47 protein-coding genes are annotated in these 52,902 nt (G+C 69.4%); 8 read left to right on the top strand and 39 right to left on the bottom strand.

The window, feature by feature from the left end:
• Positions 1–193: 193 nt before the first annotated feature.
• Complete coding sequence (locus tag AB0D57_RS17460; protein WP_362072744.1) at positions 194–1,645, top strand: Mur ligase domain-containing protein; 1,452 nt, start codon at positions 194–196, stop codon at positions 1,643–1,645.
• Here AB0D57_RS17460 and murF read toward each other — a convergent pair.
• Genes murF through AB0D57_RS17440 form a run of 4 tightly spaced genes read right to left on the bottom strand, consistent with a single transcriptional unit; the run spans position 1,642 to position 5,738 of the window.
• Entirely contained in the window at positions 1,642–3,042 is a 1,401-nt protein-coding gene (murF, locus tag AB0D57_RS17455) for a UDP-N-acetylmuramoyl-tripeptide--D-alanyl-D-alanine ligase (protein WP_362072741.1), read from the bottom strand. The genes AB0D57_RS17460 and murF overlap by 4 nt on opposite strands.
• Positions 3,043–3,056: 14 nt before the next feature.
• Positions 3,057–3,770, bottom strand: a complete 714-nt coding sequence (locus AB0D57_RS17450; RefSeq protein ID WP_362072738.1) for a C39 family peptidase — start codon at positions 3,768–3,770, stop codon at positions 3,057–3,059.
• A complete protein-coding gene (locus tag AB0D57_RS17445) occupies positions 3,748–4,737 on the bottom strand; it encodes a pyridoxal-phosphate dependent enzyme (protein ID WP_362072735.1) in 990 nt (329 codons plus the stop codon). Before AB0D57_RS17445 ends, AB0D57_RS17450 begins: the two co-directional genes overlap by 23 nt.
• 23 nt (positions 4,738–4,760) lie before the next feature.
• Positions 4,761–5,738, bottom strand: coding sequence for a hypothetical protein (locus AB0D57_RS17440; RefSeq protein WP_362072732.1), 978 nt, complete (start codon positions 5,736–5,738; stop codon positions 4,761–4,763).
• A 111-nt stretch (positions 5,739–5,849) separates the two neighbouring features.
• Between AB0D57_RS17440 and AB0D57_RS17435 the strand changes: the two genes are divergently transcribed.
• Complete coding sequence (locus tag AB0D57_RS17435; RefSeq protein WP_362072729.1) at positions 5,850–5,984, top strand: hypothetical protein; 135 nt, start codon at positions 5,850–5,852, stop codon at positions 5,982–5,984.
• Positions 5,985–6,060: 76 nt separating this feature from the next.
• On the opposite strand, the gene AB0D57_RS17430 is transcribed toward AB0D57_RS17435, so the two are convergent.
• From AB0D57_RS17430 to AB0D57_RS17410, 5 genes are all read right to left on the bottom strand, one after another.
• On the bottom strand, positions 6,061–7,500 hold the full coding sequence (locus tag AB0D57_RS17430; RefSeq protein WP_362072726.1) for a glutamine synthetase family protein: 1,440 nt from the start codon (positions 7,498–7,500) through the stop codon (positions 6,061–6,063).
• Positions 7,500–9,008: an amino acid permease gene (locus AB0D57_RS17425; RefSeq protein WP_362072723.1), complete on the bottom strand. Its 1,509-nt coding sequence runs from the start codon at positions 9,006–9,008 to the stop codon at positions 7,500–7,502. The genes AB0D57_RS17430 and AB0D57_RS17425 overlap by 1 nt, the downstream gene beginning before the upstream one ends.
• Before the next feature lie 85 nt (positions 9,009–9,093).
• Complete coding sequence (locus AB0D57_RS17420; protein WP_362072720.1) at positions 9,094–10,080, bottom strand: hypothetical protein; 987 nt, start codon at positions 10,078–10,080, stop codon at positions 9,094–9,096.
• Between the two features lie 343 nt (positions 10,081–10,423).
• Positions 10,424–11,056, bottom strand: a complete 633-nt coding sequence (locus AB0D57_RS17415; protein ID WP_362072717.1) for a DUF6302 family protein — start codon at positions 11,054–11,056, stop codon at positions 10,424–10,426.
• A 295-nt stretch (positions 11,057–11,351) separates the two neighbouring features.
• Entirely contained in the window at positions 11,352–11,840 is a 489-nt protein-coding gene (locus AB0D57_RS17410) for an ATP-binding protein (RefSeq protein ID WP_362072714.1), read from the bottom strand.
• 318 nt (positions 11,841–12,158) lie between these two features.
• Here AB0D57_RS17410 and AB0D57_RS17405 point away from each other — a divergent pair, with 318 nt between their 5' ends.
• On the top strand, positions 12,159–13,388 hold the full coding sequence (locus AB0D57_RS17405) for a helix-turn-helix transcriptional regulator (protein ID WP_362072711.1): 1,230 nt from the start codon (positions 12,159–12,161) through the stop codon (positions 13,386–13,388).
• On the opposite strand, the gene AB0D57_RS17400 is transcribed toward AB0D57_RS17405, so the two are convergent.
• The 24 genes from AB0D57_RS17400 to AB0D57_RS17285 form a co-directional block, all read right to left on the bottom strand.
• Positions 13,369–14,031, bottom strand: coding sequence for an HAD family hydrolase (locus tag AB0D57_RS17400; protein ID WP_355310113.1), 663 nt, complete (start codon positions 14,029–14,031; stop codon positions 13,369–13,371). The genes AB0D57_RS17405 and AB0D57_RS17400 overlap by 20 nt on opposite strands.
• A 113-nt stretch (positions 14,032–14,144) precedes the next feature.
• On the bottom strand, positions 14,145–15,974 hold the full coding sequence (locus AB0D57_RS17395; protein ID WP_362072707.1) for a DUF2637 domain-containing protein: 1,830 nt from the start codon (positions 15,972–15,974) through the stop codon (positions 14,145–14,147).
• A 196-nt stretch (positions 15,975–16,170) separates the two neighbouring features.
• A complete protein-coding gene (locus AB0D57_RS17390; RefSeq protein ID WP_362072704.1) occupies positions 16,171–19,590 on the bottom strand; it encodes a LysM peptidoglycan-binding domain-containing protein in 3,420 nt (1,139 codons plus the stop codon).
• A gap of 5 nt (positions 19,591–19,595) precedes the next feature.
• Complete coding sequence (locus AB0D57_RS17385) at positions 19,596–20,039, bottom strand: pilus assembly protein TadG-related protein (protein ID WP_362072701.1); 444 nt, start codon at positions 20,037–20,039, stop codon at positions 19,596–19,598.
• Positions 20,036–20,488, bottom strand: a complete 453-nt coding sequence (locus tag AB0D57_RS17380; RefSeq protein WP_362072698.1) for a TadE/TadG family type IV pilus assembly protein — start codon at positions 20,486–20,488, stop codon at positions 20,036–20,038. The genes AB0D57_RS17385 and AB0D57_RS17380 overlap by 4 nt, the downstream gene beginning before the upstream one ends.
• Entirely contained in the window at positions 20,485–20,901 is a 417-nt protein-coding gene (locus AB0D57_RS17375; RefSeq protein WP_362072695.1) for a TadE/TadG family type IV pilus assembly protein, read from the bottom strand. The genes AB0D57_RS17380 and AB0D57_RS17375 overlap by 4 nt, the downstream gene beginning before the upstream one ends.
• A gap of 2 nt (positions 20,902–20,903) precedes the next feature.
• Entirely contained in the window at positions 20,904–21,110 is a 207-nt protein-coding gene (locus AB0D57_RS17370) for a hypothetical protein (protein ID WP_362072692.1), read from the bottom strand.
• A gap of 51 nt (positions 21,111–21,161) precedes the next feature.
• Positions 21,162–22,061, bottom strand: coding sequence for a type II secretion system F family protein (locus tag AB0D57_RS17365; protein WP_362072689.1), 900 nt, complete (start codon positions 22,059–22,061; stop codon positions 21,162–21,164).
• Positions 22,058–22,975 carry a hypothetical protein gene (locus tag AB0D57_RS17360; protein ID WP_362072686.1) on the bottom strand — a complete coding sequence of 306 codons (918 nt, stop codon included), beginning with the start codon at positions 22,973–22,975 and terminating at the stop codon, positions 22,058–22,060. The genes AB0D57_RS17365 and AB0D57_RS17360 overlap by 4 nt, the downstream gene beginning before the upstream one ends.
• Positions 22,972–24,309, bottom strand: coding sequence for a CpaF/VirB11 family protein (locus AB0D57_RS17355; RefSeq protein ID WP_362072683.1), 1,338 nt, complete (start codon positions 24,307–24,309; stop codon positions 22,972–22,974). Before AB0D57_RS17355 ends, AB0D57_RS17360 begins: the two co-directional genes overlap by 4 nt.
• Positions 24,310–24,574: 265 nt before the next feature.
• Entirely contained in the window at positions 24,575–25,459 is an 885-nt protein-coding gene (locus AB0D57_RS17350) for a hypothetical protein (protein ID WP_362072680.1), read from the bottom strand.
• A 20-nt stretch (positions 25,460–25,479) separates the two neighbouring features.
• Entirely contained in the window at positions 25,480–26,082 is a 603-nt protein-coding gene (locus AB0D57_RS17345; RefSeq protein WP_362072677.1) for an SAF domain-containing protein, read from the bottom strand.
• Between the two features lie 137 nt (positions 26,083–26,219).
• Positions 26,220–27,062, bottom strand: coding sequence for an ATP/GTP-binding protein (locus tag AB0D57_RS17340; protein ID WP_362072674.1), 843 nt, complete (start codon positions 27,060–27,062; stop codon positions 26,220–26,222).
• Positions 27,062–27,661 (bottom strand): hypothetical protein, encoded by a 600-nt coding sequence (locus AB0D57_RS17335; RefSeq protein ID WP_362072671.1) that lies wholly within the window; start codon positions 27,659–27,661, stop codon positions 27,062–27,064. Before AB0D57_RS17335 ends, AB0D57_RS17340 begins: the two co-directional genes overlap by 1 nt.
• Before the next feature lie 428 nt (positions 27,662–28,089).
• Positions 28,090–30,717 carry an ATP/GTP-binding protein gene (locus AB0D57_RS17330; RefSeq protein WP_362072668.1) on the bottom strand — a complete coding sequence of 876 codons (2,628 nt, stop codon included), beginning with the start codon at positions 30,715–30,717 and terminating at the stop codon, positions 28,090–28,092.
• Positions 30,693–31,334, bottom strand: a complete 642-nt coding sequence (locus AB0D57_RS17325) for a hypothetical protein (protein ID WP_362072665.1) — start codon at positions 31,332–31,334, stop codon at positions 30,693–30,695. Before AB0D57_RS17325 ends, AB0D57_RS17330 begins: the two co-directional genes overlap by 25 nt.
• Positions 31,331–32,476 carry a bifunctional lytic transglycosylase/C40 family peptidase gene (locus tag AB0D57_RS17320; protein WP_362072662.1) on the bottom strand — a complete coding sequence of 382 codons (1,146 nt, stop codon included), beginning with the start codon at positions 32,474–32,476 and terminating at the stop codon, positions 31,331–31,333. Before AB0D57_RS17320 ends, AB0D57_RS17325 begins: the two co-directional genes overlap by 4 nt.
• Positions 32,473–35,076, bottom strand: a complete 2,604-nt coding sequence (locus AB0D57_RS17315; RefSeq protein WP_362072659.1) for a hypothetical protein — start codon at positions 35,074–35,076, stop codon at positions 32,473–32,475. The genes AB0D57_RS17320 and AB0D57_RS17315 overlap by 4 nt, the downstream gene beginning before the upstream one ends.
• The gene (locus AB0D57_RS17310; protein WP_362072656.1) at positions 35,077–35,454 is read right to left on the bottom strand and encodes a hypothetical protein; all 378 of its coding nucleotides are present in this window, start codon (positions 35,452–35,454) and stop codon (positions 35,077–35,079) included. It lies immediately after the preceding gene.
• Positions 35,451–38,129: an ATP-binding protein gene (locus tag AB0D57_RS17305; RefSeq protein ID WP_362072653.1), complete on the bottom strand. Its 2,679-nt coding sequence runs from the start codon at positions 38,127–38,129 to the stop codon at positions 35,451–35,453. The genes AB0D57_RS17310 and AB0D57_RS17305 overlap by 4 nt, the downstream gene beginning before the upstream one ends.
• Positions 38,126–38,689 (bottom strand): hypothetical protein, encoded by a 564-nt coding sequence (locus AB0D57_RS17300; RefSeq protein ID WP_362072650.1) that lies wholly within the window; start codon positions 38,687–38,689, stop codon positions 38,126–38,128. Before AB0D57_RS17300 ends, AB0D57_RS17305 begins: the two co-directional genes overlap by 4 nt.
• Complete coding sequence (locus AB0D57_RS17295; RefSeq protein ID WP_362072647.1) at positions 38,686–39,021, bottom strand: hypothetical protein; 336 nt, start codon at positions 39,019–39,021, stop codon at positions 38,686–38,688. The genes AB0D57_RS17300 and AB0D57_RS17295 overlap by 4 nt, the downstream gene beginning before the upstream one ends.
• Positions 39,018–39,950 carry a conjugal transfer protein gene (locus AB0D57_RS17290; RefSeq protein ID WP_362072644.1) on the bottom strand — a complete coding sequence of 311 codons (933 nt, stop codon included), beginning with the start codon at positions 39,948–39,950 and terminating at the stop codon, positions 39,018–39,020. The genes AB0D57_RS17295 and AB0D57_RS17290 overlap by 4 nt, the downstream gene beginning before the upstream one ends.
• A gap of 489 nt (positions 39,951–40,439) precedes the next feature.
• The gene (locus AB0D57_RS17285) at positions 40,440–40,661 is read right to left on the bottom strand and encodes a hypothetical protein (RefSeq protein ID WP_362072641.1); all 222 of its coding nucleotides are present in this window, start codon (positions 40,659–40,661) and stop codon (positions 40,440–40,442) included.
• 333 nt (positions 40,662–40,994) lie between these two features.
• Between AB0D57_RS17285 and AB0D57_RS17280 the strand changes: the two genes are divergently transcribed.
• The 3 genes from AB0D57_RS17280 (at position 40,995) to AB0D57_RS17270 (ending at position 44,274) form a co-directional block, all read left to right on the top strand.
• A complete protein-coding gene (locus AB0D57_RS17280; RefSeq protein WP_362072638.1) occupies positions 40,995–41,282 on the top strand; it encodes a hypothetical protein in 288 nt (95 codons plus the stop codon).
• A 110-nt stretch (positions 41,283–41,392) separates the two neighbouring features.
• Positions 41,393–42,817 carry a hypothetical protein gene (locus AB0D57_RS17275; protein ID WP_362072635.1) on the top strand — a complete coding sequence of 475 codons (1,425 nt, stop codon included), beginning with the start codon at positions 41,393–41,395 and terminating at the stop codon, positions 42,815–42,817.
• 158 nt (positions 42,818–42,975) lie between these two features.
• On the top strand, positions 42,976–44,274 hold the full coding sequence (locus AB0D57_RS17270; protein ID WP_362072632.1) for a hypothetical protein: 1,299 nt from the start codon (positions 42,976–42,978) through the stop codon (positions 44,272–44,274).
• Between the two features lie 179 nt (positions 44,275–44,453).
• Here AB0D57_RS17270 and AB0D57_RS17265 read toward each other — a convergent pair whose 3' ends face one another.
• On the bottom strand, positions 44,454–44,687 hold the full coding sequence (locus tag AB0D57_RS17265; protein ID WP_362072629.1) for a hypothetical protein: 234 nt from the start codon (positions 44,685–44,687) through the stop codon (positions 44,454–44,456).
• Between the two features lie 388 nt (positions 44,688–45,075).
• Here AB0D57_RS17265 and AB0D57_RS17260 point away from each other — a divergent pair, with 388 nt between their 5' ends.
• The gene (locus AB0D57_RS17260) at positions 45,076–45,366 is read left to right on the top strand and encodes a hypothetical protein (RefSeq protein ID WP_362072626.1); all 291 of its coding nucleotides are present in this window, start codon (positions 45,076–45,078) and stop codon (positions 45,364–45,366) included.
• 126 nt (positions 45,367–45,492) lie between these two features.
• Here the strand turns inward: AB0D57_RS17260 and AB0D57_RS17255 are convergent, their stop codons facing one another.
• From AB0D57_RS17255 to AB0D57_RS17240, 4 genes are all read right to left on the bottom strand, one after another.
• Positions 45,493–46,053, bottom strand: coding sequence for a hypothetical protein (locus tag AB0D57_RS17255; protein ID WP_362072623.1), 561 nt, complete (start codon positions 46,051–46,053; stop codon positions 45,493–45,495).
• 437 nt (positions 46,054–46,490) lie between these two features.
• Positions 46,491–47,384 (bottom strand): replication-relaxation family protein, encoded by an 894-nt coding sequence (locus AB0D57_RS17250; protein WP_362072620.1) that lies wholly within the window; start codon positions 47,382–47,384, stop codon positions 46,491–46,493.
• Positions 47,385–48,124: 740 nt separating this feature from the next.
• Positions 48,125–49,003 carry a hypothetical protein gene (locus AB0D57_RS17245; protein ID WP_362072617.1) on the bottom strand — a complete coding sequence of 293 codons (879 nt, stop codon included), beginning with the start codon at positions 49,001–49,003 and terminating at the stop codon, positions 48,125–48,127.
• 595 nt (positions 49,004–49,598) lie between these two features.
• On the bottom strand, positions 49,599–49,847 hold the full coding sequence (locus AB0D57_RS17240) for a hypothetical protein (RefSeq protein WP_362072915.1): 249 nt from the start codon (positions 49,845–49,847) through the stop codon (positions 49,599–49,601).
• Here AB0D57_RS17240 and AB0D57_RS17235 point away from each other — a divergent pair.
• A complete protein-coding gene (locus AB0D57_RS17235; protein WP_362072899.1) occupies positions 49,783–50,202 on the top strand; it encodes a Tn3 family transposase in 420 nt (139 codons plus the stop codon). The genes AB0D57_RS17240 and AB0D57_RS17235 overlap by 65 nt on opposite strands.
• Positions 50,203–50,271: 69 nt before the next feature.
• On the opposite strand, the gene AB0D57_RS17230 is transcribed toward AB0D57_RS17235, so the two are convergent.
• Entirely contained in the window at positions 50,272–52,770 is a 2,499-nt protein-coding gene (locus AB0D57_RS17230) for a hypothetical protein (RefSeq protein ID WP_362072614.1), read from the bottom strand.
• Positions 52,771–52,902 lie beyond the last annotated feature (132 nt).

Genomic DNA, 52,902 nt, shown 5'->3' with positions numbered 1-52,902 from the left:
GTTGTTTCATTGGCTTGCGGCTTGGCGGGTGGTGGGGGTTTTGTTGGGGCTTGCGGTGTTGCGAATGCATTCGCAACACCGCAAGCCGTAGACCATGTTCGTGGCTGAGCGGGACCGTGGCTGTGTGTCGCCCAACAAGGCGGCATTGACTGCCAGTTGAGGCGGCGTGAGCCGTTCCCGAGGAGGCTGTTTCATGGCGGAGACCGCAGTCCCCAAGATCAAACCGAGCGTGTCGGCCGGAGATCCGGTTGACCTGAGCCGTGCGCACTGGGTCGGCATCGGCGGCACGGGCATGCTGCCGGTGGCGCGGGTGTGCGCCGAGCGCGGCTTCACTGTGTCCGGCAGCGATGTCAGGACGTCGGAGGGACTGGAAGAGCTGGCCCGGCTGGGCGTGCGGGTGCACACCGGGCACGCGGCCGGGCAGGTGCCGACGGACGCGACCGCGGTCGTGTTCACCCATGCAGTGGGCGAGGAGAACCCGGAGATCGGGGAGGCGCGGCGGCTGGGCATCCCGGTGGTGCACCGGTCGGCGGCGCTGAACGCGCTGATGGCCGGTTGTACGGCGGTCGGTGTGCTGGGGACGCACGGCAAGTCCTCCACCACGGGCATGCTGGCATTCGCTCTGAGCCGCATGGGTCAGAGTCCGTCGTACATGGTGGGCGCCGACCTCGACGGTCCGGCCAGCGGCGGCCACGCCGGCGGGGGACCGCTGTTCGTTGCCGAGGTCGACGAGTCGGACCGCACCCACATCGGTGTGAGCATGAAGGTGGCGGTGATCACGAACATCGCGCACGATCACCCGGAGAACTACGCCGCGGAACTTGACCACGTCGAGTCGTACGAGGAGTGCGTACGACTCGGGGTGCGGCCGGGCGGCACGCTGGTACTCAGTGCCGACTCGCCCGGCTGCCGCGCACTCGCCTCCCGGCTGATCCTGACGGGGGACGGCCCACGGATGGTGACCTTTGGCCTCTCGTCGTCTGCGGACTGGCGGCTGACCGAGGCGGTCAGCGCGGGCGGGCGCAGCACGGCGGTCCTGCACGGGCCGGGCGGCCTGGAGTTCGACATCGCGCTGCGCGTGCCGGGCGTCCACCAGCTGCTGAACGCCGTCGCGGCGATTGCCGCCCTGCACACGCTCGGGCAGGACTGCGATCTCGCGGTCGAGCAGCTGCGGTACTTCGAGGGCGTGCGGCGGCGGATGACCCCGGCCGTGGAGGCGGCCGGGGTGCGGGTTTTCGATTCCTACGCCCATCACCCCGACGAGGTGCGCGCGGACCTCGCGGCCGCGCGCACCCTTCTCGGTGTTCCCGGTCAGCGGGTGATCGCGGTGTTCCAGCCCTCCGATCAGTCCCGTCTTGAGGCGTTCGGCGCCGAGTTCGGGACGGCGCTGGCGGGATGCGACCGGGTGGTGCTGACCGGCAACGCCCGAGTGCACGAGGGGGCGCTGAGGGTGCTGGCCGGCTTCATCGGCCGGGCCGGGGGGATGGCCCGGTTCGTGGAGTCGAAGCGGGCTGATGCGGTGGTGTGCGCCGCGAATGAGGCGCGGCCGGGCGATGTGGTGGTGCTGATGGGAAGCGGCGACCTGGTGGAGTCGGGCCGGGTGCTGCGGGCCGCGCTGGCTGATCTGGTCGCCGCGGCGGTCTAGGCGCCCGGGGGCGTGGGGTTCGGTTGCAGCAGCGCGTCGGCGAGTTGCTGCAACTGGACCCCGCGGCTCGCTTTGACCAGGACGACGTCGCCGGACCGGAGGATGGAGCGCAGCAGGTCGAGGGCGGTCTCCTGGTCGGGCAGGTGGACGGCCTGGATTCCGGCGCTGCTCGCGGCTTGCTGGATCCATCCGGCCTCGTCTCCTCCCACCACGATGAGCTGGTCCAGGTTCAGGGCGGCAGCGTGCCGTCCGACGTCCTCGTGCGCGGTGCGCGCGTCTTCGCCGAGCTCGTTCATGCGGCCCAGGACGGCGATCGACCGCTGGTCGCGGCCACCGGTCATGGCGGCGAGCGCGTCGAGGGAGGAGCGCATCGAGTGCGGGTTGGCGTTGTAGGCGTCGTTGATGACGGTGACGCCGTCGGCCCGGGTGTTGGTCTCCATCCGCCAGCGCGACTGGGGCGTGGCCGCGGACAGGAGCTCGGCGATCTGAGTGATGTCGAGTCCTGCTTCGCGGCCGACGGCGGCCGCGGCCAGGCTGTTGTGGACCTGTACTTCGCCGACGAGCTGGAGGTGGACTCGGGCGCTGCCCTCGGGGGCGTGCAGGGTGTAGGAGGGCTGCCCGCGCTTGTCGAGGACGACGTCGGCGGCGCGCACGGTGGCCTGCTCGCCCAGGCCGTAGGTGACGACGCGAGCGTGGGTGCGGTGCGCCATGGCGAGGACGAGGGGGTCGTCGGCGTTGAGGACGGCGAGCCCGCCTGCGGGGAGGGCTTCGACGATCTCGCCCTTGGCCTGGGCGATGTTCTCGCGGCCGCCGAACTCCCCCACGTGGGCGGTGCCGACGTTAGTGACGACGCTGATGTCGGGCGGCGCGATCCGAGTGAGGTCACGGATATGCCCGATGCGGCGGGCGCCCATCTCCAACACGAGATAGTCGGTGGAGGCGTCGGCCAGGGTGATGGTCAGCGGGAGGCCGATCTCGTTGTTGAACGACTGAGGAGTGGCGACCACGTTGCCGGGCAGAACTTGGGCGATGAAGTCCTTCGTGCTCGTCTTCCCGGCTGAGCCGGTGATCGCCACAATCCGGGAGGCCGGGTCGAGGGTGTTGTGGACGAGGAAGCGGCCAAGTCGACCGAACGCAATGAGGACATCGTCGACGACGATCGCGGGGACACCGACTGGGCGCAGGACCAGGGCCGCGGTGGCACCCTTGTTGACCGCTGCCTCGGCGTAGGCGTGGCCGTCCGCGTGCTCGCCAGCGAGCGCGATGAACAGCGATCCGGGGGTTGCCTCCCGGGAGTCGAAGACCGCGGGTTGGGTGACGAGCGCCCGTGGGTCGAGGACGTCTGCGAGGCGACCGCGGACGCATTCGGTGATCTCAGCCAAGGACATGGGTTGCACGTGGTTCTCCCTGATCAGGTGGTGGGTCGGGACGCTACCGAGCGCGCGCCGCCGGTCCAGGCAGGCCGAGGCTCTACGGTGCGGCGCAGGTTGAGTGAGATGGCCCTCCCGCCGAAGAACGGCTCGAACTCCTTCATGTCCATCACCGCGGCGCGGGCCTGCGGGGTGTGCCCGCTGGGATTGCGGAAGATGATCAGGCCCTGATTGTGGCCGATGAGCAGGACGAGGTGGCCGCCGCGCCGCTGCGGTGCGTGTTCGGGGCGGCGGATCTCCTTGGAGACCGAGGCCATCACCAGCCGTCCGGCGTCGAGCTGTTCGGCCAGGCCGGTCATGTCGAGGTTCGGGTGTACCTCGCCGTCCAGACCGTGCGTGTCACGCACGTAGTCGACGAACGGCGCGTAGATCAGCCCCTTGATACCGTCCCTCTGGCGGACGTAGGCGCCGTAGCGGCGCGCGCCTGCCAGCAGTTCGAACTGGTTGAGGGCGTGTCCGTCGCGGTGTAGGAGTGCCATTTCGAGGCAGGCGATACCGCACAGGTGACGGCACCAGCGGGCGTATACAGACTGGGAGGGCGCTCCGGTGGCTGGCCAGTTCGGGTCGTTTCCCGGATCGTGATCGCCGTAGGCGATGGCGTCGATCAGGTCTGCGGTCGCGTACTGGGTGACGACCGGTACGGGAGCGTGGATGACACCGGGCTCGGGGCGGTCAGTGCAGCACAGCGGGGGCATGGGTCTCCAATCGGGGCATGGCGGTGTCCAGTAGATGACGGTAGGAGTTCCAGTCGACGTTGCCGCCGGACAGGACCACGCCCACCGGGCCGTCGGGGAGTCGGTCGAAGGCGTGGAAGAGTCCGGCGAGGGCTACCGCGCCGGAGGGTTCGGCCGCCAGCCGGTAGTGGCGCCACAGATACGCCATCGCCTCGGCTATCGCCTCCTCGGGGACGGTGACGACACCGGCGAGGAGGCGGCTGTTGATGTCGAAGGGGATGGCGGCGGGCTCGACGTGCCCGAGCCCGTCGGCGATGGTGACCGGCTGCGGAATGGAGACGCGCTGACCGGCCTGGAGGGAGCGGTGGGTGTCGTCGGCGGCGACCGGTTCCACCCCGAACACCTTGAGCTCCGTCTGGCCGGTCGCGGCGAGCGCCGTGCCCGCCGCGAGTCCGCCCCCGCCCACGGGCACGAGAATCGCCGCCAGGTCGGGGACTTCCTGGATCATCTCCCAGGCGACCGTCCCGGCTCCCGCGATGACCCATGTGTCGTCCGCGGAGGGCACGATGGTCACGTCGTGCCGGTAGGCGTATTGGTGGACCAGAGCGTCACGACGGCCAGTACGGCGGTCGTAGGTCACGACGCGGGCCCCAAGGCCATCGATCGTCTCTCTCTTCACATCGGGCACGTCCTCCGGGACGACCACGATGGCCGGCACATCGAAGAGGTGAGCGGCCCAGGCAAGGGCGAGGGCGTGATTACCGGAGGAAGCGCCGATGACCCCTCGACTCCGCTTGCCGGGATTCAGAGCGGCCAGCGCACTGTACGCGCCGCGCATCTTGAAACTTCCCGTGAGCTGCTGGTTCTCCGCCTTCACCCACACCGCGCGGCCAAGCCGCTCGTTGACAGCCGCCGAGCTGATCATGGGAGTGCGTACGGCGACACCGCGCAGGTTCTCGACGGCGCGCAGGACGTGATGGACCGTCATCGTCACAGCAGATGCCTCGTCTTCTACGCGTGCGCGCGGCGGTCAGTGCGCGCGCCGCGCAGGATGTGGGCCAGCAGCTGCTCGTGGCTGATGCCGTCGGCGAGCGCCATGCGGGCCAGATTTCCGGCGCGGGACAGTCCCGGCAGCGTGTTGACCTCCAGCCAGACGGCGTCGCCTGCGCCGGTGACGATGAAGTCCGACCGCGAGTACGAGTGGCAGTACAGAACGCGATGGGCGGCCACCGCCTGGCGCCGCAGGGACACCAGCGTCCCGGGGCTGACCCGGGCCGGACAGAAGTAGTCGCACGCGGACTCGCCGCGCTTCGCCGCGTAGGAGTAGACGCCGTTCGGCGTCTCGGCTTCCAGCGGCGGCAGCACGTGCAGCGCGCCGTGCGGGCCTTCCAGGACACCGACGCTCACCGAGCGCCCCGGGTAGAACACCTCGGCCATCAGTTCCCCGCCGGCCTTGACGTCCGAGATCGCGGCGGCGAGCGCCCCCAGGGTGATCGCCACCCGTACCCCGATGGAGCCGCCCTCACCGACCGGCTTGACGATCACCGGCAGGCCCAGCAACCGGCTGACACGGTCGGCTTCATCACCGGCATTGGCTGTGGCGTCGATCCTCGTTCCTTTGGGAACACGCACACCGGCGACCGCGACGAGGGTTTTCGCGTGGATCTTGTGCATACCGATGGCGGAGGCCAGCACTCCGGAACCGGTGTAGGCGACGCCGAGCGTCTCGAGCAGGCCCTGCAAGCGGCCGTCTTCCGCCCCACGCCCGGCGATGGCGAGGACCGCCGTCTTCACCCCGTCCAGCCCCTCAAGCAGATCCTCCCGAGCGTCGGCGAGGTCAAGGACGCGCGTCTTGACGCCCATGTCGGCGAGGGTGTCGACGACGGTGGAGCCGGACAGCAGGGCCCGGTCGCGCTCCCGTGACCACCCTCCGGTGATCACAGCGACCGGGTCGGTGACCTCGGCCGGGTCGAGCGGTGGGATATGCATAGTCATCTCCTGGTCAGGACGTCATGGATGGAACGTGCCGGGTGTGTGACCCGCCCCGCGCGGAGCCCCTCACCCAAGCGCAGGAGCTCTCCTGCCGGCCCCGGCGGTGAAGTGAGCGAAATCATCCAGGTCGCACACAGCGAACTGCGCCCAAGGACTGATGCCGACGCCGAAGAGGGCGCCCTGTTGGCCCAGGTCGAACAGCAGACCCAGCACGGTGGCTGCGATGCGGTCCATACGGCCTGAGCGATCGAGACCGGCCGCCGGAGCCTCGGCAGTGGCAGGGCCGGCCCATTGGATCTCTGCGACACCAGACAGGTGATCAGGCACGGAGGAACCCCCGGTCCAGCTCGATGTCCGTGACGAGCCCGCGATGCGCGTCGATCTCGTGCTGCGCGGCGTGGGCGTAGTGCCGCACGACGGCCTCGCCGAATGCGTTCTGTGTGATCTTGCTGTCGTCGAAGTCGGCCAGGGCTTCGATGAGGTCGCGTGGTACGGGGAGCGCATCGGCCGACTGGTAAGCGTCGCCTGCAGTGTGGGGCGGCAGTTCGGGCTGGGTGGTCAGGCCGTGGTGGATGGCGGCGAGAGTGGCGGCGAGCGCGAGGTAGGGGTTGGCGTCGGCTCCGGGCAGGCGCACCTCGAGGTGTCTGCCTGGGCCGTGGCCGGTGACGCGGATGGCGCAGCTGCGGTTGTCGTATCCCCAGGTGAAGCGGGTGGGGGCGAATGAGCGCGGGGCGTAGCGCTTATAAGAGTTGGCGTGGGGTGCGTACAGCGGGGCGAGGTAGGGCATGGCCGAGATCAGTCCGGCGATGGCCCGCTGCATCGTTGCGGGCAGCTCTTCCTCGTCCAGGCGGGCGGCGAACGTGTTGCGGTAGCTGGCCACGTCCAGCAGGGAGAGGTGGATGTGCAGGCCGCTTCCTACGCCGGTCTGCGGGACAGCCATGAAGGTGGGCGTCAGGCAGTGCCGTTGGGCGAGGTGGCGCACGGCATGTTGGTAGACGGTGTACGCGTCGCAGGCCGGCAGCGCCGGGCCGTAGGGGAAGGTGACTTCTATCTGTCCGGGAGCTCCCTCGGTTTTGACGGCCTCGGCCGGTGTACCGGCATGGTGGAGTGCGTCTTCGAGATACCGGAAGAAGTCGCTGAGGGCGGGTGGGTGATCGAGGGCATAGTCGAGGTTGTGGGGCGACACCGGTTCCAGGCCGCGGTATCCGGCTTGCCGCGCATGGTGGGGGCTGCCCTGGTAGAGGACGAACTCGCTCTCGAGGCCGACGCGGACCTCGAGGCCGAGGCCGGTGAGGCGCTGCAGCTGGGTGCGGAGCATCTGGCGTGGGGCGACCTCGACCAGGGTGCCCTCACGGTGGACGGCGTCGGCGTGGATGAGGGTGGTGCCGGGCAGGTAGGACAGGTGGCGGATGGTGCCCATGTCTGGGAGGACGCTGATGTCGCCGTAGCCCTGCTCCCAGCCGGTGAGGCCGAAGCCGGGCAGCGGGGTCATGTCGACGTCGCTGGCGAGGATGTACGCGCACATCTCCGCCCTGGACAGCAGTTGTTCCAGGAAGACGGAGGCGTGGAGACGCTTGCCTTTCAGCCGTCCCATCATGTCCGGGACGGCGAGCATCACCGTGGTGATGTCCCCGCGCTCGACCGCGTCCCGCAGAGCGTCGGGGCAGAGGAGCCCGGTGCTCTGCGGAGCCCCGTCGGTGTGGTGGGCGTTGTGGAGGTGCTGCGCGTGCTGAGGGTGGTGGGGCTGGCGGTGGGTCATCACACCACGTCCTCGGCCAGGGCGGTGTGCTCGGCCGTGGTGCCGAGTGTGGGGATCTTGTAGGTGCGCCGGCCTTTGGTGATCCACAGGATCCATGCCAGGAGGAGGACGACGACCAGGGCGATACCGGCGTAGTTGAAGGAGTTGGTGGTGATGGGGGAGACCTGGGGCAGGCAGAACAGGATGGTGACGAACGCGACCCATACCACCGCTGTCCAGCCGACCAGTTTGCTCCAGCGGCCCAGGTTCCACGGGCCGGGCTGGAACGTGCCTTTGGTGCGCAGGCGCAGGTAGACGGGGATGGCGTAGGCGGGCGTGATGCCGATGACGTTGATTGCGGTGACTGCGGCGTAGGCGGTCGGTGAGTACAGCGACGGCAGCGCCAGCACCAGCGCGGCCGCAGTCGAAAGCCACACCGCGGCGGTGGGGGTCTGGGTCCGGGTGCTGACGCGCCGCCAGGTCGCCGCGAACGGGACGGCGCCGTCGCGGGAGAATGCGAACACCATGCGGGAGGCGGCTGCGGTTTCGGCGTTGCCGCAGAACAGCTGGGCCACGATCACGATCAGCAGCAGGGTTTTGGCGCCGGTGGGGCCGAGAACGTCGAGGAAGATCTGTGCTGGGGGGACGCCGGTGCTGGTGTTCTGGGTGCCGGCGTAGTCCTGGATGGAGAACGTGAGTCCGGCCAGCAGGATGAACCCGGCGGCCCAGGAGACCCAGATCGAGCGGACGATGCCCTTGGGTGCCGATACCTGGGCCTGTGTTGTTTCTTCGGACAGGTGGGAGCTGGCGTCGTATCCGCAGAATGTGTACTGCGCGAGCAGGAGTCCGAGCGCGGTCACATACAGGCCGTGGTGGAAGCCGGTGGTGTTGTTGAAGTGGGTGAACACGAAGCCGGCGCTCTGATGCTGGGCGGGGGCGAGAGTGAGCGCCCCGACGATGACGGCGACGCCGGCCAGGTGCCACCACACGGAGATGGAGTTGAGGAGGCTGACGAGGCGGACGCCGAAGACGTTCAGCACGGCGTGCAGGAGCAGGATCCCCGAGAAGATCAGCATGGTGTTCTCGGGGGTGGGGGTGAAGTCCCACTGGAGGCTGGCGAAGGCCCCGGTGAACAGGGCGGCGCCGTAGTCGATGCCGGCGATGGCGCCGAGGAGTCCGAGCAGGTTGAGCCAGCCGGTGATCCAGGCCCAGCGGGGTCCGCCGAGCCGGTGGGCCATGTAGTAGAGGCCGCCGGAGGTGGGGTAGGCGGAGGTGACCTCGGCCAGGGACATGCCCAGCAGCAGGACCATGAGGCCGACGCCGGCCCAGCCCCACATGATGACGGCGGGGCCGCCGGTGCTGAGACCGAAGCCGTAGAGGGTCATGCAGCCGGACAGGATGCTGATGACGGAGAAGGAGATCGCGAAGTTCCCGAACGGGCCCATACGGCGGGCGAGTTCGGTGCGGTAGCCGAGGCGGGCCAGAACAGCATCATCGTCCAGCCGGTGGGACGCATGTCTCGAAGACACCGAAAGATCCTCTGTATCGAAAGGGAAAGAAAAGGCAGGCCAGGGTGGTGCCGAGGGGACCGCCTGGGCGGGGGTGCCCGGCTTCTCATCTGCCACAAGCCCCCCGTCGCAGCGCGTAGGCGCGGGCTTTGAGGAACTCGTCCTGCCACCACCGGCTTTCACTCAGCTGGGCCCAGGGCGCGGTGGTGACGAAAGTGCCGATCGCCTCGAACACCTCGCCGGCACCGGTCAGGCCGCAGGCGTTCAGCGCGTAGGCCAGGTGATTGAGGTCCACAAGAGAGCAGTCGGCGGTGTCGGGCAGGTGGGCGAACCAGCCGTCACGGGCGAGCTTGACGTAGTAGCGGACCTGTTCGTCCGTCCAGAATCCGAGGGAGCTGGAGACCTGGCCGCCCTCCATCCGCAGCCGGTAGCTCTCGGCGTAGGCGTACAGGGGCAGGGTCAAAAGGACGGAACCGCGCGGTGTCACGGAGGCCACCCAGCGCGAGAAATCCACCGCGCCGCGCCCGCGGGCCTGCAGGCACTGCAGCATCCGGTGGTAGGCCTCCCGGTTGCCCGCATCGCGTCTGCCGACTTCCCCCAGCAGCGGCCACGGGCCGGGCGGCAGGAGGGCTTCGGGCGGGTGGGCCCAGTGCTCGATACGGTGCTTGTCGCGGTGGTCGATGTCCAGCTGGGCCAGGGCCAGCAGGCAGACCCAGGGCACCGGGTCGTGCGGCCAGCGACGGGCAGCATCCCCGCACGCCTGGCGTGCTGCCTCGGCTGCCTGGAACAGGGTGCGGTGGTTCGCCCTGGCGCGGTGGGCGGTGAGGACGCGTTGCGTCAGGACACGGGCGTGCATCATCAGCGCGTTCGGGTTGTCCGGCTCTTCGGCGATCCAGGCGCCGATGGCGCCGCCGCTCGCGGCGCCGGCTGCCAGGACTTGGCTGCGGGCGGTCCGCAGCGTCCAGGTAGGGGTGTGGGCCAGGAGATGGTGGGTGGAGAGCCACCGGCCGACTTGCAGGTCTTCGAGGGCCAGACGGAGATCGTCGTCGCGGCCTGCCGGATGGATGGTCAGGACCATGTCACGTGTGGGCATCGGTGCACCCTCGAAAGAGACGGGTGTTGACCGCTAACGGGACCGGGATCCTGGCTTGGGTGGGTAAGAGGAGCTTGGGGAACACGGGGGCCTCGAAGAGGAATGGGGGCTGCCGAGGGGCAGCCGACTGGATGTCGTGTGTGGGGTGGTGGGTTGGGGGAGGGAGGGACCGGACGGATGACTGCCGTGCTCGCCGCCCTGGGGTTGTCCTTCGGCCGGGAAGCGGCCGGCAACGGCTGGAGTTCGGCGCGCCAGTCGCCTCGGTGAGGTGCGAGATGGCCGCAGACAACAGAGGCGTGCCTGGCGCGTGGCACAGGGCCATGGAGCCTCGGAGGGCCTGTGGTCAGCGCTGGACGATGGGCGCGGAAGACGGGGTGCGCGCAGCCGTGTATTCGACGACCCCGGGTTCGTGGTAGCCGAACATGCGGCCTCGCGTGGGCCAGTCATCGACGGGTGTAGGGGCACCCCAGCAGATGGTTCTCGGCTCCCACGGTGAGCCGAGTGGCTTACGCTGGCGGACCTTGGGATACCGCTCTGGATGTGCTTCCAGCTGCAGAATGACGATCAGCGCCTCGCCCCAGTTCCCGACGGTCACTTCCCCCGCCACGCGAACCCCGCCCACGGGTACCGCCAGCGGGCTCACGCCTGCGCCGGAAACCCGGGCTGAGCTGAGATCGAGGACGACGCTCTGCTCGAGCAAGCCGGGCTCCGCCAGACGCCGGGCAAGCGCCGCCCGCCCTTTCTCGTCGGCGGATGTCTCCTGCACTGCTGCGTAGGCAGGCCGTCCGCGCGGGCGCCGGGGTACGTCCCAGGCATCGAACTGCCGCCGCAGCCATCCGATTCCCACACCGTAGTCACGGCAAAGCGCCGCCATAGATGCGCCCTCGTAGGTGTATCGGCGGACCACGGCTGCCTTCCGGGCGATAACTGCTGCGCGATTTGCTGAGACCTCGCGCTTGGTGCGGTGATTCGTCATCAGTCTGTCTCCCGTGCGGCCTCGAAGAGACCTGACGGCTGCGGGAATGGGGGCGGGGAATGAGGTGTGTCGGGTGCGCACCACGGTGGACACCCGACAGACCGGGCCCGCGCCGGGGGCACGCGGGGGCTTCGAATTACGGAAGGAGGAAGAAGGGCGGCGGCCCGCTCGATACCGCGGGGGCCCGTGCGTTGCGAGTGCCTGGGCGAGCGGACCAGCTCCGCGAGGTCACCCATGTCCATGGCCGGTGCGTCCGCTGACGTCTGCTGCGCCGGCGTGAACTCCAAAGCGGCCATCAGACGGCAGGTTCCTTCGCTGCGGGCACTGTGAGAGAACACCAGGTCTTCGTGCAGTCGGGGCTGACACCCCAGGAGCCGCCGTACTCGGAAGCGATGGACTCAACGATCCACAGCCCCCGCCCGCTCTCGGCATCCAGCTCCGGCGCTCCCAGCCGGGGACTCTTTCGCGAGCCGTCGTCAACCGTCAGCCGGACGGTCTCGCTTGAACAGGAGAGGAGCAGAGACACCGGGCCGTCTCCGTGCTCCAGCGCGTTGGTGACCAGCTCGCTCGTCAACAGCTGTATGGGCTCAACGAGTTCAGGTAATCCACACAGACGCAGCCGGGCGGCCACGAGCCGGCGCATCTGCGGAACACGACGGGCATCCTGTGCCGGGACCGGATGGCCTGCGATCCGTTGCTGCCGCTCGAACCACACCGTCATGGCATCAAGCCGGTCCTCGTGCAGACGGGGTGCGAGGCGAATGGCTGTCGTGGTGAGCGTCATCAGCAGTCACCGCCGCCCGATTCGGAGCAGCCGACTAGCTTCAATCGTCGTCAAAGACGCGCCGTCGATCGAACACCGGGGTAACACGCTCGCCTCCTGGGGGACAACAGGGTGGTAGGGCATGTGGCACTCATCGATACGCGCCGTAGCCGTGGATCACGACGCGTCAAGAGTGACCCTTTGGATGTCCGGTTCCGAGGACTTTCAGAGGTCTTTTCTTGGTCGAGAAAGGGACTTTTGATGAGTCTTGTAGGTGATGACTAGTAAGAAACAGGGCCTGCTGTAACACTGTCGATTGAGGCAAGACGGAGGTGTGTAGTGGCACGGCCCGTAGGCAACATTCAGCTCAAGTCCGCCCGGGTGGCGGCAGGTTACCCGTCCCAGCAGGCGCTCGCCGACGCGCTCGGGGTGGGAGTACGTCAGGTACGTCGTTGGGAGTCAGAGGCACCGCCGTGGCCGCAGCCAGAGGTGGGACAGGCACTCTCGCGCTTGCTCGGCCAGGATCTCGAGGCGCTCGGATTCGTCTCGCCAACTGGCGTGACGCCTGAGCGAGGGCGCCGGTCTGCACTGGCGACGGCAGCGGCTGCGGTCGGCTTGGCTGCGGTTCCGACACAAGCCGCCGCCGTGCTCCAACCGGCCAGCGTGGTGGCAGATTTCGAGGCGGTGACGCGCTCTCATCGGCGCTTGTACTGGTCGGTTGCTCCCGCCGCACTGCATCCCTCAGCCATGGCCCACGCCGCTCTGGGCTTGGTCCTGCTCTCCGAGACGGCCGGACAGACCAGACGGGGAGTGGCTGCGGCGCTCGCCGAGACGTACCTACTCGCCGGCCGGATTGAGTTCTTCGACCTTCGCGAGCCGGACCACGCAACGCAGACGCTGCTGCGCGCTCTCCAGGCGGCGGGCGAGGCAGATGACCCGCTCCTCGGTGCCGCAGCGCTCGCTCACACGGCATTCATTCCGGCGTGGGGCGGACGTCGCGACGAGGCCGTCGAGCGCATGGTGGCTGCGCGTACGTACGCGCGGCGCGGGCCTGCATCGGCCGAGTTGCTTGCCTGGCTGGACGCGGTCGAGGCGGAGTGCGAGACCCGGTGCGGCAACACGCGCCCCGCGCTGCATTTGATCGACCATGCTGAGGATGTCTTAGCCGCGGGCTCCGAGCACGCTAATCCTCCATGGCTGGACTGGTTCAGTCCTGTACGGCTAGCTGCCTTTAAGGGCAATACGCAGCTGAAGGCCGGGCATCTGCCGCAAGCACGCGAGACCCTCCTCGCTGTACTCGGCACACTTGATCCGAGCGAGGAGAAGCAGACCACCGTTGTACTCGGCGATTTGGCCGCGGTAGAGGCCGCTGCCGGACAGCCTGAGGAGGCCTGCAGGTACGCGCTACGGGCACTCGATCAGCTGGAACGGACCTGGTATGCGATGGGAATGGACCGGGTGCGGGAGGTGCGGCGCGTGCTGGCGCCGCACCAGAACGAGCGGTGTGTGCGAGAGCTGGACGACCGACTGTATGGCTGGTCGACGACCGTCAGTGCGCTGACTCGTTGAAGTTGAGGATCAGCCCGGACAGCTCAAGGAGACTCTCGATCCTGAATGCCGGGAGTTTTTCGGCTTCCGTGGTCCGCCACTGAATGGTTGCCCATGGGCCGCGGTGCACCAGCGCGGTGTGCATGCCTGCCGTGACCGCCGGCCGCAGGTCGTTGTCCACGCGGTCACCGACGTAAAGGATCTCGTCGTTACGGAAGGGGACGGCCTCGGCAACGCGCTGGAAGAACTCGGGGGCTGGCTTGCTGGCGTCCCAGTCGTCCGAGGTGCCGATCAGGTCGACGTCCTCCGCGAACAGCTCGCGTAGGAGCTTTCCGGCACGGATTGTCTGGTTGCCTGCAATGCCCAGCCACAGGCCGTCCGCCCGTAGTTGCCTCAACGTTGGCCGGACGTCCTCGTACAGGTCCCGCTCATCGAACGCCTCCGGCTGACCGGCGGCCACCCGAAGCTCGCGCTCCTCAGACAAGTCGAAACCGGGTCGGAACTCCTGGAACACCTCTCGGTAGTCGCGGCCTTGCGCGATGACCGCGCCGAACATGGCATGAAAGGTATGTCGGGGAACGCCGAGCCAGTCGGCCCAGGTGCCATACTCGCGGGTCTCGTCCACCAAACACTCACCGACATCGAACACCACTGCACGAATCATGGCGGCAGCGTATCCGGGCACAGAGAAACGACTCCCAGCAGCCGATCAGGGGTTCTCGGCGATCACCTTCCCTATGGGTCAGCTGATGAGCAAGGCGCGTGTCGAGTGGGGCATCAGCTTTGGGCATCGGCACGGTGACGGGCGAGAGCCTTCCAGCGGCGTTCAAAGTCGTGGGCCTGCTTCGTGATGTCGGTAGCAGTGATGGGGTTGTTGTACTGGGCGGTGATCCCGCGCGTTGCGCAGTCCCGCGCGACGGCGTCGGCCAAGGGGGTCTCACTGCGCATCCGGTGTTCGGCCCAGACGCCGTAGGCACGGAAGGGCAGGAGGTACCTGCGCAGCGTGGACGGGCTGATCGGCTTCCCGCTGCGGCCCTGGACACCCTTCTCGTCGAGGTAGGCAGACAGTTGCTTGTCGGTGGGCTCGGCGCCGCGCTGTTTCTGGTGCTCCAACCACGCGAGGTAGTAGCGATCGACGGTGGTGAGGTCGCTTTCCTCGTTCGCCTTCGCCTTCGCGGGCGCGGTCTCCTCATTGGTGATGGCAGCGTTTACCCGGATGCCTTGCTTCTCCTCCGCAGCCTGTGCTTCCACAAGGGCGGGTGTCTGCTGGGTATCAGTCTCGGCCGAGGCGGGTGCTGGAGGTGCCTGTTCGCCGGCTTCATGGTCCGTCTCTTCGCCCTGCGATTCACCGTCGCCGAACTCGCGCTCATGGAAAACCGCGACGAAGCCGTCCAGGTCCTCGCCTGTGAGGGGCTGGCCGTCGGCTCCGGTGATGCCGTCCCGCTGGAACACGTATGCCGCGAGGGCGGCTGCGTCGGGGTACTGGCCGTACTGATGCGCGTACGTGAGCCAGGCACTGTAGAAGAACCTGTCCCACGACTCGTCTGCTGCGGCCGGTTGCGTGTCGCCCGGAGCGGGAGAGGCTTCGGCCGGTGAGGTGTATTGCTGCTGGAAGGCCCTGAGCAGGGGCAGCAATTGGTCATCAGAGAGCGGGCCACCGGCCGCGGTAGAAAGACCGAACTCGTCTCGGAGGAAGGATGCGAACTGGGCGGCTGTGGGCTCAGTCTGGAACTGAGTGCGCCACGACTGGTAGGCCTTGGCGAAGCGTCCGTCGGCGTCGTCGGTGGACGCCTGCCCACGCGGCTGCCCGCCGCCCATCGGCTGGGCCTGCATGACATGCTGTGCCTCCGTGTTCACCGGCTCCGGCTGCTGTCCCCGGTCGGCTGTTCGGGCTTGGAGTGCCGGGGCGTCCGCCTGCACGGTGGCGGGACCCTGTTCGACGGTAAGCGGGGGCAGGGGGGCCGGCTCGATGCCGGCCGCCGCCAGGCCGGAGGGGGCGGTCTCGGCGAGCGGCACGCCGTAGCGGGCGAGGCGCAGCGGTATCAACGACTCCACCGGGGCCTTGCGACGCCAGGCGCGGCCGAAGCGGGAGCGCAGCCGGGCCTGGTAGACGAGACGTTCCTGCTCCAGCTTGATGACCTGCTCGTAGGAGCGCAGCTCCCACAGCTTCATACGGCGCCACAGGAGGAAGGTGGGGACCGGCGAGAGCAGCCAGCGGGTGAGGCGGACGCCCTCCATGTGCTTGTCGGCCGTGATGTCCGCGATCCGGCCGATCGCGTGCCGGGCCGCCTCGACACAGACCACGAACAGGACGGGGATGACGGCGTGCATGCCGACGCCCAGCGGGTCCGGCCAGGCCGCCGCGCCGTTGAACGCGATCGTCGCGATCGTCAGCAGCCACGCCGTATGGCGCAGCAGGGGGAAGGGGATGCGGATCCAGGTCAGCAAGAGGTCCAGGGCGAGCAGGACGCAGATGCCCGCGTCGATGCCGATCGGGAAGACGTACGCGAAGTTCCCGAAGCCCTTCTTGAGAGCCAGCTCGCGCACGGCCGCGTACGAACCGGCGAAGCCGATACCCGCGATGACGACCGCACCGGCGACGACCACGCCGATCAAGATGCGGTGTACCCGGCCAAGCTTTGCTGCTGGCGTCGTGCTCCCTGCTGTCCCGCGCTGCTGGCCTTTCCCCATCAAAGACCTCGTATCTCAACGACTGTCACACGTGCGCGTTGAGCAGTGCCGTGGGGCGGGTCGAGCGCCAGGCCTTGCGATGGTCCGTAGTGGCTGTTCTGTTGGAGGATGATCACTGGGCCGGGGCCTGTCTGTCGTTGGTGCTCAGGAGGTCGTTGATGAGCTGCTCGGTCTCGATCTCTAGTGAGCAGTCCAAAGCGCGGTTGACCTGTTGGACCTGAGTGATGGCGGTGTGCAGGCCGGAGCGGTTCCCGGCGGCATGCTCGACGCGCATCCAGTCCCGGTAGAGCAACTCGGCGCTGTTGTCGACGTCGAGGCCGGTCGCGATGGCCTGCCGGGCTGCGGTGAGGTCGTGGTGCGGGCCCGCCGGGGTGCGGTGCGTGGCCACCGTATGGGCGACATCGATGATCCGCGTGATCATCTCTTGTTGGAAGGGTCCGGCCCAGGGCAGCGGCCTCGAACCGAACGGCCTTCCACGCACCAGCCCCAGGGCCCTCTCCAGGTCCGGGATACCCGCCGGTCCCTGGAGCAGCGCGCGCTCGGCGAGCTGGAGAAACCTCGTCCAGTCGCACCGCACCGAGGGGGAGAGGCGATACGGGTCGTCGCCGGTGCGGCGGCGCGGAACGTACGCGTTGCCGGCCGTGTCATTGCCCAGGGCGCCGCGCAGGCCGCGCAGCCTGGCGTTGAGGGTGCTGGCCCCCCACGGGGTGAGCGGGTCCATGTCGGTGCACAGTGCGTCGGCGGAGCGACCAGGCCGGAAGAAGAGCAATGCGGCGAGCTGCGCGATACGCGGGCCGTGCCCTGTGGCGGCCACGCCGTCCACCTCGACCGGGCCCAGGACACGGATCTCCGGGGCATGCAGGTCGTGTGCTTCCGACTCCTCTGTACCCCCGCCTTTCTCTTGCTCCGGGAGTGGGAGGTCCGGCTCCTCCGGCACCTCATCCTCTGAAGGGTCTTCGGCGAGGGCCTCGTCCGCCTCGGCCTCGTCCTGCCCGTTACGTGGCGCGGTGGGCAGCAGGCGGAGCCCGGCCGGGTCAGTCGAGGCGGCCAGCAGAGCCGGGAACACTCCGCTGTCGGCGTTGCTGTCGTCCACGGTCACCGACGCCACCGGTGCGACGGAGGTGGTGCCGGCGATGTCCGTGTCGGCGCCGGCGAGGTGGTCATCGGGCTCCGCCATGGCTGGCTGGGATGGCATTCCGGGGTCGGGCTCGTCCGGAACCTTCTCCCACGGCCCCTCGGCCGGTTCGGCGGGCTGCCCGGAGACTGCGAGCGCCGTGGCGATCTGCTGGTACGCGGCGTACTCAAGACGCTGCACCGTGATCTCGGTGCCGGCGTAGTCGAGTTGCTGCGGCTCGTCGAGTTCGGCGTTCAGGGTCTCCGCGTTGGGAAAGTGCGCGGCCGCGACGCTAGCCGGGGCGACCAGCGTGACCGGAATCCGGGCCTTGTCGATGACATCGGCGAACTGCCAAGCCGTGTCCCCATCGAGAGAGGCAGCGCACAGCAGAAGGTAGGGATGGTGGCTGGTCTCCGGCATCTGGTGTGCCTCCAGCAGACGCTCGGAGAGATCCCGCAGGGCGTGCACGGCCTCCCGCATGTGCATGATCCGAGAGGTCGGCAGCAGTCGCGGCAGGTCCTCTCCGAACCCGACGGCGACGACCTCGACCACACTGCCCCACGGGCTCATCCCCATCTCCACCGCGAGTGACGTGCACACTTCCCTGATGCGCGTCGGATCGCCGTCGAGTAGCAGCGCGGGCAACTGGGCCAGGTTCACCAGTAGTAGGTCACCCTCCTCGGTGCTGCCGACGGTCACCAGCCCCGGATACGGTGGTAGCACCTCGCGAGCGGCCTCCTCGTCCAGGAGCTCGGCGTCCCATGGCAGCATCCACCAGCCACCGCGTCCGGCCGTGAACGGCACCGACGGCTCCAACGCGAAGTCCTCGGGCAGAACCTCCAGCGAACGAGCCCCGATCCGTGCGGCCCGCAGCCCGGGCAGGCTGGCGCCGTCCTCCACCTGGTGGGCCAGCGTCCGCAGGGCCGCATCCAGACGGGACGACCCCGCGGGCTCGGCGGCGGCTGCCAACTGCGCCTCGGCCGACGAGGTTTCCGACGCGATCGCGATCGTCTCACCGGGCTTGCGGCGACGGCGCTGCAGCACGCGGCGCGTGGCGAGCGCACCAGTCACGGCGGCGGCCAGCAGCGCACCGGCGCCCAGCACCATCCGTAGCTGCAGCGCCTGACCGGCGGGCGACGACGTGGGCGCCTCGGATGCCGTTGTCGTGGGCGTTGCCGATGCCGACGACTCGCCCGATGAGGGTGCGGACGACGCACCGCTGCTGGATGAAGGTCCGGCAGCGGCGCCCTGGCCCTCACTGGGCTGCTCGGTCGGACCGCTCGACTCGCTCGGCGCGGGAGTCTCCGCTCCCGAGGTGGCGGAGTGACTTGGTGCCGTCGACTGACCGCCTCCCGCGTCGGCACCCGGTTCCCGCTCCGTGTCGTCCTCGGACGGGGGAGTGGAGCGCTCATCGTCGGCCCCGTCCTCCGTGTCCTCTCGGGGACGATCGGGTCGCTCGGATGCTGCCCCGGGCACGGTGACTTCCTGCCCTGGATAGATCATGTCCGGATCCGTGATCCTCGGCAGGCCGTCGGGCTGTGCCGTGCCCCGGCTGGCCTCGAACAACTGCGGCCACTTACTGCCGTCGTGGAGTTCCTCAGCCGCGATCTTTGAGAGGGAATCGCCGGGCACCACGGTGACGACCTCGCCCGCCTTGTCCGGCGCTGCGTCCAGCGCGTTGGAGGCGAGCTGAGTATCGAGGCCGGAGTCGGGTGCCTCGCTGAGCACCTCGGCGTGCTCGGGCACGCGCAGGGTCGTGCCCTGCGGCACCACCGTGGCCGTGGTGGGCACTTCGGGGTTGAGGCGCTGCAGTTCGGTGTAGCGAGTGCCGTCCCCCAGCAGCTGCTCGGCCAGTTCCCACCAGGTGGTGTCCTCCGCTCCCACGGTGAACTCCTGGACGTTCCCAGCCGATGCTGTCTTCTCCGCGGCCGCGCTCGGGGCGGGGGCGCTCTGCTGGCTGCTCGTCGCCTGGTCGGCCGACGGCGTGTGGGGTGCGGTGGCGGCGACCGCCGGGGTGGCGGCACTGGCCGCGGCAGCGGGCGTGGCCAGCACGATGCTGCCCAGCAGGAACCCGGCCAGACGCTGACCGGTCGCCATGCCGGGAAGCCGCGGCGTCGTACGCCGGGCCAGGACGGCGACGACCTCGATCAGGACGGGGATCACTAGCCACAGCCACGCGATCCACGCCGCCACGGTCATCGTGGTCAGCAGCCCGGAGCCGTCATCGTCCGGGCTCAGCAGCACCTCGCGTGCCTCGTCCAGCGCCGGCACCGTGGCGGGCAGTGTGCCGACGGCGAGCAGCAGCGCGGGCACGCCGACGACGAGAGCAGCCAGCGCGACGAGCGCGAACAGGCCGCGCACGACAGCCCGGGGCCAGGAACGGCCACGGCGGCGCACGGGCGTGGGGGAGTGGGGCATATGGGTCAGCCTCCGGGCTGGTGGAGCAAAGTGGCAGTGCCGTGCCCCGTAACGGTCATCTCGCCGACGCCGATCAGGGACGCGAAGTAGGGGTGGTAGGCGTCGCGCACGGTCACCGTGAGGCTCTGCCCGTCCTCGGCGATGGCGACGTCACCGTCGACGCCCTCGCTGCTGAGGAAGGCGCGGGCGGCTGCTTGGGCGGCGTCCGGGTCGACCACGATTGCCTCGCCGGTGATGGCCTGGCCCGGATCGATCTGCTGGGCGCCGGCCCGCGCGGCCTCCTGCGCGACGTAGTCGGCGTCCGACATACGGTCCAGGGCCAGCCCGCCATCGATGACAAGGCCGATGATGAGGAACGCGATCAGCACGGTGCCCGCGTAGAACAGTTCCATGCCGCCCCGGTCCGGGCGGCGGAAGTGGATACGAAGTCGTCGACGCCACCTGGTCATGTGCCGCCCCGTGTTGCCCATGTGTCCACGACGGAGGTCTTGGTGCTGGTGAGCGTTTTGGACCCGGCGACGCCGGGCAGCGCCAGTTCGCTCAGCGGCGCGGTACACGACACGGTGGCCGTCACAATGGCGGCCTGCCCGGCCGGCGCGGCGAGACCGCTGGTGTCCAACTGGACGCTGATGTCGGCGCAGCGGATGCCGGAGTTGGCCAGACTGGTCTGCGCGGCCTGGCGGGCGTCTGCCTCGCCAGAGGCCGGATCTGCAGCTAGCGACGCCGTGCGCGCGGCATCCCGCGCGGCCGCGTCGGCGGCGCCCTCGGCCAGAGCCACCCGCCCGCAGGCGATTGTCAAGCCGATCAGCATCAGCGCCACGGGCACGAAGATGGCCGTGGTCAAGGCGGCGCTGCCGCGGTCACGGTCCAACCGGCCGGGCCACCATCGGCGGCTCACGGGCGGAACTTCTCGACGGGGGCCTGGACGCTCTGGCTGACGTGCCCGCTCCATCCAGGCACCAGATTGATCACGTTGCCTTCCACTTGCACGCTGACGGTCTCGCCGTCGTCGCTGACCCGTACAGCTGCGCCGTTCAGGGAGCCGCCCATCCGGGCCAGGAACTCGGCGGCAGCTGCCTCTCCCGCGCCCGGTGCAGCGTCGTATGCCCTCTGTGCGTCCACGGCCTGCTGGGCAGCGTGGTGCGCCACCGACCGGCCATGGAACCAGACGCCGCCCTCAATCAGGGTGAACAGCATCAGGAACGCGAGCGGGACGACCATCGACATGTCCAGGGCGGTGGCGCCGCGGTCCTCCCGCCACCACCGTCGGCCAGCCAGGTGCCGCCACGGGCGTACGCGTGTCGTCGGCATGCTCAAAAGCCCAGTATCTGCGCGGCCTTCTCGCCGACCGTGGTGTTGGCCGCAGCATACACGACGCCGACCATCGTGCCCCCGGCGACCAGGATCAGGCCCCACTCGGTAGCCGAGGCGCCACGGTCCTTCACCTGAGCGCGGAGCAAGGTGCCGTGCCGACGCAGCGCGTCCAGCATGCGGGAGAAGTGGGTGCGTGCGGTGTGCATGGTTTCCTCCAGAGGTTGACGGCCCGGACTCGACGGCATCGTGAGGGCGGGTCAGAACGACATGATGCGGACGAGGGCAGGTGCCAGAAGGAAGACGGCCATCAGGAAGACGATCGCCAGCGAGGGCACATGCATCTTCTCCGTGGCCACGTTCGCCATCTCCTTCCGGTCCGCGAGCAGACCCCGCCGTACGACCTCGGCCTGGGCCTCCAACTGGTCGTAGACGGCAGCCTGTTCCTCGCCCGCGAGGCTGAGCGAGGCGGACAGGCGGGCGATGTCGGGCACGCCGAGTTCTGTGCCGAGCCGGCCGAGCGCATCCCAGGGGCTGACCCCGGCCAGGCGGGCGTGCTCGACGGTGTCCCGGATCCGGACCGCGGCGCGTCCGTCCCCCGACTCCACGGCCCGGGCGAGGGCCTCGGCCGCGCCGGCGTCGGAGTTTCGGGCCAGGGCGACGCGCTCCAGGACGGAGGCGATGTAGTAGCGGTACTCGCGGCGTGCGTCGGTGGCCTTGTCCCGGACGTCGTCCAGGCACTTGAAGACCATGAACAGCGCGACGCCCACTCCGGCGGCCGCCGGGATGACGAACGGCAGCGCCAGCCCGCCCAACCGCAGCAGGAAGATGATCCACTGAGGGATGAGGAACCCGCCCAGCGCGTACAGGGCGCAGCGGCCCAGCAGCGAGGCGGGGGCCATCTCCAGAAGGCTCAAGTCCCGGGCGGGCAGCCGGGTCACGAACGCGTCGGTCTCCATCAGCCGGGCACCGACCCGGTCCGCCCACTGCACGGATCCCTTCGCGGCCGTCCTGGTGGACGCGGTGCGTGGCGCGGGAGCGTGGGTACGGCGCAGGACCTGATCGAGCGGGGTCCGCTTGGGCGGCAGGCTGCGCACCGCGAGCGTGCCGCTGAGCGCGGCCAGCCCGCCCAGCAACATGCCGGGGACGGACAGAATCATGCCGCCTCACTCTCCTTCTCCTTCGCACGTTCCTCGGCGGTGAGCAGGGTGCGCGGCTCGTCCTCCATCACAGCCATCCTGCGCAGCCACAGCAGGGACGCGACGAACAGCACGCCCAGCACCAGCAGTCCCAGCTGGCCGAGCGGGGTGGCGAACGGTTCGGAGTAGGAGCCGTTGACGAGGATCACGGCGACCACGGCGATCGCGAACAGGGACACCCTTCGGGCCTCGGATCGGGCCTTCGCGCGCTCGGCGTCGATGTCCCGCAGATCCGCGCCCTGCCGGGCCACCAGGGCGGCCTGCGCGGACAGCGCGCGCGCCAGTCCCGGGCCGCGGCTGGTGACGTGATCCATGAACAACTGGGCGATGTCGTCACCGATCCGGCTGGCCAGGTCGTCGGCCAGTCCTCGGTAGGCCCACCGCGCGGGCATCCCGGAACTCAGCCGGTCGGCCAGCCTGCCGACCGGTCGCTCCAACAGTGCCGGAACCGTGTCCAGGTCCACGATCGTGGCCTCCAGCGGCTTGCCGCCGGCGCGCACGCTCGCGAGCTGCTGCAGCCACTCCGCGATCGCCTCCAGCCGGGCCACCTCCGTGCGGCCCGAACCGCCCGGATACAGCACGAACGGCAGCCCGGCCACCGTCGCGAACGCGAGCAGGCCGTGCACCGGCCATCCAGTGATCGCCCACATCAGCGCGCCCGCGCCCGCGGCCCCGGCCAGCAGCAGCCGGTAGTTGTCCCGCCAGCCGGGCGGCAGTTCCTCAACCGCCCGCACCAGTCGGCCTCGTATCCGGCCGGGCCGAAAGCCCCGGGCGGCGGGCCGCCAGCCGCGCAGTGCGGCGACGATTCCTGTCAGGCTCAGGGCCACCACCGCGCCGGCGAGCATGCCGAGCGCGGACAGGTAGGAGGAGGTCACGCGGCACCTCCCGCCCTGGGCATCGGCCGCCACTGCCCGTTCGGGTACTCCATCAGCCAGCGCCGGTGGAAGCCCTTGCGTTCCAGCTTGCGCATTCGGCGCTCGTTCATCGGCGTACGGGTGGGCATGGCGCGCTCCTCGCCCGAGTCCTCGCGTGGCGCGAAGATCTGTGACAACGCGACGCCGCCGCCTTCGCTGCGGCCGGCCGTCTCCCACACGTGTGAGACGAACCGGTGCATCTGGCCTCCCCGGTCGGTCTCGTCGACCGCGTCCACGTACACGATCAGGTCGACGGCAGCGGAGATGAGCCGGTAGGAGGCCTGGTCGTTCAGGCCCGCGCGGGCCAGCGGCACCATCAGCCGGTCGATCACGGCCTCGGGGTCCTTGGCGTGCAGCGTGCACATCGATCCCGATCCGCCCGCGATCATCGCCTCCAGCATGGCCACGGCCTCATTGCCGCGGACCTCGCCGACCATGACCCGGGTGGCCTTGTAGCGCAGAGATACGGGCACCAGGTCGGCGAGCGTGACCTGTCCGGTGGCGTCCTTCTCACCGTTGCCCTCCCGGGTGCGGAAGGCCAGCACGTGCGCGTGCCGGTCCGGGGCGTCGTAGTTCAGCCGCAGTTCCGGCTCGCTCTCCAGCGTCGCCAGCCGTTCGTGAGCGGGGACTTCGCGGCCCAGGGCCCGCATCAAGGTGGTCTTCCCGGTCGCCATGTCGCCCGCGATGATGATGGACAGGCCGGCTTTCACCGCCGCCGACAGGAACGAGGCGACGATGACGTCGACGGCGCCCCACCTCTCCAGGTCGGCGAGGGTGGCCTTCTCCAGCACGTGGCGGCGGATCGCGATCGTCACGTCGTCGGTCAGCAGCGTGGCAGCCACGCGCGAGCCGTCCGGCAGGTCGAACTCCACCTTGCCGGTGGCGTACGACAGAAGCCGCTCGCCGTGCCCGGACGTCGCGGCCATCTGGTTGACCCACTCGACGGCCTGCGCCTTGCTGGAGAACGGGGAGCGGACCCGTTCGCGCGGCTTGCCCTGCGAATCGATGTACATCCACTCGCCGTCGACCAGGACGTCCTCCACGCCCGGCCGGTCAAGGACCCGCTGCAGCGCGCCCGCAAGGAAGATTAGGTTGAAGACCTCGGTGCGGACCCGCTCCAGTTCCTCACCCGACAGAGGCGGGTTCGTCAGCGACCACGCCTGTGCCCACTCCGCGACCCTGCTGCGCACCCGGGCGCGAACGGCCTCCTCCAGGTCCTTCTCGCCCAGCGGGGCTCCGGCCTGGCGCCGGTCCTTCTTGACCTGGTCGACGTCATCGGCGACCTGCTGCCGCATCTTCGTTATCTCCCCCCAGGGCACGGGAAGCGCCCCGGGCAACGCTATCGCCGCGGCGACATCGGCGGGGCCAGCCCCCGGCGGCACAGGTGCCAGCATCGAGGGGCCATAAGATGCCGGGGCCACCGGCGTCGCCACAGGGGCAGGGACCGGATGGGCGGGCGGTGCGGGGTGTGCAGGTGGGCGGGTCGCGGCATGCTCAGCCAGCAGACCCCCCAATCGGGTGACCCCGTTCTGTCCGTTGACGCTGTCTGGGCCGCGCCGGTCAGCCATGACGCACCCCCCGCTGTCCGAGCTGATGGACGATCCGCTGCACCGCCGGGTTGGCCGCCTGCACCTGTCGCATCTGCAGGTGCAGCCGTCGCCGGTCGGCGTGCTCACGCAGCGGCACCATGGTGTCCCGTGCGGCGCGCATCAGTCTCGAGCGCGTAACCCCCCGCGGCATCCGTCCGCCGGTACGCAGATAGGCGGCGGCTGACTCGTCCCACGGCAGGGTGGCCAGCACTGGAGCCTCCAGGCCCCGGGCGACATCGTCGGGCCGGTAGCCCTCGCCGAGCACGAGAAGTCCCAGGGCCCGGGCACCGGCTCCCTGCGCGGCGAGATCGTTCTGCAGAGCGCGCACCATCGGGTAGGCGAGCGCCTGGGATTCCTCGGTCATGCGGACCACGAGCAGCACCAGGTCGGCCTCCCGCAGCACGGGCGCGGGGGTGAGCACCGGGTGCAGGTGGCCGCCGTCGAGCACGATCCGCCCGCCGTCGACCAGGACGTCCCAGCCCAGTTGCTGGTCCGTCAGCTGCAGGACGTTGAGCAGGGTCGGCCAGGTAGATGTCAAGGAGGCTGCCTGCCGGGGATCGATCAGCCCGGGCAGCGCCGTCCGGTAGTCGCTGTCGTCCATCGGCCACAGGTGCTGCGCGACCTGCGGGGTGAAGTCCTGGTCGGCGCTGGCGCGTTCCCAGTCGGCCTGCGGTAACCGGTGCAGTCCGATGTTCCCGTCCAGGCGCTCGCGATGCTCACCGCGCGCCACGTCGCGCAGGAGCCCGTGGCGCAGAGTTCCGCCGGCCATGTCGAGTTCGGCGAGCAGCACCGGTCTGCGGCTGGCCAGGGCCAGGGCTGCTGCCGCTGTGGTCGCGCCGTCCGACTTCGCGGACACTAAAGCGATCAGAGCCACGGTCAGCTCCCGCTCTGGCGGGGCTGCCGTACAAGCGCGATCTGCTTCGCCGCGGCCTTCGTCGCAAGGAGGGGACCGTCCGCGGGGGCCACCGCCAGGTTGACGACCATCGCGCCGGTCGAGTCCGGGGTGCCGACCGACTTCACGGTCGCCTCGATCGTCTCCGCGGCTTCACTCCCCGTGGACCCGGATCCCGTGGCCCCCGTGTCCGCTCCCTGGGCGGGAAGGACAACTGCGGCGACCTTGTCGCCCGGGCGCAGCTCGTCACGTGGCACGAAGCCCCGCTTGAGCTCGACACCGACCACCTGCTCGGTGTCTCCCAGCCCACCGCGCGCGCTGAGCTGCGCGCGGGTCAGCAGCTCGCCGGGGTGCAGGTCAACTGCTGCGCGCTGGCCCACGACCGAGGCCCGTTGGGCGGCGGGAATCGGAGACAGGCCGGGATCGTCCGCGAACGAGACGACCTTCACGTCCTGAGTCGTGACCTTCTGCCCGACCGGGACATCCCGGGCGACGGCAAGGACATCGACGCGGTCCCCGGCCCGCGCCACGACGACCGCACCACCGAGCGCACCGATCAGCGTCACCAGCACCAGCAGAACGGGCACCGACCACGTGCGGCCTGATCGTTTCTTCGTGCCGGTGCTGACGGGCAGATCGGGCTGCCGCTGTGCATCACGACGCGGTGCAAAGGAAGTCTGAGTGCTGTCCATCGGCCTACAGGCCCTTCGATCTCATGCGACGTTTACGAATTGACGGCCTGCGACTCGACGATGGCCACGGCTACCGACGAGTTGCGGACCTCGGTCACCTGGCCGTTCGCCCCGCCCCCCTGCCAGTTGATGACCCAGGTCGAGGTCGCGGTGACCTTGTACGTGCCGCCCTGCGCGTCAGCCGACGGCTGGGTGTAGACGTGACCGCAGTCCGGCGACTTCTTCAGGCCGTAGGACTTCTGGTAGACCGTGCCGGGACTCATGCAGGTGGCCGAGGAGCCGTCCCCCATCGACCACACGACTTTCGCCACCTTCGCCGTCGCGGTCACTGTGACCCCGCCGGCCGAAGCGCTCGCCGTGTTCGGACCCCATGTGGTCTGCGACTGGTCCACGGCCATCCACACCGGCATGCCCACCAAGCCCTTGCCGCCGGGCTTGGGATTGATGTTGATGTCGGGGCCCAGCAGTGTCATGGAGTCGACGACCTGCTGCGCCAACTCCTGCGGATTCACCTGCTGCTGAGGGGGCTGGCCGTTGGGCACGGTGACGAACCCGTCGGGGTTGTCCTGGCCGCCGTTCGAACACGAGTAGAAGTACAGGTCACTCGTCTTCGGGTCGGCGCCCTTCCAGAGGTCCTTGGCACTGGCCGGTGGCTCTGGGTCGATCTTGGTGTACTTGCACTTCAGCTTGCTGTCGCCGCTGTCCTGGGAGCCGGCCTGCTGGTTATCGCCGCCGGTCTTGCCGGGCACCTTGACGTCGACACAGAACTTGACGACCTGGCACTTGCCCGCGCCGACATCGGGGTCCTCGTCGGCGTGCGCGGCGCCCGCCGCGGCCAGGACGAGAGCGGCGCCTAATAAGGCGGGGCGTCGCATCAACAGGTCTGCTTTTGAGCGGTCAACTCGGTGACCATCCACTTCGTCCCCCACTTCTCGAGCTTTGCGGTACTGACGTATTTGATGAGCCGCGTCGATGGCAGCGGCACCTTCTTCTTCGTGGCCTTGTCGATCAGCGTCCAGTTCGTGGTGTCGACGCAGTCCGTGAGGGTCGCCTTGGGAATCTCACCATCGGTCACCTCGGGATCCTTGGGGTGGATCGCCGGTTTCCCGATCGTCACCTGTCCGGCGTTCCGCATGGTCTCCAGGTCCTGCTCGATGAGACCCAGGGCCCGTAGAGTGGTGGTCTTCCGCAAGTCGGTGCCTGTGGAAGACGCCTTGGCGTAGGCCTCGGTCTGGGAAGCCCAGGACTGGGTGTACGCGGCGAGGACCGCGGCCTTCTCAGGATCAGCCGTGGAACTGGGGGACGTAGATGGTCCCGCTGTACGACTCTGGCTGGGTTCGGACTCCGACGCCTTCGAGTCGTTGTCACTGCATCCGGCCAGCGCCACCAGACTTCCCGCGAGGAGCACGGCGGTTGCGTGCCTGCGGATGTGAACGGTGGTGAGCCCCGCCCGGCGGCGTTGTGCTCGTGTCACGTGGTCTCCCCGTACGACGCGGTGCGGCAGGCCGCTGCCCCAGATGCCGTGTACGGCAGTCCGCAGTCGCGGCCTGACCAAGGCTGCGGTTGTGCGTTTGCGTAGCGGCAACGTTACGCATATGCCCGTCAACTTCCCAGCAGGATATTTGAGTTCACTCGTACAACTCGGGACGTACGCGGTCACTTTCGAAAGTTGAAGTCGATTTATCGCCCTATCCCTTCGCTTGTCCCGTGTGCTAGCGACCTCACTCCGGCAGGTACGTTGAAATGGCGGCCATGTCCGGCCAGCGACACACGTCACGGAAGAGGGAATCAGGCAGTGAGCACGGGACATCCCGACAGGTTCGGGCCCTTCCTGGTGCTGGGCTGCCTCGGCGCTGGCGGCATGCGCACCGTCTATCTCGCCCTGTCGCCCGGCGGTGAAGGTCACTGGTATCCCTCCGTGTGCTTGCTCAGGCGTACGTCCGCCGTGGCGGCGGGAGCGCGCTGGGTGAGGAAATCGACGACACGGGCCTGCTGAGCGGCAGCGGTGGCGGTGAGCTCATCAAGGGGCACCGCCCCGGCGGTGACACGGGCGGCGTGCTCCAGGGCGGCGACTTTGCCGGGACGTGCGTAGTCGGCGAACACCTCGTCCAGGTGCGGGCCGGTGATTCGGACAGGTCCGATACGGCGGCCGCCGACAGTGAGCGACATGTAGTGCTCGAACCGGTCGAGCACCGCCACTTCGTCTGCGCTCGGCTTGTCCCCCCACTCCGCGGTGATCGGAGCGATCGCCGTCTTGGATCCCGCCGTGGACGCCAGCGTGGACGCGTTCTGCGTCAAAGACATCCGCACCGGGGCCGGCAGACGCCCCAGCAACTGGGTCATCCCGTGCACCGAGACCCTGAACTTGCGGAAATCTTCGAACATCGACGCGATGGTTTCCGGGGCGGCACCCGTCAGGGTGATCAGCTCGTCGAAGTACAGCCTGAACCGCCGCCGTTGCTCCTCAGGTGTGTCCCGCCGCGAACGCACTGCCCGCAACAGGTCCCGCGCGATCAGCGCGGTCAGCAGCCGGTCAGTGGGTCCGTTCCCGGCCGGACACACCCACACGACCAGCCCGTTGTCCATAGCCGCCCGGCTGTTGTAGACACCGACGGGCTGACCCAGAAAAGCTCGGGTGACAGGGTTGGAGGCCAGCCGGGCGAGCGGATTGAGGACGACCCCGAACGCGTCCGGGGGAAACGTCGGAAACACCGTCCGCCACCACGCCCGCGTCTCCTCGTCCAGCCGGTCCGCCACGGTGGCCAGCGCCGCGCTCCGGAAGCCGGGGTCGGAGAGCAGCGACCGCATGTGGAAGATGGTGGTCTGGTCTTCGCGGCGGCCGGCCTGGCAGGCGGCCTGGTTGATGGCGACCAGCACGGCCAGGGACGACGTGAGGATGGTCAGCGCGCGGGGAGCGGCGGCATCGTCCCAGCCGAGTATGGAGGCGAAGGCGTCGGTGACCGCCTCGACGACATCGTGCGGAGTCTGCCCATGGTGCATGGCGATCGGATTCCACGAGGTCAACATCGGGGAGGACCCTGCTGCGTTGAGGTCGATCAGCGCAATCCTCTGCATCAGGTGGTCGTGTGCGAGGAACGTCGCGGCGCGCGGCCAGGAGTCGCGGTGCGGGTCGACGAACATCAACCCGCCGCCGGCGTGTGCCCACGCGATCGCCTGCGCCAAAGCACGTTCCGTCTTCCCGCCACCGGCCTTGCCCACTCCGCACTCGAACAGCGTCTCGACCGTGTGGGTGGCGACCAGACGCCGCCGGCCGTCGGGTCCCCGGTATATGCCCTGCAGCAACAGCTCAGGATCCCCGAACTCGAAGGTCGGCAGGTCACCGGCGAGCAGCGGAAGCCGGCAGTGGACGGTGGGCGGCTTGAGCAGCCCGGTCAGTTCCTCCAGTCGCACCCAGTTTGCGCGGGGCGGCTGGCATTGACCCAAGTCCCAGCGCCGCTCGAAGCTGCGCCGGGTGGGCCAGTGATCGGCACCGAACCGCCACGGGCCCAGCCGCCAGCCGCGCATGGCCCACCGGGAGCGGCCGCCGAACACATCGAACCCGGCTTGGAGTTGGGCGAGGCGGGCCTGGGCACGGCCTTCGATGTTGGACGCGCACATCACGAGCAGCTGCACCCGGACGAGGTGGTCGTCATGGGCGAGCTTGCCGAGCGCCTCGGCCGGGTCCACCCGGCGCGGCACCGGGGGCATCACCAGCCGCCGGGCTGATCCGTCCTTGCCGGTGACCAGGGCCTGCAGGTTCCAGGCCAACGAGTCCTCGATCCCGGTAGCGTCCTGGCGCACCCAGCGTGCCGCGCGCTGGGTCTCCCGGCGCTCCTGGCGGCGTGCGGCGCTCATGAGCTGTAGACGGCGAGCGCGCAGTGCCCACTTGGGGGCGCGCTGGATGTCGAGGCGGACCTCGGCGAGGTCGCCCAGTTCGGCGCGCAGGTCGGACACGGCGTCGACCAGGGGCTGCAGCGGGTCGGGCTCCAGCGGCACCTCTCGCAGGGGAGAGGTGAGCTTGCCGCGCAGGATGAACTCCGCCCGCACCACATGGTCGCGGGGCTTGTCCACGATCGGACGGGCCCGGTCGACGGTGACGTCCGGCCCGAACGGGGTGATGCTCAATAGTCGTTCGCCACCCGCGGGGCCTTCGATGCGGTAGCGCAGTGGGCTGGAGCCGTCCGCGCGCAGCCTGATCTGCACGGTCTTCGACCGGCGCGGCGCCCACCACGGCATGGTCGTCGAGGCCCGCGCCAGCTGCACCCCGCGGCGGAAGATTTCCTCGATGCCCGGGTCGAAGTGCCGGGTGGGGGTGAGCTCCAGGGCCATCCGCTCGGCACAGGCCCGCCGCGCGAGGCGCCGCACCACCATCTCGCCCACGCCCCAGGGCACGGCGATGGCGAGGGCGAGGAGGTACCAGTGGTCGTAGAGCCAGTCGACGGCTTCGACGAGCCAGGTGACCAGGCCGAGTACCTGACCGGAGGCCTCCTCAAAGGCCTGGCCCGTCAGATACGAGGCTGTGGAGTCCATGTCGGCTCTCCCTTCTTGATGCTGCGGGTGAAGAAAAGATCGGTGATACGGAGGTCGGTGTAGGTACCGCCGCGGTCCGTGCCGGCCCACACCAGATGGACCACCGCTTTGCTGGAGCTGCCGTCACGGCGGGCGTTCGCGGCCTGGATACGGAAGCGAACGGTGGCGAATGCCGGGGCCACCGCCTGGTCCGAGTCGGGGAAGACGTCCGGCCACTTCGTCCGGCCGACTCCGGTGGCGTCCGCGCGCAGCAGCGCCCGGCCGGCGGTGAGCAACTGCCGCTCGTCGGCGGCGGGAAGGTCGGATGGCCAGGCTGCCTCCAGCGACTGCTGGACAGCCCGGTCGCCGGCCACGCCTTCGCCATGCGGCGGCAGAGCGGACTCGAGGACCGACGGTGTCGATGCGGCGAGCGTGGTGGAGACAGACGCAGCGGCGGTTGACTTGTCGGCGGGCGGCGCCGAGGCCGCAGAGGACTGATCCGCGGTCACGGTGGACGACGTCTCGGGGGCCGGTGGCTCCTGGCTGTGCGGTACGCCCAGCAAGGCGACGCCGACGACGGCGAGGAGGGCGGCGCTCACGATCAGCAGCCGCGGCGAGCGCGCCGGAGAAGTGGTCACAGCAGCCTCGCTCCCCCCGCGAAGCCGGACATGGTGTTCACGCCGTCCAGGCGCACCACCGTCCCCGGTTTGGGGGCGTTGACCATCTGCCCGCTGCCCACGTAGATGCCAACGTGATAGATCGTCGCGTCGCGTCCGGGAGCGGTGGCATAGAAGACGAGGTCACCGGGCTTGAGCGCGAGCGTGCCGAGGCTGGCCGGGATCCGCTGGCCGACCCCGGCCTGGGCGGACGCGACGCGCGGCAGGCTGATGCCGGCCCTCGCGTACGCGTACTGCGTCAGCCCCGAGCAGTCGAAGCCCTTGATCCCCGTGCCGCTCTTCCCGCTCGGCGAGCAGCAGGACCCGGTCGATTTGCCGTTCGCGTTGCCACCGCCCCACGAGTAGAGCACACCGCGCTGGGAGAGCGCCGCCTCGATGACGGTGCGAACCTTGCCCGTGACGTTCTTCAGTTCCGAATCCTTGGCGGCCGCCGTGTACTGGTCGATCCACCCGAGCACGTTGGCGACGTACTCACCTGATTGGTTGTACTGCAGGATCGCGGCCTTGAGCTGGGCGCGCTTGGTCAGGTCACGGCCGTTGCCGCACAGGTAGATCGCGGCGCCGAGCGCGGCGTCGTCGGCATTGTGCGGGTCGGCAATCTTGTCGCCGCCTGCGTCCGTCCCGACGCCTTCCCAGGTGGAGGGCAGGAACTGGAAGGGGCCGACAGCGCGCTCGCCTTGAGAGGTGCCGTCCCACTTGCCGCCGTCGGTGTCCTTGAAGACGGTGGTGTTGCCACCGGCCCCGGAACCGTTGAGGAGCACCCCGTAGATCTTCGGGCGGATGTCTCCGTTGCCGGCAATGTTGCGGCCCACCCCGTGGTTGGACTCGACCTTGGCGATCCCCGCGAGGACCGGCCAGCGCATGCCCCGGCACTTCGGCACATACTTGCCGACCTGCTGGACGGCCTTCTTGTACGCGGCCAGCATCCGCGGCGGGATGTCCGCCGCACTGCCGCCCTCGGCGATCCCGCCGTCATCCTGCGCAGTCAACGCGACGTACGCGCTGATCGCGTTCCCCACCGGCGCGGCACAGCACACGGCGGCGAACAGCAGCATCCCCACCACACAGCCCCACTTGGCCTTCCGTCCGCGACGGCGCCTCACTCGCCATCACCACCGTTGCGGGTGCCGTCTGTCCCGTCCGTCGGATGCGGCCGCGAACCGTCGTTGTGCCCCCGGTCGAATGCGTCGCGGAGCCGACGACGCAACTCGGAGGGAGCGTCCGTCAGCCGCTGCGGGGGAGCGGACGGCGTCGGCGCCGAGCGCCGCGTACCGGGGTTGCCCGGCCGTGTCGTAGTGCTCCCAGTGGGCAGGCGACGGCTGCGGAAGCCTATTTCGCCTCGGTCGTCGTTGTGGTCGCGCATCACCTGGGCGGTGTGCCGGCCCACGTCGCCCCAGGCCCGCCGGTCTTCGCGCACGGTGTTGCGCCACACCTGAACCTGCTGGCGGGCGTCCTGGGTGTAGCGCGAGCCGCTCTGCCCGGCCCGGCGTACGTTGGCCGGCAGACCTGCCGTCGTTCCGTAGGCGGCCCGGCCGCCTCGGTTGAGGATGCGGTAGCCGCGGAAGCGGACGAGCCGGTTGTGGGCTCGCGTGGACAGCAGGGTGCGGTCGGTGTTTTGGTCGTGCAGCACCTCACCGGTGTTGCGGTCGACGACCTGGCCCTCCTCATCGCGGTAGCGGTCCCGCGGGCCACCGAGCCGGAGGCGGCCGCCCTCACCCTCACCCTCACCGTCGACGCCGCCCACGGTGGCGCCCTCACCGTCGACGCCGGTGGGCTTTTGCCACTTGGCCAGCTGCTCCTTGTCCGGGCGCCTGCCGATCAGCAGCCAGTGCGCACTCTTTACGCCGAGCCGCGCGCCGAGCCCGGCACCGGCCGCCGCGGCGGTCAGTGGCGCGAGGCCTCGCCCGGCCTCCGCAGCCGCGTCGGCGAACATCTGCCCGGTGTCGAAGGGCATGCCAGCGCCGTCGAGGAACGAGGAGAGGGCGCCCATCAGGCGATGTCGGGTGCCCAGCAGCCCGAACCGGCCGCCACCGCCGCCGCCGGTGAAGGCGCGCAGTCCGCCGCCGTATCCGCCCATGGCTGCGGGGGAGTTCATGGCGAGTGCGGCGCCGAGCTCGGAGGTATCGCCGGGCATGTGGGTGCCGCCGACCTTGGCGTAGCGCATCCGCATGGCCATACGACGGCCGAAGGATGTGATGCCAGTCAGCAGTCGGCGGTGCCCGGCCGCGCCCGCGATGGCCAGCACGTCGATCAGGAGGATCCGCTCCACCATCAGGTCGGGCCCGTTGGTGATGGTGGCGTCGATGGCGATCCCGAAGAACGGCACAAAGGCGCAGACGCCGACCATGGCGAGGATCGCGATGCCCCAGATCGACAGCCACTTCCACACCGTCTGCCGCGGAGGCCCTGGCAGCATGCCTGCGATGAAGGTGACGCCGCCGGCAGCCGCCGCTGCGGCGCAGATGCCCTGAGTACCGAGCAGCACGATGGCGGAGGACAGCAGCATGCCGCAGATGAACAAGGCCGCGATCAGCAGCAGCGCGGCGCCGCTGACGCGCCACCAGGTGGGCTTTTCGGCGTAGTCGGCACAGGACTTGCCGACGTCGCCGGCCTTCTCCATATCCTGGAGGAAGGCGTAGAACTCGCGGTCCTCGTCGGTGACGATCGCGTTGGAAGCGTCCAGCAGTTCGCCGCCCGGGGTGAGCTCCGGCAGGCTGTCGCTGCCGTCGTTCCCGGGGACGTCATCGGTGCCGCGCTCGCAGTACTTCTTCGCTTCGCCCTTGATCAGGTCGCAGGCGTCTTTTCTGTCCTCGTTCCCCTGCTTGGCGTCGGCCTTGTATCCACCGGTGATCCACTTCAGGTGGACGGCGTAGGCCCTGCGGTCGGAGTCCTTGGCGGGGTCGAGGATGCGCCCGTACTCAAGCAGCATGTACGGCTTGACGATCAGCGCGTTGGTGATCGAGTCCTGGATCGGGCGGGCCACGTCCGTCGAGGAGACAGGGGCTTCGTTCTCCCGCTCCAGGCACTTGATCTCGGCGTTGCCGGCCATGCCATCGCAGGGGCCCTTGCTGGCGAGCTTGCCGCCCCAGTCATAGGAGTTGACACTCTGCTGGGCGACCTCGGCGGCCACCTGCTGGGTCTGCCCCAACGGTCCGTTCTGCGTGAGCAGGTAGTCGGGTCGGACGAAGGTGGACGCGGCGAACGCCGCGATCAGCAAGGTCAGGAAGATCTCGCCGAGACCGCGGCTGACCCGGCCGCGCACAATCATGAATCCGGCGAACACGAAAGCCCAGGCCAGCAGCAACCCTTTGAGACCAAGGGTATCGACGACCACGTTGTCGTAGGCGTCGGCGACCTTCTGGGCCGGAACCGTGAGGATCTTCAGCAGCGGGAACCGGAAGGCGACCTCGATGGCCCACCCTCCCAATCCGACCAGCAGTCGGATGAGGGTGAACAGGCCGGACAGGGCGAAAGCGAGGGACTGCGTCTTGAAGCTGACGATGGAGCCGCCCTCGGCGTTCAGCTCGTAGCCGTTGATCGGCACCCCCTCGGAGGAGGTGATGTTCAGCGGTGCGAGGAGGTCACCGGTCTCACTGTTGCCGCTCGCCGCGTACACGACCTGGCTGTTGACCAGGACGAAGAGCCCGGAGAGCAGGACGACGAAACCGGCCGAGCGGAGCGTGCCGCGGTCTGGGTGCCACATTCAGCGCCGCCCGTGTCCGGCAGCACCCCGGCGCCGCCACACGACGACGGCAGCCAGTCCTGCAGCGGACGGAATGACCATCCACGCCGCGCTGGCGCCGTCGCGGGGAGCCTCGTCCGCGGAGGACGCGGTGGAGCTGGTGCCGCGCTCGCAGTACTCCTTGGCCGGGCCCACGACCAGATCGCACGGATCCTGGCGCGCGGAGCCGGAATGGGAGTCAGCGGCGAAGGCCTGCCCGGTGCGCGGCCACCACGACTCCGGCACGCCTGCCCCCACAACCAGGGCGAGCAGGGCGGCTGGCAGGGCTATCACTATCAGGGCGCTCGCCACGGCGGCGATGCGCCGGCAGCGGGATGAGGAGAAAGAAGACGCGGTCATGAGACGTGCTCCTTCGGTCGTGCCGTGTCGGGACCACCGGAGGCGTGCGCAGGGCGCGCGGCCGTACGGCGGCCCGGCGTGGTGGCGATGGAGGCGGTGATGCGCCCGATGCGGGGGATGACGGCTTTGACCCGGCCCGTGTTCTGCCGCGGGCAGGCCAGCAGGAACTCGCCCTCCCGGCCCTTCTGGCCGACGGGGGACAGGCCGGTGGTCACCAGCCGCAGCAGCTCCGGATCGTTCGAGTCGAGCCCGACGAACTCCAGGCCGCGGCGGGCACGCTCACGGTCAGCGGTACGGGCGAGCGCCCGGTAGGCCATCAGCCCGCGGTCGGGGCCGAGCTCCAGGGAGTCGTGGGAGGCGGCGAACAAGCCGGCGCCGTGCTTGCGGCCGTCGTGGAGGATCTCGTGGACCAATGCGGTGCCCTCGGCCGACGAGGTGAGCCAGTACAGCTCGTCCGCTACCACCGCGGTGAACCGCTCGGGGTCCTCGAACGCGGTCTGCCGGGCGATCGCAGCGATCAGGTAGAGCACCGCGCGCCCGATCAGCGCCTCCAGCGGCTGCTGGTGCAGGATCTCCGGATTGTCGAACGCGGCCTTGGGCGGCAGCTTCAGACCGGCCGTCGTGATCACGATCATGTCTGAGGCGCTGGAGGCGTCCAGCCGCACCGGCGGCAGAGTGGGGTCGAACACCATCCGGGCCAGGGAGTTGGAGGCGACGACGCGGACGAGGCCGGCGAGGGCGGAGGCCGCGTCCTGCCGCTTGCCCACCTCGCTCGTGGCCATCTCCTCCAGGACCTCCAGCACGCGCCGCATGGAGGGGGCGTCGCCGGCGGCGGCCTGCTCGACGGCGTGGTGCAGGACCTCGCCGTTGGTGCTCATCGGGCCGATGCCGAGCTGCAGGGTGAGGTAGGACAGGGCGTAGTGGCGGCCTTCGGGTCCGTCGAACATGCGCAGGGGGTCGATGGACACCTCGGCCTGGGCGGCGTCGATGATCTGGACGCGGCCCGCAGCCGCGGTACGGGCGAAGGTGGCCCACTCGCGCACGGGGGTGCGGTCGATGCAGATCGCGCAGCCGCCGCGCGCCCACACCGCCTCCGAGATCAGCTTCTGCAGGACGCTCTTCCCGGCTCCCAGGTCACCGACGATGCCCAGGGAGGCGCTGGCGTCGTGCTTCGGCGCGTCCGCGACGTTGATCATGACGGGACGGGTGGTGCCGCAGTCCAGGTCGAAACCGAGGAACATGCCGTTGGGGTCACCGACCTCCCCGGTCGTGAAGGCGCCGCCCAGGGCCCAGTCCTCGGAGACCTGATGCTGGGTGAACTCCCGCACCACACCCGGCCGTGCGGTGCCCGGCAGCCCGAGCAGGAACAGTGCCTCCTGAAGGCCGGCCGGGCGCACGGCCCGGTAGTCGGCGCCGCCGAGCAGGGCCGCCAGGGCCCGGGCGCGGGCGTCGCAGATCGCGGCGGTCGGCCCCCACACGGTCAGCACGGTCACCGACTGCACCTCGACCTCGACCGAGGTGCGTGACAGACGGGCGTCCAACTCGCCCAGGTCGCGGGCCGCCTCAGTCAGCGAGGTCGGCATGCCGGTGGGGCGGGCGTCGTACTGGTCGGCCTGGTCGACGAGTTCGTTCCGCTTGCGCCGCACCTGGTCCCGCGCCTTCTCCGCAGGCACCAGCGTGAGGTCGATGGTGTAGTCGACGGGAAAATCGAGCGTCTCCAATTGCGCGAACAGGTCGGCAGCATCCGCGCTGACCGCGGGCGGGCACTCGGCGAGCGCCAACTGCGCCTGGTAGCCGGTGCCGGCGTCGGACTCGATCTGCAGCCACCGCCTGCGCAGCGGGGAGGCAGTCTTGATCCGCCACCAGGCCTTGCGCCCCGACCGCGTGAGCTGGTCGGCGCTCTTGAGCTCGTCGACGTCGTCGAGCTCCGGGTCGATACCGCCCTCCTGGAGGCGGGCCTGCCCGAGATCGGCGTAGCTGGGGGAGTGCAGCACCCCATCGCGGACCTGCCCGCCGTACAGCTCGCTGCTTTCGGCTTCGGCCAACAGCGGCTCATCCAGACCGCGGTGCAGAGCGTGCTGGATCATCCACACGATCTCCGCCGGGCGCGCAGGGCGGAACGCGATGCCGCCCGCGAGTGCGGCCTCCACCCGTGAGGCCTGCTCCTGGTACGCGGTCACTTCCCGCCGCGCCACCGGCGTCGGCCGCATGCCCAGCGCCGGGGCGATCTCTGCCCACATCGCGCCGAACTGAGCAGTCATATGCATGCCGGCGCCATCGGTCGACAGGGGGACCGCCAGCCACAGCGTGCGGCGGTGCATCTCCTGCCCGTCCAGCAGATCCAGCGTGGCCTCGACGTTCTCCACCCACGGGTGGGTCTGGCCCGGCGGCGCATCGGCGGGTTCGATGCCCTCGATCATGCGCAGCGCGACTTCCCCCGGATCGACGCGGGCGCACAGGCCGAACAGCCGTGGCGCCCCGGACAGGGACCGCACCAGATGTGTGATCTTGGCGAGTTGTTCCTCCCGTGCGGCGGATGGCACATAGGTGCCCTGCACGGTCTCCTCTGTGCGGCCTTGCGCGTCGGGACCCGGGTGCAACCGGTAGAGGGCCCACACGCTGCCGTGCGTCGACCACACCAGATGCCCGGCGATGTGACGGATCGGCACTCTCATCGCGCACCCCCCTGTCCGGCGAGCGCGAGCAGCTGCTGCACACCCGACATCGGCCTCACCGGCTCCGAACCGGCGCCCGCCGGGCGACCGCCCGACCGTGACCGTGCCGGTCCCGGGCGCGGCGTACGCGCGGCGGACGCCTGCGTCCGCGGAGCCGCGGCGACCGGCGCGGCCGGGGTGAGACCCTCGATGACGAAGCCGCCGGCCAGAGGGCGGGCGGTGTGGTCGCGGGCCGCCCGCCCGCCGATCCGGCCCCCGCGCGGCTGCCAGCACAGCAGCAGCCAGCCCAGGGCCGCCGGGAGCGGGGCACGTCCTCCGATCTTCTGACGGCGCACGGCCCAAATGGCCAGCAGCCAGGCGGCGATGGGGACCGGCCCCATCCACGACCACCACGGAATCGTCTTGACGAGCAGGAAGCCGCCGACGACAGCGAGGAGTATCTGCGCGGGCGTGAACGGGCCGAGCGGGATTCGCCAGTCGGCCACCTTGCCCAGCACCCAGGGGTGGCGGCGGGCCGCGGTGTAGAAACGGCCCATCCGCACGGATGCGGCGGCGGTCACAGCCAACCTCCGACGCCGGCGGAGTGTTCACGGTCGGCCGCAGGCTCACCCTGCACGATGCCGGGAACGGCGGGCGCCGACTTGGAGGGGTTCTTGACCTCGTCCTCGAACATGTTGGCCAGGTCGTTGCGCGAGTTGTACAGGCCGAGCGCGATCACCATCAGAATCAGGGCGCCGATCCCGGCCTTCAGGCTGAACTTCTGGAACATGATGACGACGACGAGCACGAGCAGCCCGGCCTGCAGGCCCTTGGTCGCCCAGCGCTCGAACATACTGATCCACGAGTCACCGAGGTCATCGAGCTTCCCGGCGAGCACCACACCAGTGGTCATGACCGGCCGCCTCCCGCCTGGGCGGTGCCGGACTGCAGCCCTGCGACTTCCCAGCGGCCCGAACGGACCTTGAGCGTCAGCTCATACGCCAGCGGCCACCGCCCGGCACTGTCGCGGGCCTCCACCTGGGCCATCACCCGCACCCGGGTCCCGTCCTGCGGGACGGACTCGGCGGACGCGTCCTGATCGGCGGCGAGCAACTGCTGGACCGTGACCGTCTCGTACGGGGCGGGGGAGACAGGCGACAGACTCACCGCGGGAGCGAGGTAGCGGTCGACTTCACCGGCCCCCGTCAGATACGCGGCGAGGAACTCCCCAGCCGCGGACGACAGATCGCCGTCGGTCGGGACGGTCACCTTGTACGGCGACTGCACCTCCCCGGCGCGCGCCGGGCCGGCCACCACCCCGGGGGCACCGGACACGGTGAACGAGGCGCGGGCTGAGTCGGCGACGACCGGCACCGCGAAGTAGCGCACCGAGCCGTCGGCGTACTGCGCAGCCAGCGTCACCGACCACGCCTCGCCGGTCTGCTGCGCACTGCGCACGGCCACGACCGACTCCGGCCCGGGCTGCGCACCCGACGTATCGGGAAGATCAACGTCCGGGCCCATCGACTGCGCAAGCCGGGCCTGCGCACTGCTCTCGTCGCCCGCGTGGCTGCGCAGCCACGCGTCGAGGAACACCGTGGCGTACCCGGCCGGGTTGGCGGCCGCGGCCGTCTTCACGGTGGCCGGCTTCGCCGTGGGGGCCGCCTGGACCACGGTCGCCGGCGTGGCGACGGCGACGGCCAGCGCGACGGGACCAGCCGCAACCGCGGCCCACACGCCCAGGCGGCCCAGGTGGACCCGGCGCCGCATCTGCTGCAGCCGGGCGCCCGCGGCCGTCGGAGGAGCAGGCTGCTCCTCCCGTGACTGCTTGGCACGAGACATTCCAAACTCCCAGGTCAGAGCGAGTTTTTTGCTTCTGACCCGAGACAACCGGCCGCCCCCGACCCGACCACCGACCACGAAGGCCCGACCACGATCACGAAGGGGACACAAACCCGTGGTCGGGGTCATGGTCGGCCCGACCACAGACCCGACCACGACATTTCGCACCGTGTGGAGTCCCGCTTCGAAGCGGTGATCGGGGCGGCCGGCGCAGTGGTGCGCACGCGCGGGGAAGCCTGCGGGCGAGCAGTACCTCGTCTCCCGGCCCAGGCGACTGCGCAACCAGAACTGTGGATCGCAGCCGGACGCCGAGGGCACCCGCGCACGGCTGCGTAGTCGCACGCGCAAGCCGATTGCGCACGACGCACGGACCGCTGCGCAGCGCCCCGCGTACGGCAGTGCGCCCCGATTGCGCAGCGGGGAGCAGACCGCCGTTCAACACCGGCTGCGCGCTCTGGCCGGTGGCCGGGCCCGCCGCCGCAGAGGGCCTCAATCTGTCCCGGAATCTCCAAAGAGGGCGTCGCGGATCGAAGCCGCCACGACGCGGAACGCGCCGGAGAACGCTCCGCCGATCGCAGCCAGGCCAGCCTTCTCCCAGAAGTCCTTCCGCTCCGAAGCCTTGTCCCCGGCTTCCTGCGCGGGCTGCGCCGAACCCCCACCGACTGCCTCGCCGGACGGATCCGACTTGGGGGTGCGCTGCTCGTTGCTCACTGCTCCTCCAAGAGCTGTATCGAAAGGTCCGCCGTCCCGGACAGGGGCGGCGGAGAGGACGATGGAGAACCCAGGGGTTAGCCCCGCAACTCGACCTGTCGAGGAGCGCGTTCAGCAGATCCACGTCAGCGGACGCTGGGACGCGCGCCCTCGACCCACCACTCGTCCGCGTCGGCGTCCGTCGGCTCCGGAGGTCTCGCCGGACGGCCGAACGGGCCGGACACGGAAAGCCCCTGCCGATGCGGCAGGGGCTTGCGTCGAAGCCAACAGATCAGACCCCGGGACAGTCATTCAATGGTTGGCCGCATCGCCTCATAAAGAGACGATCCGGCGGTGCACGGGCTTGAGGCCGTACGCCGACGCTGCCTCGCAGCGGCCCGCTGCCGCCGACCCGTACAACTCAGGGCGCCGCCGTACGTCTCCGAGATGACGTACGCCGGAGAGAACAACGCGGACAACGCCGACTGCCGTCGAACACCCCGCGCCGTCCGCGAAGCAACTGCCCGACGCGTGGTCGGGCCCGACCACGCCCCCGACCACGGCAGCCCAGCGCGCATGTTGCCGGAACGTGATCGATGGTCGGGGGTTGTGGCCGCCGCTGTGGTCGGCGTCGACGGGTGAGCTGCCTCCATGGATCTCACGCACGTCCCCTCGCCCGTCGGCACCACCCGTCGCGCGTCCGCGAACGGCGTGGGCTGCCGCGCGCAGAGCGGCGCACTCACGGACGCGCGATGAACGGAGCACGGATCCGCCGCGGCCCGATGGCCGGCGACCAGTTCACCCAGATCGCCAACGGCCTCTTCCGCGACAGCCGCCTCACCTACAAGGCGAAAGGAATCTTCGGATACATCAGCACGCACCAGGACGGCTGGCAGGTGACCGTCGCCGGGCTCGTCCGCTCCGGGCCGGACGGACGGGACGCGGTGCGCACCGGGCTGCAAGAACTGGAGACCCACGGCTACCTGATCCGCGAGCGCCTCCGTCGTACGAACGGCACCCTCGGCGAGATCGTCTACTCCATCACCGACCGCCCCACCTTCGTCGACGTCCTGATGGCGGACGCCGCTACGGCGCTCCCCGCGCCGACTGCGTCCACGGAAGGCCGGGGCGACTACAGCGTGGGGATCCGCCGTGGCGTGATGGCCGGCGACCAGTTCACCCAGATAGCCAACGGCCTCTTCCGCGACAACCACATGTCCTTCAAGGCGAAGGGGCTGTTCGGACTGATCAGCACCCACCGCGACGGCTGGCACATGACGGTCGCGGACCTGGCCCGCCGCGGCCGCGAAGGCGTCAACGCGGTGACGACCGGGCTGGAGGAGCTGGAGCGCTACGGCCTCCTGCAGCGGGACCGCGACCGCAACCCCGACGGCACCCTCGGCCCAGCCACGTACTTCATCACCGACCTGCCCAGCCTGCAAAACGCCAGGTCACAACCAGAGTCGGGAAATCCAGGACTGGATAACCCTACGTTGGCTGACCGCCCCACAAAGAACACCATCAGTAAGAAGACCAACAAGCAGAAGACCAGAACCGTCCCTCCGTGCGCCCCCGGCGAGCGCACGAGCGGCCGCCCGGCTACGCCTCCGCCGAAGCCGGTCACGCCTGCGCCGCAGGATCTGGACCCAGGCACCCGACTGCTGCTGTCGATCGGGGCGGCCCATCCCGAACTGCTGCTGCAGGAGAAGGCCTTGTACGACCAGGGCCGGATCATGACCACGATGCTGGACGCCGGCTGGAGCCCCGAGCACCTGCGCCACGTCATCACCAGCCGCCCGCTGCCCAGCAGCATCCGGACCTCCGTCGACGCGATCGTCGCCGCCCGACTGCGCTCCGCCCAGAGCTACCCGCCCCCAGTCGCGTACGTCGACGACCTCGACCCGGACGAACGCTCACTGACACCGCAGCCCTCCACGACGGCCGCCGCCGCCCGCACGGTCTCCCAGGCGATCACCTACCGGGCGCTCGTCGAATGCGCGGGCTGCGGCCTGCCCGGCACCGTCCCCGGACAAGACCTCTGCCCGGCCTGCCTCGACTGGCCGCTGTGCCGAACCTGCCCCGGACCGACTCCCCGCCGCGCTCACCCCGATGGCAACGGACGCTGCGCCACCTGCACCACCGCCCTGATCGACCCTCTGGAAGCGAGCACCTCATGACGGACACGCTCCACACACCACCCCGGACGGCACCCCAGCAGCCTCTTCGTCCGTTCGCCCGCGATCCGAAACGGTGGGAGGAAGAACGATCCCGCGCGCAGCAGGCCGGCCACGTCTGCTGCGACACTGCGTGCACCGGCACGTGTGAACCTGCGCTCGTGTACGAGCGCACCGGGTGGGGGTGGCTCGCCTGGACCGTGCCCGCAGACGGCACCCTGCCCGAGCGCCCACGGCAGATCGGGGTGCTCCCCCCGGGCGCGGCGATGACACAGCGACTGGCCGTGCGCTGGCTGACCCGGCGCCCCGCCACCCGCATCGCCCTGGCCCCCGCCAGCCCAGTCTCCTTTCGGCTCTCCGCAGTCGCCATGGGGATCATCAGCCTCTTCGCCGCCATGTTCGCCCTCGGCCGCGGCATCCCCGCCGACCTTGTGCTGCCAGCGATGCTGCTCGCCCCCTTGCTCACCGAGCACCTGCCCGACCGGCTCGACGACCAGGCCGGCGAACACGTCCGCAGCGTCGAAGGAGACGCCGCATGCCATTACTTGCAGCGCCTCGCCGCCCTGCACACCTACCTCGTCAAGGCCGCCGCCGACAGCGACCGCTACGAACTGCACCGCTCGGCCGAGGTCGGCCAGAACCTGCTGTGGGACGCCGCTGGCCTGCTCCTGACCGAGGACACCCGCTTGGCCTCGGCTCAACTCATCGACCGTGAGCGGCTGATGCTCCAGCTCGCCGACCAAGTCGCCCAGACCCTGGAGCGCACTCGCACCGAAGCCCGCTCCGGCGAAGCGAACCAGCCCTGCGGGCACGAAGGCCCGCTGGGCCCGCTCCCGCCCGGCTTCGAGCCAGCGGCACGACCAGGACCTCGACGCTCGCCGGGCACTTCACCGCTGAAGGGATACCGCACCCGGACCCAGGCCGAGTCCGACGACTCAGTCCGTACCACCGATGTCTATCTGCTCTTCGCACACGAGGCCTACTGCCCCGGCGATGGTGCCCAGGAGATCAACACCACCCTGGTAGCCGCCGACTCCCTGCTCCACCCCCACGTGCTACAGCCCGACGGCGCTCAGATCCACGACCGCCTCACCCAGGGGCGCCAGCCAAGCGAGATCATCCCGCTGTCCACTCTCACCCACGAACTCAACGGTGGCCCCGGCTGGCCGGCGGTGGGCGACTGGGAGAAGGTCACCACCGACCTCGTGCAGCTCGTCCATACAGGGGAATGCGACGCCCTCAGCCTCGGACTCCCCGAGATCGCGCGCGCCCTCATCATCACCGGCCCGTACAACCACGTGAGCGCATTCGACGCCGCAGCCGACGAGTTCATCACCTACGGGCCGAAGGAGCGCGCGGCCGTCCTGGCCGAGGTCGACATGTTCCTCGCCTGCCTCGTAGCCGAGCAGGATCTCTGGCCGGGCCAGGGCCTGCTGCCCCCGCTCTTCCGCCAGGCGTAGACCACCATCCCCTTGGTGCGGCGGCGCCGACGACCACCAGGCCCGTTGTCAGAGCCTGAAGAAGCGCTCGGAAGTGACCGGGGAGCCAAACGTCCACGTCAGCCCATCCGCCACGCTGACAATCGAGGCCTGAACCTGTCGTGCCCCGGCCACCTGGTCGGGGCACGCGTGGGCGCGGGCTACTCTCCAGACACCTGCTGGAGTACCGCCATGCCTTCCTTGGCCAGCGCCTTCATCCCCGCGGTGACGGGATCACCCTCCTTGGCCCCGTCGACGACAGCCAGGAGGGCCCTGGTAGGGGGACTGCTGAGGAATCCGAGGTCCTTGTTCTGCTCCTCACTCAGCTTGGACCATACCTGCTTCTCTTTCGCACTCAGCTGGGAAAATGCCTGGTTGAAGTCGTTCTGTGACACGGCTTTGTTCCTTCCGTACGGGGACGCTATCTGGGAGGCCTTCCCTCGCAGGACTGCTGCAGCCGCAAGTTCACTCTGGCGGGGGTTCTTGCCGATTGTCTGCTGGCGTAAAGCCGGTCGGTCAGGTCGTTCTGAGGACCCTTCTCCCGCCTACGACGAACCGTCATACCGCAGGCGGTCTCGCGGAGCTGGGGAAGCCCCACATAGCCGTCAGCGCCCGCGCATGATCTGGGGCCATGCCGACGTCCATCCATCTATAGACACACCGCCGTCCGGCACCGCCGTTACCGAAACGCCGTTACGGAACGGATACTCCTGCCCCACGGGCAACACGGCCGCCCTGACCTGCGGCGTCGAGGTTGCAAAACACCCAGTAAGGCTCCGGCCCGTGGGCGAGGAACTGCTCCAGGACGCCCAACCGCTGCGCACCGTACTCGGCGCATCCACGACCGATGATGCGCAAAGCGCTCAGAACTGGCTCGACGAGGCACAGGAGGCCCTCGCCGCCGGCCGAGGGCGGACGGCCGTGTGCTACCTTCGCCGCGCCGAGGACGCTGCGCGCCGTGACGCCGGGCGAGGCGTGGACGCAACCCTTGCCCCGTTCGACACCATCCGCCAACGCGTGGACGAGATCGACGAGACGGCCGGACCGTTCAGCGGCCCAGGGCTCAAGGCGTAACGCACCGGTCCAACAGCACGGCGCCCCAGAAGACTGGGGCGCCGATCTCGTTCTCGTGTACCCGTCCCGGCCGGAGTGCTGGTCGAACCCCGGGGACTGTCCAGTGTTCGTTGGGACTCGGTGCGGTCAGGGTGCCGAGGAACGGCGGGCGGCCAAATCCTCGACGCGGGAGCGTCTCCAACGCTGCTGGCGCGGGCGGCCGGCACTTCCGCGGCGGTGCTCGACCCCATCCGGCTCGCCGAGGCCGGGGAGATAACCGTGCCCCAGCGCGCTGAGAAAACTGTCCGCATCCTTGTAGCCGAGGATCCGGGCCGCATCCGCTGCTCCGACCAGGTCCTCGTGGTCCTCGTCGACGGCTGGTAGCGCCCCGCGCTGGCGGGCGACGGCGACGACGGTAGCCCGGCGCCACTTCTTGCTGGGCCGCCCGCGGACACCTTCCTTCTTCTCCATGGCGTCCGGCTCGGGCAACTCCGGGACGCGGACCTGGGAGAGGGCACTGGAGAAGGAGGCGGCGCTGCCGTATCCGAGCAGGGCAGCGACCTCGGCCGTACCGAGCAGCTCGTCGGGGTCCCCGTCCGCCGACACCTCGGGCAGCGGGACGGACGCGGCTGATCCGCGCCTGCCCTTGCCTGGTCGGCTGGTAGCCCAGTCGACGATCGTGCCGCGCCGCCAGTGCGGGCCGTCCACGCCGTCGTGGTCTGGCGGGGGAAGTAGTCGGGCCGGTCACGGAAGTAGGCGTCGATGGTGGCCGTGCTGGTGTACCCGAGCAGCTTGGCCACCTCCCGCTTGTTCAGCACCTCGTCCTGGTCGGCCTCCAGCACCGCGGCCAGCAGCGTGCGCTGCTTCGGTGCGCGCTCGGCGAAGAAGGCAGCGACCTGGTCGTGGCGCCGGTACTGCTTGCGGCCCTCGGTGCGGGCCACCGGAGGAAACCCGCTGCTCGGGTCGTTACCCCACTCGCTGACCCGGGACTTGCTCGTGCCGAACTCCGCCACGATCTGCGCGGTGTCCACGAGCCGGGCGGCCTGTGACATCACAACCCCTTGAGAAACGGATCGGCAAGGCGAGGCTGGCACCCGGGCCAATGCGACATGTTCGATAATGCCAAATACGCGCGCGCGGAGTCATCACAAGGCGGTCCACGGGCGAGGCTCGCCCCCAACCAGCGGCACCCACACTGACCCACTGGGACCGTGCTGCTCGATGTCTTCCAGGACCGCGGCTCCCAGCTGCACCTCGCGGGCGAGGGCCGCAACGAGCGGGTGCTGAGCGACCATTGCCTGCAGATCACTGATCCTGTCTCCCATCCTGGCCCGGGAGGCGCCGGTGAGCACGAAATGTACGCGGGGGAAAACCGGATACCAGCGCAGCCAGGCAGGGCCCGTGGAGGCCGGCCTGCGGCGGCCGACGGGCTGGACTTCGTACTGGAACAGCCGGGCGTACTCGATCAGCTTCACGGCCAGGCGCTCGCTGCTCATGGTGGTGCGATCGACCTCCACGAACGCGCGCAGCTTCCGCCGGTGTTCGCCGTCGGCGACGGTGTAGTGCATGACAGCGTCGGCCACGAGCCGTTCCCCCTCACCCAGGGGATGAGATACCTCAGGGGTCCAGTCCCACGGGCCGTGCTCGTGCCCCAGCCGACGGGCGTCTGCCGCAAAGGCCAGGTGGGCGCGCACGACGGTGAGCGTGTGCGGCGTCTTCAGCGAGGCGGCCGTTGCGGAGTTGATCGGATACGGAGGGCGGCCCCGCAGCGCTGGGAAGTCCCGCGCCAGGCGAGCACCCTCGCCCGTGAGGTACCAGGCGCGGGTGCGGTTGGACTGGGGCAGCACCGTGTAGTCGACGAGCCCCTTCTGCCGCAGCTTGTTCAGTGGGGTGGAGACGGTCTGGCGGGCGACGTTCGGCCGAAGCAGATCGTGGAGTTGGCTGGTGGTGGCCATCCGGTGCTGGGCGAGCGCGGACAGAAGCTGATGGGGCAGCGGCTCGTCGGGCCTGGGAGTGTACGAGGCAGCGGTAGCGGTCACTGGTGTCCCTTCTTGGCGGGAGACGTGGTCGAACTCCCAGGTCAGAACGGGGTGTTGCTGCCTCTGAGGAAACCCGCCGCCCCCGACCCGGCCACCGACCACGACGCCCCAACCATGGTCACGATGGGGACACAAAGGCCGTGGTCGGGCCGACCACAGGCCCGACCACGGCCTGGACGCTGCTGCGCGGTGCGCCCTTGACGGCGCTGGTCAGCTGACCCGTCCAGGGCGGGAGGGACTGCCCGATCCCGGAGGACCACGAGACGCCGCTGTACTGAGCCGGTGCTGCCGGATCGGTATGGGCCGGGGGAGGCCCGCCAAACTGACGGCAGGTCGGTTCAGGGCCTGGCACCTGGAACACCTTGGGTGCACCGCCGCCAGCTCTTGGGCGGGCGGGCGTGGCCGGCATCGTGTATGCCGCGTACGCCGAGGACCTTCACTCGCTTGATCCGGCAGTGGTGCCGGTCGACGCTGGCGATGGGAGGCGATCCCTGCACCGCTGCGTCAGCGCCCTCGGGCAGTGGAACAGGGCGAAAGGGCCTCAAAACCTACCGGGCAAGGGCTGACGGTCGAAGAGAGCGATGGCCGGCCCGGGATCCGAGGATCCCGGTGGGAGGTTGACAGCCTCCCCCGGCCATCGGCCGACACACCCGGCCCGCCGGGGTCACACGAAGGAAACCCACAGCCGGGTGCCGTACATCGTCAGGATAGCGGCCGCATGGCGCTACCTGCGTTGTGTGTCAGTCCGCCTGCAGGGTGCCGCGGGCCTCATCGATCGTCTTCTTCCACGCGACGGCGCTGCCGTGGCCGGGATGGGACTCGGCCAGGACCTCGACGGTGACCGCGCCAGGGTCGGCGGCCGTGCGCAGGGCATGCACGGCTGCCTCCATGCGGCGCTCGCCGAGTTCGGAACTGGTCGGGACCTGCTGGCGGGCATGTGCGAGAGCGACGACCCGCCGGCGCTTGTAGCGGTTGCTGGTCAGACCCCGGTCGCTGCGGAGGACGTCGTCCGGCCTGGCGAGCTCGGGCAGGATGCCGCGGGCGATGGCCCGGTTGAGCTCCAGGTGGCTGCTGTAGCCGAGCATCGGCGCGGCCTGCTTGGTGTCGAGCAACTCCTCCGGGTCTCCGTCCTCGGCCGGAGCGGCCGCCTGCGTGCGGGACTTGCTCTGGGTGTTGCCCGGGCCGGGGCGCTGGTCGATCCAGTCGGCGACAGTGCCCAGGTACCAGGAGCGGCGAAGACGGCCGCCGTCGGTGGTCTCCGCGACATCGGGCTCGGGGAAATACCCGGGCCGGTCCTGCAGCCAGCCGAGCAGGGTCACGGTCCGCTTGTGGCCGAGCACCTTGGCCACCTCTGACGTCGACATCAACCGGTCGCGGGGGCCGGTGAGCAGGCTGTGGCGGACGGAGGACTGTGACGCCTTTGCCGCGCGGTAGGCCGTCAGGAAGGGACCGATGGTGCCGCGCTTCCACCGGCGGCGCCGGCCCTCGATCGCGTCCGGCTCCGGGCATCCGGTGGTGGTGCGGTCCCGATACAGCTCGCTCAGGCGCGAGGGGCTGAGGCCGAACTCGTCGTGGATCTGCTTGGAGTCCAGGAGTTCGTTCTCGTCGGTGCCGGTCATCGTCTTCCTCCAGGAAGGCGTGGTGAGGGGCGAAGGAGCCGCGCGAGCTGGATGCGCGGAGGGCGGGGAGGCCGCCGCCGCCGGCAGTGGTGGGTGTGTGTATCTGGCGGGTGCTGTCGGCCTGCATGATGGTGACCTCCTTTCGGATGCGATCTCGGTGGGCCGCTGCGAACTGCGCCGGCGCCGATGATTCGATACTAGATACAGACTGCTGTGGTTGGCAAGCTGCGGATCCGAGATTTTCTCCCTCTGGGAGTGTGGAACGCGGGTGTGGGTGCTGCCCGCCCCGCCGGACACCTGCGATCCGAGCAGATCGTACGAGGTCACGTTGCGAGCACCGGCCGCGACCAGGGCCTCCCGGAGCCAGACGGCCCGGTTGCAGCCAGCCCGCGGCACCGGCGCTCCGAGCGCGATGAGCTGGGCTTCTGCATACTCGTGGCCCTGCTCCTGGCGGCGGACCTTCTGTGCCGCCCGGTCGGAAGCGGGCGGGTTCGTAGGTTCCCGGATGCGGTGACGCCCGAACCGGATCGTGTGCGCCGCCCTGGCGTCGACGAGCATGCGGGTTCCGGCCTGACCTTCGACCTGGGTCGAAGGTCTACCGTCGAAATGTGAGCACGATGCGGATCTCCCAGCTCGGGGGTGGCCCGGATGGGGCCCCGGCGCCGTTCCCGTCGGGGAAGAAGGCCCGCCGCAAAGCGGCGCGGGCGCTGTCAGCGAAGCGGGCCGTCGCGCTGGCGCTGGCGCATTTCACCGACTGGCTGGAGTTCTGCAATGGCGGGGTGATCTCCGAGAACGACCCGGTCGAGCAGGAGAAGGCGGTGAAGCTGACGTCTTTGCTGGCCAACTGCGTGATCCTCCATACGACCCTCGACCTGATGGAGGTCGTACGCGAGCTCCAGGCGGAGGGCCGTCTCCCCCGCTTCGGACTGGGGGAGACGGCCCTTCGGCCGGGAGGAGCCGGTCGGTCTCACAGCATTCCGTCGATCACGCCCTGCCGGAAGGCCCTCCGTTCTGCGGCGGAGTACCCCAGAGCGGGGAGCTGCGGGTTCGTGGCCACCCGGTCTGCCGGTCGGGTAAGACGAGCCTGGGGAGGGCCAAGCGCTCGTGTGACTGCTGATCTCCCCCACCGACCGGCTCACTTGCCCTGGCCGCGCCCGGCACCTTTCTGGGTGCGGCCGGGGCAAATGACCACTGACTGACTGACCCCGAGCAGGGCGAGGTTGCCGTGATCCACCAGACCGCACATCAGCCTTGTGGCGGCTTCGCGCTCATCCTGTCTGCGGACTCCAGGCAAAGGCGCGTACCCCATTGGAAATAGGCACGCGTTGCGTGGAGTTTTCGGCCACGAGGCGCCCATCCGCTTGCAAAGTGGCGTTCCAACCGCTGTCATCGCTGCTGGTCCTTTGCAGCAGGACCGTGCTTTTCGTCGCCTGCCATGACGATCCCTGCTTCTTCAGCACCTTGAACGTCCTGAGTGGTTGCTGGTCACACTGGCTGTCCGACGTCCAAGGGTCGCCGTCGTCGATCACGGGAGCGACAACGGCATGGGGGGTTCCCTTCCGGTCGTACCAGAGGGAGCATGCATCCCACGACTGATACGTACGGGGTAGCGGGACGGTGCTCAGGTGCCCGGTCTGGTTCATCTCCGACAGCTGAAGTGTTGATTTGCGCCAGTCGTCACCGCAGCCGACGCCGTCCGCGGAGGCCAGAAGCCAGCCCTTGTCGTGGCCGGGCTCCATCACCAGGAGATCGGTCACTGGCAGGGGGGAGGCTTGGAGTTTGGAGTTAACCCGGAACAGCTTGTGGTGGCAGTCCGGCCAGGGAACGCCGATGAGCGTGTCGCCTGAGCTCGGTGATCCGCCATACAGAGGCATGGTGTTGCAGCCGCCGGAACCGCAATTGTTCATGCCCGCTACGCGGATCTGGTCGTCCGAAAGTCCGTCGTGGATGGATCCCTGGTTGGCCAGCAGCACGTGCTTCGGTTCTTGCCCGATGCGGTAGCGGGCGAAGCCGTCATTCTCACCGTTGGTGAGAGTATTCCATCCGGAAAGCAGGTTCTCGCCGGCGAAGGAAATCCTGCAAAAATTGCACTCCCACCTGTCGACTGTGCCAGTCTCCAGATCTGCGAGGTAGACACGCGGCGTAGTGGTCCTGTCGTCTCTCCTGGGTGTAGCGCTCCAAGCGAGTTGCTTGCCATTGGGGGACCATGTGAGCTGTGTGGCCGACAGTCCGATTGGCAGCGTTGCGATGACGTCGGGGCTTGCCCTTCCCGTTTGCACGTGGACGGCGCGGTCGGTGGCGAAAGCCAGGGCCGGGGGCAGCTCGGTCTTCCAGAGTGTCTTCTTCTTCAGAGGGATGCTCGCTCCGATCTCGCGGCCCGCGAACTCCCCGGCTGCCACTTCCATGCCGGCGCCGCCTTCGAGGAATGCCTCGACCTTTGCCTCGCGCTTGAACGGTTCGATGCCGCCTTCCACCCCGGCGGCGACTTCCAGGTAGAGGCCCGCGGTGAAGACGTCGAGTGGTGCGGCCGCTTCGATGCCGATGCGGAAGCCGACCTTGCCCTTCAACTTGCCTTCCGTCGCCCCGGCCATCTCGGCCTTGCGTTTGGCTGGGCGGTTGCTCTGGATGTGCGCCGAGGCCCAAGGCCGCAGACTCAGACGCGTCTTGACGGTGAAGTCTTCGGAGATCTCCGACTCGAACTTCAGACCCGTTTCCGCCTTTGCCTCCACTCCGGCAATCCACTTCCACGTGGGATGCACGCTGAATGGCCCGACACGGACCAGTTGCACGGCCCAGGCCGGGAATTTCCACTTGCTCTTCCAGGCCGTGTCCCAGCTGCACTGCGCGGCGTGGGGGGTGCCCCAAGTGGTCTTCATGGAGTACTGGATCCTGGCCTGGAGCTGGGCCCAGACGAGATCGTTCTCGTTGAAGCCCATGTCACTACCTGCGAAGTCGACCTGTGGCCAGTCCATCTCTGCCTTGAACACCGGCAGCCCTACGCCGCACGAGATATTCCCACCTAGGGCCTTGCGCTTCCAGGTGTCCATCTTCAGGGTGACTTCGGGCGCCAGGTCCTTCGGGTCGTCTGAGGCCGTGTAGGCGGCCAAGGCCATGTCCGTACCCTGCGAAGCGTGTTCGGGGGTCTTCGGGAAGCGAAGAACCGCCTTGGGCATAGCCTCGTTGAGCTTGGCCGGTGCTGTCCGCACCGCCAGCACGGAGCCGCGGCGCTCAATGCGTATTACCCTCCGCAACAGGCCCTCGGGGGTCTGCGGCCCCTCCGCAGCCAGCAGGATGTCTCCGGCGCGAAGCCCGCGGGCGGTCGGCGCGTCCGCGCGAAACAGGACCTGGTCGCCCTTGGGTGGGGAGATGAGTCCGGGGTTCGCGTAGTTGAGGATGCGGGCCTTGTCGGAGACAGCGACGCGGTAGTCGACAACCACACGCGTCAACTTGCCGCTGCGGACTGCGGCGGTCAGCACGGCGTCCGCGGTGTAGTAGGTGGCGTGCGCGGCCTTGGCTGGCGCGGGCGTCAGGTGGAACGATCCTGGTGGCAGCTTCAGGGTGGTGGAAGCCGTCACGGACCGCTTGAATCCGTCAGCCCCAGTGATTGCGACGTTCGGCCGGGCGCCGTCCGGCAGACCTGTGATCTCGACACTGAGACGCGTATCGGATTTCCGGACTTTCCAGAGAACCGCTCCTGCGCCAGTGGTCAGCAGCACCAGCGCCAGCACAGCGCTGAGCCACAAGACTCGTCTGCGTGTTGTGGTCATATGCCCTCCCTCCACGAGTTCCGTGGGAACGCGTCAGCCTCGATTCGTCAGCGGTCTGATCGGTCTCGCTGATTCGGCGCCTTGCCCCGGTTTGTCCGACTGGTCGGTATAGGGGCCTTCGCATGCGCTGCG

This window comes from Streptomyces sp. NPDC048275 (genome assembly GCF_040652275.1).
Classification (GTDB): Bacteria; Actinomycetota; Actinomycetes; order Streptomycetales; family Streptomycetaceae; genus Streptomyces.
The sequence above is the reverse complement of the archived record's forward strand: the minus strand, read 5'-3'. Positions and strand labels throughout refer to the sequence as shown.

Bases quoted from the DNA above. Each gene is read 5' to 3' on its own strand.
- AB0D57_RS17415 (WP_362072717.1), bottom strand. From the start codon at position 11,056: ATGACGAATCACCGCACCAAGCGCGAGGTCTCAGCAAATCGCGCAGCA.
- AB0D57_RS17400 (WP_355310113.1), bottom strand. From the start codon at position 14,031: ATGATTCGTGCAGTGGTGTTCGATGTCGGTGAGTGTTTGGTGGACGAG.
- AB0D57_RS17365 (WP_362072689.1), bottom strand. From the start codon at position 22,061: ATGATTCTGTCCGTCCCCGGCATGTTGCTGGGCGGGCTGGCCGCGCTC.
- AB0D57_RS17440 (WP_362072732.1), bottom strand. From the start codon at position 5,738: ATGCATATCCCACCGCTCGACCCGGCCGAGGTCACCGACCCGGTCGCT.
- AB0D57_RS17330 (WP_362072668.1), bottom strand. From the start codon at position 30,717: ATGGACTCCACAGCCTCGTATCTGACGGGCCAGGCCTTTGAGGAGGCC.
- AB0D57_RS17340 (WP_362072674.1), bottom strand. From the start codon at position 27,062: ATGCGACGCCCCGCCTTATTAGGCGCCGCTCTCGTCCTGGCCGCGGCG.
- AB0D57_RS17385 (WP_362072701.1), bottom strand. From the start codon at position 20,039: ATGACCAGGTGGCGTCGACGACTTCGTATCCACTTCCGCCGCCCGGAC.
- AB0D57_RS17310 (WP_362072656.1), bottom strand. From the start codon at position 35,454: ATGACCGCGTCTTCTTTCTCCTCATCCCGCTGCCGGCGCATCGCCGCC.
- AB0D57_RS17445 (WP_362072735.1), bottom strand. From the start codon at position 4,737: ATGACGGTCCATCACGTCCTGCGCGCCGTCGAGAACCTGCGCGGTGTC.
- AB0D57_RS17355 (WP_362072683.1), bottom strand. From the start codon at position 24,309: ATGCGGCAGCAGGTCGCCGATGACGTCGACCAGGTCAAGAAGGACCGG.
- AB0D57_RS17390 (WP_362072704.1), bottom strand. From the start codon at position 19,590: ATGCCCCACTCCCCCACGCCCGTGCGCCGCCGTGGCCGTTCCTGGCCC.
- AB0D57_RS17245 (WP_362072617.1), bottom strand. From the start codon at position 49,003: ATGACCGGCACCGACGAGAACGAACTCCTGGACTCCAAGCAGATCCAC.
- AB0D57_RS17315 (WP_362072659.1), bottom strand. From the start codon at position 35,076: ATGTGGCACCCAGACCGCGGCACGCTCCGCTCGGCCGGTTTCGTCGTC.
- AB0D57_RS17290 (WP_362072644.1), bottom strand. From the start codon at position 39,950: ATGTCTCGTGCCAAGCAGTCACGGGAGGAGCAGCCTGCTCCTCCGACG.
- AB0D57_RS17430 (WP_362072726.1), bottom strand. From the start codon at position 7,500: ATGACCCACCGCCAGCCCCACCACCCTCAGCACGCGCAGCACCTCCAC.
- AB0D57_RS17305 (WP_362072653.1), bottom strand. From the start codon at position 38,129: ATGAGAGTGCCGATCCGTCACATCGCCGGGCATCTGGTGTGGTCGACG.
- AB0D57_RS17420 (WP_362072720.1), bottom strand. From the start codon at position 10,080: ATGCCCACACGTGACATGGTCCTGACCATCCATCCGGCAGGCCGCGAC.
- AB0D57_RS17275 (WP_362072635.1), top strand. From the start codon at position 41,393: ATGAACGGAGCACGGATCCGCCGCGGCCCGATGGCCGGCGACCAGTTC.
- AB0D57_RS17375 (WP_362072695.1), bottom strand. From the start codon at position 20,901: ATGCCGACGACACGCGTACGCCCGTGGCGGCACCTGGCTGGCCGACGG.
- AB0D57_RS17370 (WP_362072692.1), bottom strand. From the start codon at position 21,110: ATGCACACCGCACGCACCCACTTCTCCCGCATGCTGGACGCGCTGCGT.
- AB0D57_RS17450 (WP_362072738.1), bottom strand. From the start codon at position 3,770: ATGCCCCCGCTGTGCTGCACTGACCGCCCCGAGCCCGGTGTCATCCAC.
- AB0D57_RS17410 (WP_362072714.1), bottom strand. From the start codon at position 11,840: ATGACGCTCACCACGACAGCCATTCGCCTCGCACCCCGTCTGCACGAG.
- AB0D57_RS17295 (WP_362072647.1), bottom strand. From the start codon at position 39,021: ATGACCACTGGTGTGGTGCTCGCCGGGAAGCTCGATGACCTCGGTGAC.
- AB0D57_RS17460 (WP_362072744.1), top strand. From the start codon at position 194: ATGGCGGAGACCGCAGTCCCCAAGATCAAACCGAGCGTGTCGGCCGGA.
- AB0D57_RS17230 (WP_362072614.1), bottom strand. From the start codon at position 52,770: ATGACCACAACACGCAGACGAGTCTTGTGGCTCAGCGCTGTGCTGGCG.